Annotated in this window: 33 protein-coding genes and 2 pseudogenes (1 of these 35 only partly in view); 20 read left to right on the top strand and 15 right to left on the bottom strand. The window is 39.4% G+C overall.

Going from position 1 to position 41,624, the window contains the following annotated elements:
• Positions 1 to 279: the beginning of an SDR family oxidoreductase gene (locus VB711_RS12895; protein ID WP_323286468.1), read on the bottom strand. It extends 525 nt beyond the left edge of the window; 279 of the gene's 804 nt are visible here — the first part of the coding sequence; the start codon lies at positions 277 to 279; the stop codon falls past the left edge of the window.
• A 68-nt stretch (positions 280 to 347) separates the two neighbouring features.
• Here VB711_RS12895 and VB711_RS12900 point away from each other — a divergent pair, with 68 nt between their 5' ends.
• Positions 348 to 848 (top strand): GNAT family N-acetyltransferase, encoded by a 501-nt coding sequence (locus tag VB711_RS12900; RefSeq protein ID WP_323286500.1) that lies wholly within the window; start codon positions 348 to 350, stop codon positions 846 to 848.
• A 235-nt stretch (positions 849 to 1,083) separates the two neighbouring features.
• Here VB711_RS12900 and typA read toward each other — a convergent pair whose 3' ends face one another.
• Entirely contained in the window at positions 1,084 to 2,874 is a 1,791-nt protein-coding gene (typA, locus tag VB711_RS12905) for a translational GTPase TypA (RefSeq protein ID WP_323286469.1), read from the bottom strand.
• Between the two features lie 726 nt (positions 2,875 to 3,600).
• On the opposite strand from typA, the gene wecB reads away from it, so the two are divergent.
• On the top strand, positions 3,601 to 4,713 hold the full coding sequence (gene wecB / locus VB711_RS12910) for a non-hydrolyzing UDP-N-acetylglucosamine 2-epimerase (RefSeq protein ID WP_323286470.1): 1,113 nt from the start codon (positions 3,601 to 3,603) through the stop codon (positions 4,711 to 4,713).
• 99 nt (positions 4,714 to 4,812) lie between these two features.
• Here wecB and glgA read toward each other — a convergent pair whose 3' ends face one another.
• The 5 genes from glgA to VB711_RS12935 form a co-directional block, all read right to left on the bottom strand.
• A complete protein-coding gene (gene glgA / locus VB711_RS12915; RefSeq protein WP_323286471.1) occupies positions 4,813 to 6,252 on the bottom strand; it encodes a glycogen synthase GlgA in 1,440 nt (479 codons plus the stop codon).
• A gap of 538 nt (positions 6,253 to 6,790) precedes the next feature.
• A complete protein-coding gene (gene hemC, locus VB711_RS12920; protein WP_323286472.1) occupies positions 6,791 to 7,759 on the bottom strand; it encodes a hydroxymethylbilane synthase in 969 nt (322 codons plus the stop codon).
• Positions 7,760 to 7,929: 170 nt separating this feature from the next.
• Positions 7,930 to 8,511 carry a hypothetical protein gene (locus VB711_RS12925; RefSeq protein ID WP_323286473.1) on the bottom strand — a complete coding sequence of 194 codons (582 nt, stop codon included), beginning with the start codon at positions 8,509 to 8,511 and terminating at the stop codon, positions 7,930 to 7,932.
• 243 nt (positions 8,512 to 8,754) lie between these two features.
• On the bottom strand, positions 8,755 to 9,369 hold the full coding sequence (locus VB711_RS12930) for an RloB family protein (protein WP_323286474.1): 615 nt from the start codon (positions 9,367 to 9,369) through the stop codon (positions 8,755 to 8,757).
• A complete protein-coding gene (locus VB711_RS12935; RefSeq protein WP_323286475.1) occupies positions 9,362 to 10,600 on the bottom strand; it encodes an ATP-binding protein in 1,239 nt (412 codons plus the stop codon). Before VB711_RS12935 ends, VB711_RS12930 begins: the two co-directional genes overlap by 8 nt.
• A 269-nt stretch (positions 10,601 to 10,869) precedes the next feature.
• Between VB711_RS12935 and VB711_RS12940 the strand changes: the two genes are divergently transcribed.
• The 4 genes and pseudogenes from VB711_RS12940 to VB711_RS12955 form a co-directional block, all read left to right on the top strand.
• Positions 10,870 to 11,466, top strand: a complete 597-nt coding sequence (locus tag VB711_RS12940) for a Uma2 family endonuclease (RefSeq protein ID WP_323286501.1) — start codon at positions 10,870 to 10,872, stop codon at positions 11,464 to 11,466.
• A 19-nt stretch (positions 11,467 to 11,485) separates the two neighbouring features.
• Positions 11,486 to 12,529 carry an LD-carboxypeptidase gene (locus tag VB711_RS12945; protein WP_323286476.1) on the top strand — a complete coding sequence of 348 codons (1,044 nt, stop codon included), beginning with the start codon at positions 11,486 to 11,488 and terminating at the stop codon, positions 12,527 to 12,529.
• A gap of 57 nt (positions 12,530 to 12,586) precedes the next feature.
• Positions 12,587 to 13,327: a 3-oxoacyl-[acyl-carrier-protein] reductase gene (gene fabG / locus VB711_RS12950; protein WP_323286477.1), complete on the top strand. Its 741-nt coding sequence runs from the start codon at positions 12,587 to 12,589 to the stop codon at positions 13,325 to 13,327.
• A gap of 346 nt (positions 13,328 to 13,673) precedes the next feature.
• Positions 13,674 to 14,067 (top strand): annotated as a pseudogene (locus tag VB711_RS12955) (ISL3 family transposase); the annotation flags it as partial.
• A gap of 39 nt (positions 14,068 to 14,106) precedes the next feature.
• Here the strand turns inward: VB711_RS12955 and VB711_RS12960 are convergent.
• On the bottom strand, positions 14,107 to 15,237 hold the full coding sequence (locus tag VB711_RS12960) for an aldo/keto reductase (RefSeq protein ID WP_323286478.1): 1,131 nt from the start codon (positions 15,235 to 15,237) through the stop codon (positions 14,107 to 14,109).
• Positions 15,238 to 15,393: 156 nt separating this feature from the next.
• Positions 15,394 to 15,891, bottom strand: coding sequence for a bifunctional nuclease family protein (locus VB711_RS12965; RefSeq protein ID WP_323286479.1), 498 nt, complete (start codon positions 15,889 to 15,891; stop codon positions 15,394 to 15,396).
• 577 nt (positions 15,892 to 16,468) lie between these two features.
• On the opposite strand from VB711_RS12965, the gene VB711_RS12970 reads away from it, so the two are divergent.
• On the top strand, positions 16,469 to 17,125 hold the full coding sequence (locus VB711_RS12970) for a riboflavin synthase (protein WP_323286480.1): 657 nt from the start codon (positions 16,469 to 16,471) through the stop codon (positions 17,123 to 17,125).
• A 173-nt stretch (positions 17,126 to 17,298) separates the two neighbouring features.
• On the opposite strand, the gene VB711_RS12975 is transcribed toward VB711_RS12970, so the two are convergent.
• Positions 17,299 to 18,798 carry a M23 family metallopeptidase gene (locus tag VB711_RS12975; protein WP_323286481.1) on the bottom strand — a complete coding sequence of 500 codons (1,500 nt, stop codon included), beginning with the start codon at positions 18,796 to 18,798 and terminating at the stop codon, positions 17,299 to 17,301.
• A gap of 68 nt (positions 18,799 to 18,866) precedes the next feature.
• Positions 18,867 to 19,700 carry a biotin--[acetyl-CoA-carboxylase] ligase gene (locus tag VB711_RS12980; protein WP_323286482.1) on the bottom strand — a complete coding sequence of 278 codons (834 nt, stop codon included), beginning with the start codon at positions 19,698 to 19,700 and terminating at the stop codon, positions 18,867 to 18,869.
• A 64-nt stretch (positions 19,701 to 19,764) separates the two neighbouring features.
• Between VB711_RS12980 and pgeF the strand changes: the two genes are divergently transcribed.
• From pgeF to VB711_RS13015, 7 genes are all read left to right on the top strand, one after another.
• A complete protein-coding gene (gene pgeF, locus VB711_RS12985; protein ID WP_323286483.1) occupies positions 19,765 to 20,538 on the top strand; it encodes a peptidoglycan editing factor PgeF in 774 nt (257 codons plus the stop codon).
• 43 nt (positions 20,539 to 20,581) lie between these two features.
• Entirely contained in the window at positions 20,582 to 20,812 is a 231-nt protein-coding gene (locus VB711_RS12990) for a hypothetical protein (RefSeq protein WP_323286502.1), read from the top strand.
• 71 nt (positions 20,813 to 20,883) lie between these two features.
• A complete protein-coding gene (locus VB711_RS12995; protein ID WP_323286484.1) occupies positions 20,884 to 21,147 on the top strand; it encodes a hypothetical protein in 264 nt (87 codons plus the stop codon).
• 52 nt (positions 21,148 to 21,199) lie between these two features.
• Positions 21,200 to 21,406, top strand: coding sequence for a glycogen debranching protein (locus tag VB711_RS13000; RefSeq protein WP_323286485.1), 207 nt, complete (start codon positions 21,200 to 21,202; stop codon positions 21,404 to 21,406).
• A gap of 464 nt (positions 21,407 to 21,870) precedes the next feature.
• Positions 21,871 to 23,451 (top strand): histidine kinase, encoded by a 1,581-nt coding sequence (locus VB711_RS13005; protein ID WP_323286486.1) that lies wholly within the window; start codon positions 21,871 to 21,873, stop codon positions 23,449 to 23,451.
• A 131-nt stretch (positions 23,452 to 23,582) separates the two neighbouring features.
• Entirely contained in the window at positions 23,583 to 24,041 is a 459-nt protein-coding gene (locus tag VB711_RS13010) for a BON domain-containing protein (protein ID WP_323286487.1), read from the top strand.
• A gap of 189 nt (positions 24,042 to 24,230) precedes the next feature.
• Complete coding sequence (locus VB711_RS13015) at positions 24,231 to 24,662, top strand: CAAD domain-containing protein (RefSeq protein WP_323286488.1); 432 nt, start codon at positions 24,231 to 24,233, stop codon at positions 24,660 to 24,662.
• Positions 24,663 to 24,816: 154 nt separating this feature from the next.
• Here the strand turns inward: VB711_RS13015 and VB711_RS13020 are convergent, their stop codons facing one another.
• The 4 genes from VB711_RS13020 to VB711_RS13035 all read right to left on the bottom strand — a co-directional run bounded on the left by VB711_RS13020 (position 24,817) and on the right by VB711_RS13035 (position 30,013).
• Positions 24,817 to 26,988 carry an NHLP family bacteriocin export ABC transporter peptidase/permease/ATPase subunit gene (locus tag VB711_RS13020; protein ID WP_323286489.1) on the bottom strand — a complete coding sequence of 724 codons (2,172 nt, stop codon included), beginning with the start codon at positions 26,986 to 26,988 and terminating at the stop codon, positions 24,817 to 24,819.
• Positions 26,989 to 27,275: 287 nt separating this feature from the next.
• Entirely contained in the window at positions 27,276 to 28,871 is a 1,596-nt protein-coding gene (locus VB711_RS13025; RefSeq protein ID WP_323286490.1) for an NHLP bacteriocin system secretion protein, read from the bottom strand.
• 185 nt (positions 28,872 to 29,056) lie between these two features.
• Positions 29,057 to 29,620, bottom strand: a complete 564-nt coding sequence (locus VB711_RS13030) for a (2Fe-2S) ferredoxin domain-containing protein (protein WP_323286503.1) — start codon at positions 29,618 to 29,620, stop codon at positions 29,057 to 29,059.
• Between the two features lie 138 nt (positions 29,621 to 29,758).
• Positions 29,759 to 30,013 (bottom strand): Asr1405/Asl0597 family protein, encoded by a 255-nt coding sequence (locus tag VB711_RS13035; RefSeq protein ID WP_323286491.1) that lies wholly within the window; start codon positions 30,011 to 30,013, stop codon positions 29,759 to 29,761.
• A 372-nt stretch (positions 30,014 to 30,385) separates the two neighbouring features.
• Between VB711_RS13035 and VB711_RS13040 the strand changes: the two genes are divergently transcribed.
• From VB711_RS13040 to VB711_RS13065, 6 genes and pseudogenes are all read left to right on the top strand, one after another.
• On the top strand, positions 30,386 to 30,940 hold the full coding sequence (locus VB711_RS13040; protein ID WP_323286492.1) for a Dps family protein: 555 nt from the start codon (positions 30,386 to 30,388) through the stop codon (positions 30,938 to 30,940).
• 550 nt (positions 30,941 to 31,490) lie between these two features.
• On the top strand, positions 31,491 to 34,775 hold the full coding sequence (gene carB / locus VB711_RS13045; protein ID WP_323286493.1) for a carbamoyl-phosphate synthase large subunit: 3,285 nt from the start codon (positions 31,491 to 31,493) through the stop codon (positions 34,773 to 34,775).
• Between the two features lie 434 nt (positions 34,776 to 35,209).
• Complete coding sequence (locus tag VB711_RS13050) at positions 35,210 to 39,418, top strand: DEAD/DEAH box helicase (RefSeq protein ID WP_323286494.1); 4,209 nt, start codon at positions 35,210 to 35,212, stop codon at positions 39,416 to 39,418.
• Positions 39,419 to 39,765: 347 nt separating this feature from the next.
• A complete protein-coding gene (locus tag VB711_RS13055; protein WP_323286495.1) occupies positions 39,766 to 40,536 on the top strand; it encodes a TIGR04255 family protein in 771 nt (256 codons plus the stop codon).
• Complete coding sequence (locus tag VB711_RS13060) at positions 40,502 to 41,281, top strand: hypothetical protein (RefSeq protein WP_323286496.1); 780 nt, start codon at positions 40,502 to 40,504, stop codon at positions 41,279 to 41,281. The genes VB711_RS13055 and VB711_RS13060 overlap by 35 nt, the downstream gene beginning before the upstream one ends.
• A 13-nt stretch (positions 41,282 to 41,294) precedes the next feature.
• Positions 41,295 to 41,624: pseudogene (locus VB711_RS13065) on the top strand (hypothetical protein); the annotation flags it as partial.

Raw genomic sequence — 41,624 nt, forward strand, 5'->3', positions numbered from 1 at the left:
GGTTAAACAAATACCAGCATTGTTAACTAATACATCAATATTATTGTCAGCGAAATCTAAGGCTTGTACTATTAGATTATTGACTTGCTGGGCATTTCTGACATCTGTGGGGATAGCTAACGCCTTTCGTCCCAGTTGACGTACTTGAGCCGCCGCAGTTTCTAAACGCTCTGGCTGTCTGGCTGCTAGAACTACATCATAACCTTTTTGGGCGAATAAAAGTGCAGTTGCTTTACCAATACCTTGAGAAGCCCCAGTAATAATTACAGTAGAAGTCATAGAAATCCTAACGCGATCGCTGTATTATTTGTGAATGTTTTCGCCAGAATTTTGCACAAATGGCAGTAATGACGATTCGCCATGCCCATGAAACTGACTTGCCTGCAATTGTAGCAATTTATAATGCTGCAATCCCTAGCCGCATGGCAACTGCTGATTTAGAACCTGTGTCTGTAGAGAGTCGTCTTGCTTGGTTTAGGGGGCGCTCGCCTGTAAAATACCCTCTATGGATTATTGAAGTAGATGGGGTAATTGGTGGTTGGTTGAGTTTTCAAGCCTTTTATGGACGGCCGGCTTACCATTCAACGGCTGAAATCAGTATTTATATTTCTCCGGCTTTCCATCGTTGTGGTTTGGGAAAGCAACTTTTACGCAATGCAGTCAGGGAAAGTCCGAGTTTGGGTATTAAAACTTTAATTGGCTTTATTTTTGCCCATAATCAACCTAGTTTAAAGTTGTTTACAGGGTTTGGGTTTCAACAATGGGGACATTTACCAAAAATTGCCGAACTTGATGGTGTGGAAGGTGATTTAATGATTATGGGGTTACGGATTGCCCCTGTTGTTTGACCCGGATTTGTCACGATAAATAAAACTTTTGGGACTTAGGCACAAATCACTGGAAAACGAACCACAGAGGCACAGAGTTCACAGAGAACGGATTTTTACAAAATGACGAAAAACCCAGATTTGTGGGGGTTTAGCATTGCTAAACCCTTACCCACAGAATCAAATGATTAAGCCGTGTTTAGTATATCTTGTCAATTGCTGGCAAAATCATTAATTAACGACATCTGAGCATAAGTTACCGTTTGGCTAACTTTTTCGCCATTTTACGAAGACGAATTGATTGGGGTGTTACTTCCACCAATTCGTCGGGTCCGATGTACTCTAATGCCCGTTCTAAACTCATGTCGATTGGCGCTTGCAATTGTACGAGTTCGTCACCACCTGCGGCTCGGTGGTTGGTTAGTTGCTTGGTTTTACAAACGTTTAATTCTAAGTCTTGGGGACGATTATGTTCGCCGATAATCATGCCTCTGTAAACTTTAGTTCCAGGAGTGATAAAGAAAGCTCCTCTATCTTCGGCGTTTTTCATGGCGTAGAAAGTGGTAACACCTTCTTCAAAGGAGATTAAAACGCCTTTGTTCCGAGCTTCAATGTTGCCAGAGAGTTGACGGTAATCGAGGAAACTGTGGTTCATGATCCCTTCTCCACGGGTCATCCGCATGAACTCACCCCGGAAACCAATCAATCCACGGGCAGGTATGATAAATTCTAGTTGAGTGCGATCGCCCCCACCTGGCTGCATATCTTGCATTTCGCCTTTGCGTTGTCCTAGACGTTCAATACAGCTACCAACGGCATCGCCGGGAATGTCTAAAGCTAGGAGTTCGTAAGGTTCGCAAGGTTGACCGTTAACTTCACGATAAATTACTTGGGGTTGGGATACCTGAAACTCAAAACCTTCGCGACGCATGGTTTCGATGAGGATGCCCAGGTGTAATTCTCCCCGACCGGAAACTAGGAATTTATCAGGAGAATCTGTTTCTTCTACCCGTAAGGCGACGTTTGTTTCTAATTCGCGGAACAAGCGATCGCGCACTTGGCGTGATGTTACCAGTTTACCTTCTTGACCTGCAAAGGGTGAATCATTTACCCAAAAGGTCATTTGCAAGGTTGGTTCATCTACCTTAATTAGTGGTAGGGCTTGGGGTTCGTTGGGGTCAGTAATGGTTTCTCCAATGTAGGCATCAGCAAAACCAGCGACGGCTACAATATAACCGGCGGTTGCTTCTTCCATTTCTACCCGCTTCAAGCCTTCAAATCCCATTAATTTGGTAATTTTACCCTTGACAATGCTGCCATTTTCTACTACCAAAGCGGCTTGCTGTCCAGCACGGATAGTCCCGTTGTGAATTCTGCCAATGACAATTCTTCCGAGATATTCAGAATAATCTAGGGTTGTAACTTGCAATTGTAGGGGTTTGTTGGGGTCGCCTACGGGTGCTGGGACATGGCGCAAAATGGCGTTAAATAAGGGCTGCATATCTACCGCTTCTGCTTCCAAGGTTTCCTTAGCGTAACCTGCCATACCGGAGGCAAATAGATAGGGGAAATCACATTGGTCTTCGTCTGCACCTAATTCTAAGAATAGATCCAATACTTTATCAACAGCAACGTGGGGGTCAGCTTGTCCACGGTCGATTTTGTTGATGACGACGATGGGACGCAAACCTTTTTCTAAAGCTTTTTTGAGGACAAAGCGGGTTTGGGGCATGGGTCCTTCATTGGCATCGACAATCAAGAGACATCCATCAACCATGCCGAGGACTCGTTCTACTTCACCGCCAAAGTCAGCGTGTCCAGGGGTATCAACAATATTAATGAGGGTTTCTTTGTAGCGAACGGCTGTGTTTTTGGAAAGAATAGTAATTCCACGTTCCCTTTCCAAGGCGTTGGAGTCCATGACGCAATCCGGAACGTCTTCGCCTTCGCGGAAAATGCCGGATTGTTTGAGGAGTGCATCAACCAGAGTGGTTTTGCCGTGGTCAACGTGGGCGATGATGGCGACGTTACGAATTGGGAGCGTCATAGAGGCTTTTGGGTGAACTTTAGGTTTTTTAGATTAATAGCTAAATGCTTGGCTGTTTTAACAGAACTGGGGATGTTTTACCAATTCTGTAACGAACCTTTAATAATTCTAGCTTAATTGTCACAATTGCGGTGAGTTTTGCAAATGATCTCTAAATTTCTTGTATGAGACTTACAAAGAAGGCAGGGGGCAGGGGGCAGGAGGCAGGGGGCAGGGGGCAGGAGGCAGAGCAATACTTGTCGATTAAGCTAAAAACATTAAATCAGGTAGGTTGGGTTGACGTTAGGAAACCCAACATTTAGGGGCTTTTGTTGGGTTGCGCTGTCGCTTGACAATCAAGACAGTCGCTACAAAAACTAAACCCTGGCGACTAGAAGTCGCGGCTACACAAACAAAACCCACCTCCGTGGGTTTCAAGCCCTTGATTTTTCATTAGTCCGTTTGAAAAGTCCCTCCTGGTGTATCAAATATTTCTAGATCCCCCTAAATCCCCCTTTTTAAGGGGGACTTTGACTCTAGTTCTCCCCTTAGCAAGGGGGTAGAGGGGGGATCTGTAAGCGCCTAAAATCACAACTTAAAATTTTTCAAACAACCTTTAATATCCGCTTACGCAAGTTTCACAGAAAATGTCTTTTGTTGGGTGCGTAAGTCCTAAAATGAATATTTGGCTTGGTGAAGGTTTGCAGGACTCGGAACAATTAGCGGTATGTTAATTTATTTATTTTTATGACTAATCAAAAAAAAGTTTGGATTATTTTGGGTACTCGTCCTGAAGCGATTAAACTGGCATCTGTGATTCAGGTTTTTCAAGGTTCTCCAAAATTAGCATCTTCGGTGATTTTGACGGGACAGCATCGGGAAATGGTGGAACAAGTGATGGAACTGTTTCATCTCAAGGCTGACCGAAATCTGGAGATTATGCAGAAGCAACAATCTTTGAGTGATATTACTTGTCTGGCTTTAAGGGGGTTGGAAGGATTATTTTTAGAAGAGAAGCCTGATTTGGTGATAGTACAGGGGGACACGACAACGGCTTTTGCGGCTGCGTTGGCTGCATTTTACCAAAAAATCCCGGTTGGTCATGTTGAAGCAGGGTTAAGAACTGATGAATTATTTAATCCTTATCCTGAAGAAGCCAATCGACGATTAATTTCTCAAATCACTCAGTTACATTTTGCTCCTACGTCTTTAGCGGTGGCAAATCTGGAAGCTTCTGGTGTGTTGGGAGATGTTCATTTGACTGGTAATACTGTGATTGATGCGTTGTTGAATGTAGCTGCAACCAAGCCTAGTTGTGATATTCCGGGTTTAGACTGGAGTGCCTATCGTACTATTTTAGCCACGGTTCACCGTCGGGAGAATTGGGGAGAACCACTGCAAGCGATCGCTCAGGGGTTTTTACAGATTTTAGATAAGTTCCCAGATACAGCGTTATTGTTACCTTTACACCGGAATCCCACTGTTAGAGAACCTTTACAGCAACTTTTAGGCAATCATCCCCGAATTTTCTTGACAGAACCGTTAGATTATGCTCAATTGGTAGGGGCGATCGCACAATCTTATTTAGTATTAACTGATTCTGGTGGTTTGCAAGAAGAAGCGCCTAGTCTGGGTAAACCGGTGTTAGTGTTACGAGAGACGACGGAAAGACCGGAAGCAGTCACAGCAGGGACAGCCAAACTGGTAGGAACGCAAACAAGTAACATTTTAGCGGAGGCCAGTGAGTTACTAAGTAATCCCCAAGCTTATGCAGCAATGGCTAATGCTATTAATCCCTTTGGTGATGGTCATGCTTCTGAAAGGATTTTAGAAATTGTAGAGAAGTTTTTGGGTGTTTGATCTGTAAAAAAAGATTTTCTAAAACTTTGTAGAGACGTTCCATGGAACGTCTCTACACCCCAAAATAATATGCTAATTCAGCAACACCATTTCATCCTACTACTTAGCCGCAACTGAGGCTGGTAATATTAATTCTGGTTCTGGTGTTGGCGCTTCTTCTTCCGGTGGCAATCCATATATTGACCGATAGAGGTTATTGTACTGCTTGGCAGATTGATACCAGCTAAAATCTTGATTCATGCCGCGTTTTTGTAATTCTCGCCATTGGGGTTTGAAACGGAAACCTTCCCAAGCGCGAATCATGCAGGTGAAAAGGTCTAGGGGTTCATATCGGTCGAAGCAATAACCTGTACCTGCTTCATTAACTGGATCGTGGTGTGATACAGTGTCTACTAATCCACCAGTGCGGCGAACAATGGGGACAGAACCGTAACGCAAAGCCATCATTTGGCTGATACCGCAGGGTTCAAATCGGCTGGGCATTAAAAAGGCATCTGTGCCGGCGTAGATGCGACGAGAAAGGGCATCATTATATAGTAGGTAGGTGGCCATGCGTCCAGGATAGCGTGATGCTAGTTGCCACATTTGGGTTTCGTAATAGCGATCGCCTGTTCCCAACAAAACGAATTGAGCATCTGTATAAGCCATGAAGCGATCTAACATTTGTAACAACAAATCTAGACCTTTTTGCTCCACTAACCTTGTCACCATCCCCATTAAAAAGGCGTTAGAATTAACTTCTAATCCCACTTCTTCTTGCAAGGCGATTTTGTTGGCTTTGCGCTTGTCTAGGGTTTCGGTGGTGAAGCTTTGAGCAATATATTTATCATTGCTAGGATCATAAACTTCCGTATCTATACCGTTGATAATCCCTGATAATTTGCTACTAATGAAAGACAATAATCCTTCTATGGTTTCACCGTAAGTTGGTGTTTTAATTTGCTCGGCATAGGTGGGAGAAACAGTATTTACCCTATCGGCAAATTGTACGGCTGCGGCCATAACGTTGTGTCCTTGCATATACCAGGGACACCAAGTAATTTTCTGTAAATACCAACTCCAGGGTCCCTGATAGGCTAGGTTGTGAATGGTAAACACTGTGGTGATATCTGGATCTTGGTGCATCCATACAGGAATCATGCCAGTGTGCCAGTCGTGACAGTGAATAATTTCTGGTTTCCAGTAGTTCCAGCAAAATTCGGCTGCACCATTAGAAAATAGGGTAAACCGCCAATCTTCATCATCTCCTGAATAAATGCGACGGGGGAGGAAAGCTGGATGTCCAAATAAGTACAGGGGAACATCAGTACCAGGCAGGACGCTTTCGTAAACCGCAAAGTCCTGGAACATGGCATATCCCCGCCAGATGGGTTCTTTGGGAACTTCCATTTTATCTGGTAGAAAGCCATAGTAAGGTAAGAATATCCTTACATCATGCCCCATTTCTCTCAAGACTTTAGGCAATGCACCCACTACATCACCCATTCCTCCAACTTTGGCGACGGGAGCAGCTTCGGCTGCAACAAATAGTATCCGCATGGTAGTTTTTGCTTCCCCGGTTCAGGTTATATTTTTTGATCTTTTGAGGAATTTAGCAGGATCAAGCTCATTGGTGTCAAATTAAGGTAATATCGTTGTCCCACAACCGTTTTACCCCACCCCTTAATCCCCTCCCCTCTTGAGGGGCTACCGTGTACACACAAGTCTTATCAAGATTAAATCGGCGGTTAGAAACCGCAACTACACAGGCAAAACCCACCTCCGTGGGTTAAAAATAAGTAGTTTTTCTTCAGTCCACGCAGGTGGACTTTGTTTGTGTAGCCGTGATTTCTAATCGCCAGGGCTTGTTTTGGGTAATCAGATCACTTGTGTGTACACCGTAGCCTCTTGAGGGGAGGGGAGATTTTGATTTATCAAAAGCGGGGGTGGGGTTCTTCTTGATTGTTGGGGAACTGAATAAGTTTGATTTAACGACATGACAAAAGTTTCATGTTAAGTTGAGACCAATGGGATCAAGCTAAACCCCTATTTTTTCTTCGCTGTTATTCATCTAATCACATTCTGTTTTCAGATTGACTTATGAACCTCGTTGAATCTCGGTAAAAATTTGATTCAATATTTCTGTGGCTCCTTGTTTCCTTAACAGATGGGCTAGTTCTATACCTAGTGCTTCTGCTTCCTTTGCTTCACCAGTCACGCTATCTTGGACTAAGTTTTGACCATCGACGCTGGCAACGATGCCTGTTAGGGTTAATTCGTTACCTGTTATTACTGTGTTTACACCAATGGGGACTTGACAACCACCTTCTAATTGACGCAGGAAAGCTCTTTCAGCTAAACAGCGATCGCGCGTTGCTGGGTGTTCAATGGCTTTGAGAATGGTGATCAGTTCGGTGTCATCGGCACGGCATTCTATCCCTAAAGCACCTTGTCCGACGGCATGGAGGGAGATTTCTTTGGGTATAACTTGATGAACGCGATCGCTCATTCCCAATCTTTCTAAACCTGCTACCGCTAAAATCAAAGCGTCATACTCACCTGCATCTAATTTAGCCATGCGTGTGTTCAAATTTCCCCGCACATCTTTAAAGGTAAAATGGGGGAATTGGTGGCGTAATTGAGCCAAACGACGCAGGGAAGAAGTACCAATCACCGCACCTTCTGGTAGGGTGTCGATTTGCAAACCTTTGTATTTTTCATGCAGCACCAGCGCATCTGCTGGATTTTCTCGTTCGGTAATTGCTGCTAATGCTAACCCTGGTGGTAAGTTAGTCGGTAAATCTTTAAGGGAATGAACAGCAAAATCAATCTCCTGATTGATCATTCCCAGTTCCAATTCTTTGGTAAATAGTCCTTTATCGCCAATTTTGGCTAATGCTACATCCAGGATTATGTCACCTTGGGTAGACATGGTATGGACTTCAAAAGTAATATCAGGAAAGCTTTTCTGGAGTTGCTCTTGTACCCAGTAGGTTTGAACTAAAGCAAGTTGGCTTTTACGTGAACCAATCCGAATCGTGCGCGGTGGACTAGAAACTGAAGTCATAAAAATAATATATCAAACCAGGCGATAAATTCATTCTGATCTAGCCTACCTCAGTGAGTGCCTGATTGGATGACATTGAACAGATTCCCTTTTACTGACATTTATATTTAACATTTATTTACATTTTTTAAAATTTCTTGGTTGCTGGATGTGATATTTGGTTTCACAAATTAAACTTTCCTTTGGTGGTCAGAAAATGCCCGCTCTTCGACTTTCACCATAGCGTTATACAGTTTGTGAACACATAAACCGCTATCTCCTGTACTAATTCTAGACCAAGCTTTTTCGTCTTTTGTTACTACATAGATTGTAACATATCTTCCTATGCCAATGTTTAAATTTGGGTTGATAGTAGTATCCGGGATACAGCCATCTTTACGCAAACAGGCTATAACTTTACTCCAATCAGTTCTTCCGGGAAATTCTGCTATTTCCACATAATACTGATTAATATCATGCCATCGACGGACTTGAACTGTATTTTCTGTTTTTTGAATAATTGCGGTTTGAAAAGAATAACCATAAGCTCCACCTGTAATCACATAAGCAGCTATAGCATTGATAGAAGTTAAATCATCGGTTATGGCACGCAGCATATATTGATGATCAGTTTCTTCTAATTTAGATTTAATTTTTTGCCAATCTTGAGATTTTGTATATTCTTGGGAAATAGCTTCTTTGAGAAGTTGAGTATAATTGTCAACTTCCGATGAAGATTCCCTGATTTGCTTAGATTGATAAGGGAAAGGCAATTTTTTACCTCCTTAATAAAAAGGGAACAGGAAACAGAACGGGTTCATAAATAATTTATGATTACTATACTTAGCATAATTTTCAATATATTTTACAATATTAGCAGAATTTTTTAGATATATTTACCATGATAACAGGCATTAGACATCTGGTGAGAATTAAATGTGGAATATTTAACAACCTTATAGAGACGTTGTTCATGTAGGGATTCTCCTTTCTAGATTCTTTCCCAGATACGTCTATTATCGAATAAATTGATTTAATGCTTGAATTAACAAGTGTACCGTTGTTGAAGGATTATCGCTTTCTGGATTAGAAGGGTTATATTGATTAAGAAGATTTTTAGCGTTTTTAATAGCTGTAGATTGCCGATTTTCTAAATCCTCATAAATTGTATCGCTATTTTTATAATATTTATGTTGAAGTAATTTATCTAATTTATTTATATAATCTTTTCGAGGAAGTCCAGTATTTAAAAATTCAAAATGTAATACATACCATAATTCAAAAGCTTCATTAGAATATGCTACTTTAAATCCTGCCCTTTCAGCGTTAGCAATAGCATTGTTAAAGTCTTGTTTTGGCCAATCATCTCTATCAAATACACACCAAATTTGATCATAATCATCTTCGGTTTTTAATTCTTTCGCTTTTTCTACTAGCTTACTCGGATTATATCCAAATCCCCTCACATCAACTTCCTTGACCGTTGTGGAAACGCGAAAATTTCGGAAGTAATTTGGCTCAGTTTTTTCACCTTCACAAACAATTAAAAATACTTGTCTTAACTCTCTTGTTTCTACTTCTCTATCACTATAGCCACGAGATGGAGTTTTACTTGAACTTTTTTTAGACATTAGGTTCACCGATAATTTTATTTAAGTTACCAATAAAAGGAATAGCGCCATATTTACCTTTAATATAATCACTTTCAAAGGAGGCATCATTGCGTATTTTATATTCAACTAGGGAATATAAATCAGTAGCACCATATTTATTTTTTTCAGTAAACCAAATTTGATCTCGGCGAAATAATTTATTGCTTAGTAAGTTGGTATCATGAGTCATAAATATGAGTTGTGCATTATGTTGATTTGTTTCCTTTGAGTTAAATAATTCAACAATTGCTTTACTGATTAAGGGGTGAAGTCTGGCATCAAATTCATCAAATATTAAAACTTTACCATTTTTAATAGTATCTATTAAAAGTCCAGCGATCGCAACTATTTTTTGAGTTCCTTCAGATTCTTGATCTTCTAAATTAAAAAATTCCATAGAAACATAATTACCTTGATCATCAAACTTTTGATGGGAGGTATTAATTCTTTTGGATTTAAGAAATTCGGGGTTTTTTAAAAGAAATTCCTTGAAGTTATCTGATATTTCTTTTAGCGATAAATTAGGATTGAATACTGTTTCTTTTATACTTAATTCTCTAATACCTAAATCTAATTTTTTTATCAACTGAATAATTTCTTCTTTATTTGAATGATTTTCTGCTAAACAGCTTACTGTATAATCTAAATAATCTGTATCATCTAAACCTGAAACAATCTCTAGTTTTATAGTTAGCCAATTTAGTATTTCCTCAGCCATTTCAACATTAAATTGAGCGGCAACTGAAAGAAAAAGCGCGTTTCGTCGTGTTTTTGGATAAATTCCCTCAGCTTTGAATCTGTTAGATAAATAAGTTAAACTATGATCAATCCGTTCAAAAATGCGCGTTTCTCTGGTTTTAGGAACATAGAATAACCACTCTGAAACTACTTTTTCTTGATTAGCTTCAAATCCATATCTATACTTTTTACCATCTAATAAGAACACAATTTCAAAAAAAGAAGGCTGTGTTTCAGTTTGTGTACTTAACTTAAATGGTTGAACATTTATTTTTTCTGTACTTTGAGTTTCTTTAGAAGAATTAATCATAAACCATTTCATAAAACTTAGTGCTTTGGCTATATTGCTTTTACCACTAGCATTAGCACCATAAATTGCCGCACTTTTAAGTAATTTAAGTTCATCATCAACAGCAAAAACATTATTATCATCAAGTTCCTTTTCTTTGGCTACAATATTAGCGGCTAACATACTAAAAGTAACTTTATCCCTAAATGATCTGTAATTACCAATACTAAACTCTATGAGCATAATCACCTCACACTTTTAAACAGCGTATTTGTGAAATTTTCACAAATATATAATTTAAGCATAGCAGTTATTCATCTGATTATCCAATGTAAATAAGCAGTATTGCGAGTGCCTTCTAATACTGGGCGTATAATTGAGGCTGGTTGAGTAACAATTAATTTTCAATCAAGTATGATTAAATTAGCAATAATGCAGTGTTAATAAATTCTATGGTTTTACTACAAGAATTATCAGAACTGTTACAAGCAGAAGATCCAGAAGAACGACAAATTATCACTGGCGTTAGTTGGGAAAGTTATGAAACTTTACTTAATAATTTAGGTGATAGTTTGCAATATAGAGTTACATATTTAGATGGAATAATAGAATTAGTATCGCCTAGCCGCCGCCACGAAAGTCGAAAAACTGTTACTGGATCTTTGCTCGAAATTTACTTTCTACAAAAACGGATTCGTTACTTTCCCCTTGGTTCTACAACTTTCCGTAAACAAGCAAGAAAAGGAGGAGTAGAACCAGATGAATCTTACTGTCTCGGCACAGAAAAGGAGTTTCCTGATCTAGTAATTGAAGTTGTGGTAACTAGCGGGGGAATTGATAAATTAGAAGTTTATAAAAGATTAGGTGTGACGGAAGTTTGGTTCTTGATCAATGATCTATTTGTAGTTTACCATTTGCGTGGTGAAAGCTATGAAGTAGTTGCAAAAAGTGAATTATTACCAGATTTGGACTTGACAATGTTGGCTCAATATGTTAATTCAGATGATCCTTTAGATGCAACACTCGCCTTTTGTGAAAAAATAAAATAAGTTCAGAGTATACCAACCTATGTTCACTCGTCGCCAGTTTCTAACTTCTTGTGCTGTATCTACATTAGCTTTGGCTAGTGCGTCAAAATCTGCGATCGCTAAAAATTCTGAATCTCTCAAACCTGCAAGACTAAAACCTGGTGATGGTGTAGGGTTAATTAGTCCAGCCAGTGCTGTGTTTTTGCAGGAAGAGGTAGATATTGTAGTGGATGCAGTGCGGGGGTTGGGATTAGTTCCTTATCTTGCGCCTCATTTGCGCGATCGCTATGGTTATTTAGCAGGGAAAGATCAAGATAGGGCTGCTGACGTTACGAATTTCTTCGCTGACCCCAAAATTGCCGCTTTAATACCGATGCGGGGTGGATGGGGATGTAGTCGCATTTTGCCTTACCTAGATTACCAAATTATCCGCAAAAATCCCAAAATTATTGTTGGATTTAGCGATATCACCGCTTTACTTTTGGGAATCTATGCTCAAACTGGTTTAATTACCTTTCATGGACCCAATGGTTTGACATCTTGGAAACCTGAACCAACGGAATTTTTTCGTCGAGTCTTATTTAATGGGGAAAAAGTAACTTTTGAAAATCAGAAAGATAGCGGTGATGCCAATAGATTAATGCAGGTAAAAAACCGGATTCAAACAATTAATCCTGGTAAGGCTAGAGGTAGATTAATCGGTGGTAATTTATCTGTTCTTTCTGGTATTGTTGGTTCTCCCTACGTTCCTAATCTCAAAGGAGCAATTTTATTTCTTGAAGATATAAATGAAAATATTTATCGAATTGATCGGTTAATGACCCATCTTAAATTAGCTGGTGTATTTCAGCAACTAGGAGGATTTATTTTTGGTCAATGTCGTCAATGTTCACCAGATGCAGATTATGGATCTTTAACTTTAGAAGAAGTTGTTTGGGATCACATTCAACCTTTAGGAATACCAGCTTGGTTTGGTGCAGAAATTGGTCATATTGAAAGGATGTTCACTTTACCCATTGGGGCTGAAGTAGAAATTGATGCCAGTTTGGGGAAAATTCAAATGTTAGAAACTGGTGTAAAGTAAAATTAGATTTGGTTTTGCCGTCATAGCGAACAGGTATCTAAGAAACAGCAAAAAGAAATGAAACTTTTAGAAAATCAAGTTGCCATTGTTACAGGAGCATCACGGGGAATTGGTCGAGCGATCGCTCTCCAACTAGCCTCCCAAGGGGCAAAAGTCGTCGTCAATTACGCTAATTCCAGCACAGCCGCAGAGCAAGTAGTAGCAGAAATCACGGCACACGGAGGAGAGGCGATCGCTCTCCAAGCCGACGTATCCCAAGCCGAACAAGTAGACACACTGATCAATACCAGCTTAGAAAAATTTAGCCGCATTGATATTTTAGTGAATAATGCCGGAATTACCCGTGATACCTTACTATTACGCATGAAATTAGAAGACTGGCAAGCAGTCATAGACCTCAATTTAACAGGTGTATTTTTATGCACCAAATCAGTCAGTAAAATCATGCTCAAACAACGTTCAGGGCGAATCATCAACATCGCCTCCGTTGCCGGTCAAATGGGCAACCCCGGACAAGCCAACTACAGCGCTGCCAAAGCCGGAGTAATTGGTTTTACCAAAACCGTCGCCAAAGAACTGGCATCCCGTGGAATCACCGTCAATGCCGTTGCCCCTGGTTTCATCACCACCGACATGACCAGCGACATTAAAGCCGAAGGAATCCTGCAATACATCCCTCTAGGGCGTTTTGGTCAACCGGAAGAAATAGCTGGCATGGTGCGCTTCCTAGCCGCAGATCCTGCCGCAGCCTACATCACCGGACAAGTCTTTAACGTTGATGGTGGCATGGTGATGTAAAGTCAAAAATTTAATTTATTTCTCCGAATCCACACTTTCAAATCTGGCTGAGACTAGGTTGTTCCTTGTTAGGCGCAATTGCTGAGAAACTGATAAAGTTCCTTTTTTTGAACACCTGGAAAAGTAGAACTATTTTCTAATTCCTGATATTGACCATTTTAAAGATCATAGATGTTCAATATTTCACCATTGTACCGCCAAAATTCAGGAACTCCTAAGTCTTAATAAAGAACATTGTTGTTGATATCAGTGTGAGTGATGTCAACTTCTACGACTAAATCTCCTGATTCAGACAAAAAAATCCACAATAATGTCAACAAAAATCCTGTAAATCCATAAAAGCAAATATAGCTTAATAAAAAATGAAGATTCCTTGGATGAAAAACAAAAAGAAGGATTAAAGAAAGTTCAATAAGTTTCACCTAGTTCTGGCAAAAATGCACGCACTAAAAGAAGAATTTCGAGACTTATTTAAATCTACTAAACCTTGGAGTGAAAACATAATAAATTTATTAGATTGGATGCATGATGGACTTTAGTATTTTCCCAAAAGTATAGGAACAATGACTAGATGGTTTGGTGAAGTTGCAGGTTATTTTGAGGACAGAACTACCAGTGGTGCTGTAGAAGGAATTAAAAATAAACTCAAGTTAATCAAAATACTTGGATATGGATTTCGTAACTTTAACAATTTCAGATTACATAGTTTATCAAACTGGCACTTTAGTATTAATTCTCCATCAAATAAAAGCGCCGAAAGACCCCTAAATTTAAATTATTTATCCCCACAATCGCCTTCCAGTCTTCCCATTTAACCTGTCGTGAGTATCTGCTAACAAAACCGGAATATCTAAATTTTCAGGACATCTAGGCAGACAATCACCGCATTCTGTACAACGATTACCTTTCATTCCTGGAAACCAATGACCGGCATTTTCAAACATTGCGTAACGATATTTTCCATAGTCTGTCATATTATAAGCCACGGCTAAATTTCGTAATCTTAAAACTTCAGGAATATTAATATTTTCTGGACAAGGTAAACAAGCATAACATTGACTACATTTATCAGTTTTTAAAATACTTTTTTGCTGATTTTCTAAACTTTGAAAAATAGTAACTTCTTCCTCTGTTAAATGATCGCTACTATCAGCAACTTGCAAAGGTTCGATTAATTCCTCTGGAGTTGCAGCCCCTACACTCAAGGTAGTAATCCGATGATCACTGAGCAAAAAACGATAATTTAACTCTAACGGTGTAAATGGCTGAGTAAGTTCTTTTAAAGTTTGAGAAGGTGTATAAAGTCTTCCTCCTTTATCAGCAGGAGAAATAATAAAGATACCCATATCTTTCTCAGCCGCTAACTGAATTGCTGGGGCGTTGCGCTGAAAAAAATAGTAATAATGCAAATTAATAAATTCAAATAAATCTGTATTGATAGCTGCTAAAATAATATCTAAGGGAGCATGGGTAGAAAAACCAACGTGTCGCACCCGTCCATCATTTACGGCTTCTTGTACTGCTTGCATACAGCCGTTTTTAGTTTGTACCCATTCTAGATGTTGTTGGGTATTTAAACCATGTATTCCCAAACAGTCAATATAGTCTAAATTTAATGTTTTTATAGATTCATTAATCCACTGACGCATGGTGTCAGCATCGGGGGTTGGGGGGATTTTGGTAGTGATATGTAGCTGTGTTCGTGGTACTGAAAAACCATTTTTTAAAGCCTGACCAAGATACTCCTCACTTTTTCCGTAACCTCTGGCTGTTTCTAGGTGATTAATTCCCAAAGATAAAGCTTTTTCAATGGTATTTTTGGCATTTTCGGCATTAGCCAAATAACGCATTGTTCCTAAAGAAAATACAGAAAGTTGTAAATTAGTTTTACCAAAACGTCGGTATTGCATAATTAAAGTTTTGAGTGCTGGATACTGAGTAAGGGTTGAAAAATAAAGAATTTAATCGGTTTATTTTCTTTATCTTGCTTTTTTAACTGTTGATTGTTTGTGATTTTTCCTCAGCATTCAGCACTCATTACCTAGCATTAACTACTTAACATTTGCTTAACTATCGCCATTACCAAATCGCTTGATTAAGTCCTCTGGACGGAGATTAGAAATGAACTCGCGGAAAGCTTCTTGTTCAGCTTCGTCAGCGTCGCGGTCAACGGGAATAGAAGCATCAGCAACTACTTCCTCCATCACCCAAATTGGCGCATTTGTACGGAGAGCGATCGCGATCGCATCACTAGGACGAGCATCAATTTCTTTTTTACTTTCCCCTTGCTGAACAATCAAAACTGCATAAAATGTATCCTTTTGCAAGGAATGAATGATCACTTTTTCTAAAGTTATATTCCAGGATTCCAGAAAATTTACCATCAGGTCATGGGTTAAGGGTCTAGGAGGTTTTTGATTCTCCAGCGCCCCCATAATTGCCCTAGCCTGTTCCTGTCCTATGTAAATTGGCAAAGCACGACGATCTGAACTATCCTTCAGAAGTACAATCGGGCTACGGGTTATGGCATCTAATGCTATGCCAGCGACTCTCATTTCAATCATTGGCGAAGCCTCTAAAATCCTTTGATTGCTTGGTAATTATGTGGCAGATAATACACTTGTCGAGTTTTTCTTGGGGCAACAATAAACATAGGCTTTTCTTTTCTATAATTGCTTCTATTAAACTCCGAACTGGTGGTGAACTCTAGAATTAGTTAACTCAAGATTGAAGGATAAAGGTGGGTATTGATGACCCCTAGAGAGATGAACTAAGAATATCGAAGTATTCTTTTGATTTTTTCTCTCTCAAAGGTAAGACATTTACCAGTATCTTATACCAATTTAAAGTTTTAGATTTTGGATATTACTCAAGACTCAAAAAATAATAACTCAATTTGGTATCTATGACTTTATTGTTTATCCTTCACCCTTGATACTTAATACTTCGTTAGTCTAAAGGCTGTTCCGAAACAATCACCTAATTTAAACAAGTATGCCTGAAAATTGATGCTAATATGTTAATATTCATCTACCCAAAAAAGACAGAAATTATACTTAAATGTTCCAAATTTGTTATCAGAATCATCAGTTAATTTACACTGAAATTAGGCAACAAATAGAGTTAAGTTAGGCAAAAACCGTGTTTACAGGATTAATTCAAGCATTAGGTACTATCAAACCCGTGGGGGGTGACTTTTGGCAAATTACTTGTGTCAGTAGGTCAGAAACAATTATCCAAGATTTGACTTATGGGGACAGTGTGGCAGTGGATGGTGTATGTCTGACGGTTGAAGAAGTGTTAACAGATGGATTTATCGCCACTGCTTCACCAGAAACCCTGCGCCGCACAACTTTAGCTCAAGTAGAAATTCAACAGAGATATGTGAACCTAGAAACGTCGTTGCGGGTGGGTGGTAAAGTCGGCGGCCATTTTGTTATGGGTCATGTTGACGGGACTGGTCGATTAATCTCAGCAGAACAAACAGCCAGTTCTTGGGAAATGACCTTTGCTGCATCAAATAATATAGCTCGATATATTGTCCCCAAAGGTAGTATTGCTGTCAATGGCATCAGCTTAACGGTAGCCGCCTACGAATCAGAACTCTCTCAGTTTACAGTAGCAGTGATTCCCTTAACCTATAGTGAAACTAACCTTAGTCATTTAGTTTCTGGTAGTTGGGTGAATCTGGAAGGCGATATTCTCGGTAAATACGTCGAAAAATTCCTCTCTCCAGGCAAATTAGACCATCAAGAGGAAATCACACCCGCATTTTTAGCTGAACACGGGTATTTATAGGAGGCAGCACTTCTCTTCGAGACGCTTCGCGAACGGCTACGCTCAGTGACCGGGGGCAGGGGGCAGGGGGCAGGGGGCAGGGGGCAGGGGAGGAATAATTAATTTATCACCAATTACCCATTACCAATTACCAATTACCAATCACCCATTCCCCATTACCCATCACCCATTACTTATTCTGGTAGTCGTGCGGTGCGTGTACTTCTGATCAATTGGCTGAGGGAAGTTTCTAACTGTACACCTGGATTAACTGCAACCCATCCGTTTTGTGTTAGGTGGCGAATTTCATAGTGTAGGTGAGGACCCGTTGAGTTGCCGGTGCTACCAACTCGGCCAATTACTGTTCCTGGTTCAACCCACTGACCAGGACGGACAAAGATTTCTGATAAGTGACCGTAGAGAGTTTGTTGGGCAGAAGCATGATTGATCATTACTGTCAACCCATAACCGCCTACCCAATCAGCAGTTTCTATTTGACCTTTTGCAGTTGCTAAAACGGGTGTTCCCATGGGCGCACCTAAATCTGTACCAGCGTGGAAACGGCGATCGCCTGTAATTGGATGAATCCTCCAGCCAAACAATGAGGTAATTGGCGCGGGAACAGCTAACGGGAATCTCATCCCCGAACCACCACCATAATAAGCAACTGTTTGATTATAAGAAACTTTAGGTAATACTGAAGCCAGCGCGAAGTCGTAAGACACTGTACTGGTACGTGGTGCCACATTACCCTCAATCATTGGTGGGGCTAAAGTCCCGATCTTGGCAGCAATGGGACTGGAATTTACAGTAGTGGTGGCAAATTCGCTGGGTTGAGGGATAAACCTATTGGGACGATAGGCTGTTTTTGTATGACTGCTACCGTTAATTGCACGACCTACGGTTTGAGCCACCCGTTCAACTCTTGTGGATGGAACGCTCTGGTTCTCGACTTTAGTTGTACTTGGTTCTACTTTAGCTAAACTGGCATTTTCGCTTTTTTTCAGCCAAGTAGGCGCTGATTTCCCTTGAGAATTAGCTACAGAATTATTTTCAGGTGCTTTGTTACAAGCTGCACTGGAGGCTTTTCCGGCTGATAAAACTGTGCGACAAGCGCTAGAGCGTTCTGTAATTACTACAGAACTGGGTGGTTGATATTTACCCGTAGCCGTGTTGTCATAACTATTGGTGTCAATATAGGCGTTATTGAAATCCTTTGTTTTGCTTTCTGTTGCTCTAATAGTGGTAGTTGAATTATTGATCGGTTGAGCAACTTCTGAAACGTTCTTAGGAGAAGATTGGGGTTTAGAAGTTCTAATAATAACAGCAGGTTGAGACTTTTCTACTTTTGGCTTAGATTGTCTGATTGATTGTATTGCTTGAGTAACATTTTCTCCCTGAAGTTTCTTTTTGAGTTTAATTCGCCGTTCAGAAAAATCTGGCTTGGATGGAGATAATTTTGGCGCAATATTCTCTTGCTTTGCTACTGCTGGTTCAGAATTTTCAATGGTGGGAACGATATTGTCTATTGATGTTTCTGTTTGAGCAACTACGAAACCACTACTTAAAAGGCTCAAGCTGCTTAACCAACAGAGGCTTTGGGCTGGTAAGGTAGAGGCAAATCTTTTAGTCTTGCCACCTTGCTGCTGTAAAGAATACAAATTTTTATGGGCAGATTTATTGCGCTGTGTCATTTTTTCTCTCAGTTGTGTGTAATAAATCGAAAGAGATGATGCTAATACAGCCGACGGAAATCAATTAATTAAAATTCTTTCACAGAAGATCGACGATAACCCAAACTGATTGTACCGGGTTCAAGGACAATTTCCGGTGTTGTTAGTGAATTGGTATTCTGTGTTGTCATTTTTAAGCGGAGATTCCCTTGGGAATTTACACCAACTACAGTCCCTAAAAGATTATTGACATAAACTTGATCACCCATGTTTGTGAGTAAATTGACATAGTTAGATAGGAGTATGTCTATTCCTCCTTGGGTTAGACACTCTATCCCGGCTTCTATTCCCAGTAAAACGGTGGAAGTTAGAACTTCTAGACAAGGAATTGTCCGAAAATTCTGGGATTCCTGCCACAGTTTTAGATTGATGCCGGTTTCTGGTACTGGGTTAGTCCAGTTAATACCAACACCTATCACTGCTTGGCTGATTTGTCCTTGATGGACTTTGGTTTCAGTTAAGATGCCGCCTAATTTGCGACCACTTAATACTAAATCATTTGGCCATTTTATTCCCACATTCACACCGCATTTTTGTAATTGTGTGGTAATTCCCCAGGCACTAGCTAAGGTTAATTGATAACCATCGGTAGCTGCTAATTTAGGTGTAATGGCAACCGAAAGATATAAGCCCCCAGTAGGAGATACCCATTGACGACCCCATTGCCCTCGTCCGGCGGTTTGTTGGGTAGCAATAACTACTGTTCCTGGTTTTGCTCCTTGGTTGAGTAATTCCCAGAGGGTTTGATTTGTTGAGGCAAGAGAATCAAAAATATGTAGAGAAAATGGTAAGTTTGAATACTTGCGTTCGGTTTTTAAGGTGTCTATCAAAAGTTGCTGATCAAATTCCACAGCAGTTCCCATAAGTCTCGTTGTTCAAGTTAGCATTAATGAGCGGTGTTTATTTTTTGTTTAGGTTTGGTTTAAGATGCACACTTGGCGCTGGCACAATTGGGAAGGTCTACCTTACCTGAGTTGTAATATTTTAGAACTTTGGCCTCATGCTTTTTTTACCCAGCAGTTTTGGCCTCGTCCACCACAGGAATTAGTAAATGTGCTGCAACCAGACGCTTCAGTTTATCGCTTACAGCAGGTACATGGCAATACTGTTCTCACTCCCCAGGAAGTTGATTACCATTTAAGTACCAGTGAGGCTGAGTTGGCTTTGGCAGATGGTTTGATTAGTGAACAACCGTTACAAGCGGTGTGGGTTGCTTCTGCTGATTGTACACCTGTGTTGATTGGGGATGTACAAACTGGACAGGTGGCGGCTTTACACGCTGGTTGGCGGGGTACAGCAGCGAAAATTGTTCCCCAAGCGATCGCGCGAATGCAATCTCAAGGTAGTAAACTGGAAAATCTACGGATTGCCATGGGTCCTGCTATATCTGGGGAAGTTTACCAGGTTTCGGTAGATGTGGCTGTGGAAATAGGCAGCACCATTGTACCAGATGATCATCCCGAAAAGATGATTGCTGGGTTACATAATTTGCCTAATTCTCCTCTGTTTGCAGATCCTCAACCGGATAAGGTACGGTTAGATGTACGCAGGGTGAATGCTTTACAATTAGATTCCCTGGGGATTAGTCCTGAACAAATAGCGATCGCTCCCTATTGTACCTTCCAACATTCTGAACATTTCTTTTCTTATCGTCGGGAAAAACAGAAAAAGGTACAGTGGTCGGGAATTGTCAGTGTTTAGTAAAATAGAGTCATCAGCTTTAAAAGAAAAGGAAAATTCCATTATGTCATCTCCAGCGATCGCTACTGTCATTAAGATGATGGAATCTTTATCTGAAGACGTACAAGACAAAGTTGCAGAACATCTTCGAGAATATCTGGAAGATTTACAAGACGAAATTAAATGGGATAATTCATTTAAAAAAACTCAAGCACAATTGATGGCATCTGCTCAACGAGCTAAAAGAGAAATTGCACAGGGACTTGCAAAACCAATGGACTATGACAAGTTATAAATTCAGAATTTGGATATGGCTTCAAAAAAAAGTAGATTTGGGGTATCTAGATATAGAGGTAATGAACACCGATGAAATCAGCAACCCTTTCTTCTTTTTGGGATCAGTATCAGTCTGTTGACAAGCAAGTTAGAAATAGTGCAAGAAAAGCTTATCGGTTATGGAGAGAAAATCCTTTTCATCGATCTTTACACTTTAAATGTATAAATAATAAGGAAAATATCTGGTCTGTGAGGATAAACCGCAGTTATCGAGCAATTGGGATTTTAGAGGGTGATACAGTTACATGGTTCTGGATTGGTAATCATGACGATTATGAGAACTTTTTTTCATAAGATGATCGCTATTTTTTTACCACTAATTTTGTTATATTTTGAGGGATTCGAGATGATTATTTGGGTAAACGAACAAATTGATCCATCAGGACTAATATATGCCTGTATTGCTTGTTGTAACGAGTCTCATGCTCAAGATTGCCATGATTCATTTAAGTCTAATTTAACCGACCAGCAAAAAATTGATGGATGGGTAGCACAGTTACGGATAGTGGAATCTTGGGATGAAGTACCAGTGAATGCTTTAAAACTCAACTAAAACAGTAATTCTTTTATTCCTTTGCCTACTCAAAATGTATGTATTTTCAAAATACATGAATATATAGTGAAAACGGCTTAATAGTTTTATTTTACAGTAGGGGTTGAGCATCGCTAAACCCTTACAAGTCTGGTTTATTGTAATCTTATAAAAGTTAATTTTCCATTTGTGTTTGGTATAGCAATTTGTGAATTAGAAGAAGAAAGAATTAACAACTAGATTGGGAAATTTTATATAAAAAGAATTATTAAATCCACCTTATTAATTTTTTATTGATCAGCAAACAACATAATTACCTATACCCAATGATAGAGATAAATTTTATTCCAAGAGAATGATGAAAATTAAAGGAAAAAAAGCCCTAATAAAAGGGAGTAAAGTTATTGTTTTGAATAAATCTTGAATATGATTTTTGAGAAATTCGTAACTAACATCATTTGTATAATTCTGGGAGAATATTAACTATGGTCATAGGTGTGCGTAAACGTGCCATAAGTGTATTTGCCCATCGTCGTGATATTGAACAGGCATTGCATGAATTGAAAAATACAGGCTTTGCGATGGAAAGAGTTTCTGTTATTGCCAGAGATAGCGATCGCAAAGACGATATTGGTGAAACTAAAGTTCAAGAAAAAGTTGGTAACAAAGCCGATGATGGTGCGACAGTCGGGGCAATTTCTGGTGGTACATTAGGTGGTTTAACAGGCTTATTAGTTGGTTTGGGAACTTTAGCATTACCAGGAATAGGTCCAATTATGTTAGCTGGGGCTACAGCAACCACCTTAGCTACAACGATCGCTGGTGCGGGTATTGGTGCAGCAGCAGGAGGTTTAATTGGTTCGTTGATTGGTTTAGGAATACCAGAAGAACGAGCAAAAGTTTATCATGAAAGAGTAGAGAGGGGCGACTATTTAGTAATAATAGAAGGCACAGATGCAGAAATTGCCAATGCTGAGGCAGTTTTCCATCGTTGGGGTGTTGAAGAGTTTGAAATTTACGATCATCTTGATCATGAAAAAGAAACTGTTGATATAACTCATCGGGATGTAACTCATAGTAGAAATGCCATTGGTTACTTTTCTTCCTTACAAGATGCAGAAGCAGCAATCAACGATTTACGAAATGTAGGTTTTCCCTTACACCAAATTTCCTTGACCCACAACAAGTATCTAGATAGGAATGCTTTAGCGGGAATTAAAACTAGCGATCGCTTTGAAGAATCTAATACTCTAGGTCTTCGAGACGACCAGACTAGATTTTATCAAAAACGCATTCAGAATGGTGACTATATTGTGACGGTAAAAGGTAGCGAAGTTGAAATCCATCGCGCTACTGAAATTCTCCGTCAACATGGAATCCAACAATGGCAAATTTACGAACCAAATGGTCATCAGAATATATCTTCACAAACTAGAAAGCGCTCAATTGGTGTATTTTCCCATCGTCGAGAAGCAGAAGCAGCACTACAAGAATTACACAATGCCGGCTTCCCCATGAACCAAGTTTCTCTAATTGCTAAAAACGCCAATAACACCAATATTGATAGAGACCTTAATCAAGGGAATAAAACCGGTGAACCGATAAAAACTGGCGCTGCTACAGGTGGTGCTGTAGGCGGTTTAGGTGGTTTATTGGTTGGTCTTGGCACATTAGCGATCCCCGGAGTTGGTCCCGTGATGGCTGGTGGTGCGGTAGCGACAGCATTAGCCACAACCTTAACAGGTGGTGCTGTAGGTGCAGCTATAGGTGGTATTGCAGGGGCATTGGTAGATTTAGGTATACCAGAAGACAGAGCGCGAATTTATAGCGATCGCTTTCAACAAGGAGATTACTTAATCATGGTAGACGGCACAGAAGCCCAAATTCTCCAGGCTCAAACTATTCTCAACCGTCAAGGAATCCAAGATTTTTCTGTTTTTAATAGCCGGGATATGGATGAACATCAACCTTTAGAACCAGTTAAACATACCGACACTATTTCTGCAAATTACCCAGGAGAATCACCTGTAGTTGTCATTGACCACCGACAGCCCGAAAGAATCTAAGCAGATTAAATTAGTCTATCAAATAGGAGCAAAAAACAAAAACTTGCTCCTACATCCTTAAATCAGTGAACATAATTGTTCCTAATTCTTCACCTCACATTCATCATTTATTTATATCCAGCATTAAACCAATGAACAAGCTAACTCCATTCTTAATTAGTTCTCTACTAGCCTTTGGTTCAGTAGCTTGTAACGACACAGCCAAAACAACTGTCACCGCACCTGAGCCTGGACAAGCTCCAGTAGCACCAAATGGACAAGTTACACAAGAAGCCAGAGAAGACGCTCAAAGTGAAATCCGCAGAAGACAACTTAATGCAGATATTCGCGCCCGTGAAGAACGAAATTTGGCAACTGGAGATACTCAAGATAGAGCAGTTGGGGACTTGGCTAGTGAGGTACGTTCTAAATTAGAAGCTAATATCCCTGGTGGTCAATTAACAGTTAATGCCGCACAAGATGGTACAGTGACAGTAGTGGGAACTGTTAATGATCAGGATCAGTTAGCTAAAATTGAACCTTTAGCCAAGGAAATTAGAGGTGTAACCGATGTAATTGTTAACGCGACCGTTGCAACACCCAAAAGTTGAAGTGGCTAACGATTCCTTGTTGTACAAGCCGTAATGAGGTGGATAGAGATAAATTTTCAAGGCTAGAAGTCAGTAAATTAAGTCTAAAAGGTTAAATGTTGAAAGTTTGGGAATTGAAGCCTGGACTGTTATATTTATTTACGTCCAGTTACTGATCAATACTGTGGTGCTTGCCCAATTATAGATATTATGGAAACCAAAGAACAGCAACCAGCATCAGTCGATTCCACCTCACCATCAGGAGTATTATCCTTGGAAGGTACGGAGGCTAAAGAGCAGCCCAAGCTACCACCAGTTAATGCACCTGAAGCCCAATGGCAGCGAATTGTCAGACAAATTTCTGATTTTTTAGACGCAATACCTGATTATCTAGGCAGTTTTGTTAATAAAAACAAACAGGCTTTATTCACCATCGTTTTAATTATATCCGCAGTTATTGCCGTTAAGGTAGCTCTAGCCGTGCTAGATGCTATTCATGATTTACCTTTGCTGGCACTAATTTTTGAGACCATTGGCATAAGTTACGCCATCTGGTTTACTTTCCGTTATCTGCTCAAAACGGAGAGCCGCCAAGAACTATCACAGATGGTTAGTTCCGTCAAACAACAACTTATAGGTTAATAATTTACCAAACCATTAAGTACAACCAATGACCCAAGTAAATGTAGGGTTGGTATTATCTCCCCTACATTTTTTAATGAAGATAAAAACACAAATATTTTCTTAAAAGGACGTATTGCAATACCCCTTCCTCCAGGCAAACCTTAGATATTTTTCAGTCTACTTCCGCTTGAATTGACCGACGATATACTCCTTCTTGTTGCCAAAGTTCCTGATGAGTTCCCCGTTCCACTATCTTACCAGATGCCAAGACAATGATTTCGTCACAGTCTCTGATCGTGCTAAGGCGGTGGGCAATAATCACACAAGTACATCCACGACGACGTAAGTTATTATTAATAGTCTGTTCAGTTTCGGCATCAAGAGCGCTCGTTGCTTCATCCATGACTAAAATTGCTGGGTCAATTGCCAAAGAACGGGCAATTTCTAAGCGTTGTCGTTGACCACCACTCAAATTTGCACCACCTTCTAACAAATTTCCGTCCAAACCACCGGGAATTGAAAGAACTGTATCCCAAATTGCCGCATCTTTACAGGCATGAATTAATTGAGATGTGGGAATAGTTTCATCCCAAAGACTAAGATTATCTCGTACAGTACCCCCAAACAAGAAAATTTCTTGCTCAACCATGGCCATAGAATTGGTCATGACAGCGCGAGGAATAACTGTGCGTGGTTGTCCATCAAACAGAATTTTCCCTTCCCAGGGTTGATAAAGACCAGTAATTAGTTTAGCAATTGTTGATTTACCAGAACCACTGCATCCCACTAAGGCTAAACGCTTTCCTGGTTGGACAATACAACTAAAATTGGTGATTAATGGTTCAACTGTTGGGGAATAACCAAAGGTGATATTGTTTAGTTCTAAATGACCACGCAAGCGAAAATTATAGTGAGGATAAACTACCAGAGAATCAGAATTTTTCACCTGGGTATCAATAGGATTATTCAGAACATCATCTAACCGATTTAAGTCTCCTTCTAATTGTTGTAACTGACTAGCAAATTGGACAAGGTTAGTGATGGGTTCTTGGAAGTTCTGCATTAGTAATTGAAAGCCTATTAACATTCCGATACTAATTTGTCCTTCCATTACCTGTAAACCACCTACTATTAAAATGATGGCAGTATTCAGGTTAAATAGCAAATTTGGGAAGACAGTAATACTTAAATTAGTCATCTCTAAAGACTGTTGAGTATTAACCGTTTTGCTAAAATAACCAGCCCAACGAGCAAAAAAATCTGATTCTAGGGCAGAAGCTTTAAGGGTTTCAATACTTTGTAGAGCAGCAATACTGATTCCAGCAATTTTACCTTGATCTTGAGATAAACGCAGGTAAGCATCTTGTCGAGGACGGCTAACTAACTGCAAAATAATAATATTAATAATAGCAAAAATAATGGATATCAAGGTTAAAATTCCGTCGTAGGTGAACATGACCAGGGCGTAAAATATAACCATGAAGATATCAATGGTGTTGGTTGTAAGTTGGGTAGAGAGGATATCGGCAACACGATCATTTAAATGTACCCGATTACTAATTTCACCTGCAAAACGTTGAGCATAAAACTGGGCTGGTAAGCGCAAAATATGCCAGACAAATTGACTGGACATAGATATAGATAATTTAATCTTCAATTGTCTAAGCATTCTACGTTGCAACAGAGTTAATATTGCTTGAATGATAATTGTGAGGAATCCAACTAGCAATAAGGGATGAAGCCAACTTTGGCGTTGTTGCAATAGAATCTCATCTATCAAAATTTGACTAAATACGGGAATAGCTAAACCTGGAATTACTAACAGTAAGCTGGCTAGGAAGCTGTAGAATAGGGGTGATTGGGAATTTTTTAAGCGATCGCTCAACGCATCAATCAAGCTCGGTTTATGTCCCTGAGGGGTGAATGATTCCCCTGGTTCTAGCACTAACACAACCCCCGTATAGCTTTGATCAAACTCGTTGAATGTGACAGTACGGGGTCCTGTAGCCGGATCATTCAAATATACTCGTTCTTTGCCAAAGCCTTCCACCACTACAAAATGATTAAAGTTCCAAAATACTATGTAGGGTGGTGACATTTCCTCCAGTTGACTAATTTGCTTTTTAAAACCCTTTGCTTCCATTCCGTAATGACGTGCAGCTTTAAGAATATTAGAGGCTTTGCTACCATCACGGGAAACATCACACATTTGTCGTAGTTCAACTAAGGGAACAATCCGATGATAATAAGCTAAAATAATTCCCAAAGACGCAGCACCACATTCTACACTTTCCATTTGTAGGATAGTTGGTGTACGAACTCGTTTAGGTAATTTGTTATTCATATATAGCAGAAGGTTTGCACAAGTATCACTTATTTCAACCGTTATAAATATAAATCAGGTGCGTCAGTATTTTATCATTAGTCATTTTAGTCTAATTTATTTTGTCTGACGCACCCTAAAGACTTTGCATTTAAAACTTTTAGTTCTACTTTACGTTGTTATACCTTTGTCAAAGATACAAAACTATTAGACCTGGAGTGAAAGTCATTTAAAACCCCTGTAGAGACGTTCCATGGAACGTCTCTACAATCTTTACCGGAGATGTCTATTGTTTACTGATTTAATAACTATCGCAGCATCGGCAATAAAAAAGTAATTGGTGCAAGTTCTTCAATTAATACCCGCACTGTAGTAGTAGTCCCTGCGCTAACTTTTAGATTATTCTCATGAAAAGATGACCAACGATAACCACTTAAATTATTTTGATCAGATTCTAATTTTATTAATACTTCAATCATTGCTGTGTCTTTAGAAGTTATTAAATTACTAGCCAATTCTTTATTACCTAAAGTTACTGCTGCTGCTTGCTGAGTAATAGGAAAAGCTGAAACGTTGATTACTTTGCCGATAATACCCCCAAAACGTTGTCTTTCTACTGTATCTGGAGTAGTCTGAGCAGACATTCCTGGGGTAATGCGTTTACCATCTTTAACTGCAAAATAACTCACACTCATAATTTCTTGTTTTTGTGGAGTTAACTGCATTAAAGCAAGGGAAGTACCAGGATTAACGATTTGACCAGTGGTAACTTGCAAATCTAAAATACATCCATGTTGTAAACTGAGAACTTGACTATTAATAGTAATTTGTTGTTTTAGTTGAGCTATTTGTTGTTTAATTTGTTGGAGTTGATTAATTTGATTTTGATTAGTATCTAGATTTTCTTGTTTTATCCGAGTTTGTTGTATATTCAGATTTTCTAGATTTTTTGCGATTTCATTAATAGTTTTTAAGTGATTAAGATAGTCTTGTTGGGCTGTAGTTTCTTGAATTTTTAATTGTTGTAATTGGTTACGCACCTGATTAATATTACTCAGATTATTAAGATAGCGTTGCTTAACTTCCGTTCTGCGGTTTTGTAGTTGATTTAGTTGCAGTTCTAGGTCTGAAATATTGCCTAAAGCGTTCAAATATTCTTGTTCTGCTCGTAAAACTTCATCTTTCGCTAATGCTCCCGTAGCACTGAGTTTTTGACGGGATATCAGACGTTGTTGAAAGATTGGAGCTATTTTGCGGACTTGCTGGAGACGTTGAGAAAGACTTTGATGTTGAAGGGCGATCGCTCTCAAGTCTGTTTGTTGTAAAATTGGGGTATAAGCTTGCAAATCTTTTAACTGTTGTTGTAATATTTTTTGTTGGAGAGCGATTGTACCTGTTTGATTAGTTTGTAGTTGCGGTGTTAAAAGCTGAAGATTTTTTAGTTGCTGTTGTAACTGTATCCGAGATTTGCTAATTTCCTCTATTTGCAATTCAGTCAAACTACGACGCACAAATTGACTATCATTTGTTTGGGCAACTAACTGAGTATAGCGTTCTTGTTCTTGTTTTAAGCGTTGTTTTAAATCAGCAGGATCAATTGTCGCTACAATTTGTCCCTTCTTTACACATTGTCCTTTTTCTACTTGAATAGTTTGTAATTGACCTGTTACAGGAGATTGAATTTCTAACACCTGTCGAGGTACATTCAATAATCCTTTACCTTCAATATAAATAGGAATCCGTCCCCAAATACTCCACCCCAAAGCTAATAAAGTTAATCCACCCAAAGCACTCAATGGAAGCCAATCCATCGGACTAACTATCTGCATCATCTGATCTAATTGTTCAGGAGTGGAAAGTTTCTCTAGGGCTTCTTTGCGAAAAATCCTCTGGGGATTAAACATAATTACAGAAGGGAACAGGGAACAGGGAATAAAACAATACGGTTTGGTTAAGGACTGTAGAGATGTTCCTCCACTTGTGTGTACAATGTCAATACATTTTTACTAACAGATCGCTTCAGGACTTACGCAAAATACCTCTCAAAACCTCATTTCTCTGTGAACTCTGTGCCTCTGTGGTTCGTTTATTAAACTTCAGCCAAACTGGGAGTATTTACTGTGACATTACTAGAAATATGCTTATCTATTAAGGTCGGTATCTGATGAGCTTGTATGCGACTATAGCGGGTTTTGTCGGGCATAACTAGATTTGGACCCGCTTTACAATTTTTCATGCAACCAGTACCTTTAATAGTTACTGTATCTTGTAAAGAGCGATCGCTCAATGCCCCCTCTAAAGCTTGACACAACGCCTTACCACCGCGCTTCATACAATCCGACTTTTGACAGACTAAAATAGTTTGGGTTTTCGCTGGTTTTACCTGAATATCCTGTTTCTGGGAACGCGCAGCCATTACCCGTTCCGCTTTTAATGTCACTTTATCTTTTTTCGAGTCGTACTTTTTCGTTCCCACTACCTGCAACCAAGTACCGCGCGGTAAATTTAAATCAAAGGTAAACTGCAAATGTTTGGCTAGTTTGACATAACATTCACCGTCAGCAGTCCCCAGCAATAAACCCTTCAGCTTATAGCCGTCTTTGATGACAAAATCTAAAAACCGCCCCTCAAGACAAAATTCTGCTAATTCCATCATACATACATTCCTTGGTAATTGAAAGTGAAGAAGCAAGCTTCTGGGAGAAAAACAAAGAAATAAATTGGTAGGGTGCGTCAGACTCGATAATTTGCTAATAATTCACAGATATTTGACATCTGATCCACCGAACGACTAATTCTGGTAGGAATTTTGCCAACATTGTTCAAGATTCCTAATCAAGTCTTGACGAGAAGCGGTAAATTGTCGCAACACACTCCAAAACTGAACAGCCAAGATGGGATTAGTAATTTCTACCTCTAATGGCTGGTTACTTTCACAGTAACAGGGAATGTCTAACTCTCTCAGACGTTGATACACTTGCCAACGATCTGCCCAATTTACCTCAACAATGTGCTTTAGAACTGTATCTGAACTAAAAAATTTCAAGAGAACTACCCTCAATATGCAATAAATTAGCAGTAAACAATAGACATTAGCTCCCTAACCCTAGAATTGGTGAGAGTTACACCCTTTTTTGGGTGATTAATTAAGTGCAAATTATTATCAATAAGATAGCAAAGAAAATACCTCTTGGCAAGCACTTTTTCAACATTTTTTTAAGTTGATTTGTATGCACATTGACGATTCCGAGTCAAGGATAGTAATGATATACACCACAACTAGAAAAAAGTAGGGACTTAGGGGGGGTTAAAATTTAAAAATTATTTGATATGGAATAAGCTTGACATCTTTTTTAAAATGTTAATATATAGAGATTAAGCAGTTAAAAATGATAACTGTGCAAAAGCGAGGAGAACAATGGCTGATACTCAAACTTTGGTACAAAATTTTGGTCAAGTCTACGACAACCCTGTATTACTGGATCACAGTGTAACCGCACCAGTGGTTGAGGGATTTAATGTGGTTTTGGCTAGTTTTCAAGCACTGTATTTACAGTACCAAAAACACCACTTTGTAGTTGAAGGTGCAGAGTTTTACTCCCTGCATGAATTTTTCAACGAAAGCTACCAAGAAATTCAAGATCATATTCATGAAATTGGCGAACGTTTGAATGGACTGGGCGGTGTACCCGTTGCTAGTTTTAGTAAATTAGCGGAATTATGCTGTTTTGAACCAGAAAGTGATGGCGTATATTCTTCCCGGAAGATGATAGAAAATGACCTAGTTGCAGAACAAGCTATGGTTGGTGTGATTCGCCGTCAAGCCGCTCAAGCAGAGAGTTTGGGCGACAGAGGTACACGCTATCTTTACGAAAAAATTCTGTTAAAAACTGAAGAAAGAGCTTATCATTTATCTCACTTCCTTGCTAAGGATAGTTTAACATTGGGTTTTGTTCAACCTGCTCAAAACTAAAGTTATTGCAATCTTGACTGATTTAACTTAGGACAGCAGAAAAAGTAAGAATCAGCAACTCTTAAAAATAAATTTTTTGGGCAGGGATGAAAATATTAAAGTCTCTGCCATTTTTAATTTAATTTTAGCTAGTAAACTAATTAAATTAGAATAATATTTTTCTATTTGATTAATTGCCAAATAATATATTTTAACTGGTATTTTCCTATATATTATTTTTCATAAATTGATGATTATCATAAGCTATCTCTATGTCAAATACCAGGTTTTTGCTAAAAATTCTCAAGTAAGTTATTTCAATAAATAAAAATATTTATCAAAACCTTTGAGGATGAATCCATGAACATTAAAAAAACTGCGGGCTAAATTATTTTTAGTATTAATAGAAACAATTCTCATCATTACCTACGGTACTGCCTCCTTTTCCTCCAACAGTCTTTTCACCCGTTGGACATTAAAACCTGGAAAAGTTGATAATAAATAGGATGACAGGGGGTAAAGACCCTTAAAATAGTCAGGATTTGTATTCTCTTATTCCAAGGCAAAGACTATGCCCCGTCGTGATGACATCAAGAAGATATTATTGTTAGGTTCAGGTCCAATTGTGATTGGCCAGGCTTGCGAATTTGACTACTCTGGGACTCAAGCCTGTAAAGCATTGCGAGAAGAAGGCTATGAGGTGGTGTTGATTAACTCCAACCCTGCCACAATTATGACTGACCCGGAAACGGCTAATCGGACTTATATTGAGCCTTTAATACCGGAAATTGTCGAAAAAGTGATCGCTAAAGAACGTCCAGACGCTTTATTGCCGACCATGGGGGGACAAACAGCCCTAAATTTGGCGGTGACATTGGCTAAAAATGGTGTTTTAGACAAATACAATGTTGAATTAATTGGTGCTAAGTTACCCGCAATTGAAAAAGCCGAAGACAGGAAACTGTTTAACGAGGCTATGGAGAAGATTGGGGTAGCAGTTTGCCCCAGTGGTACAGCTTCAACCTTAGCAGAAGCTAAAGCGATCGCTCTTTCCATTGGTACCTATCCCCTAATTATCCGTCCTGCCTTTACAATGGGGGGGACTGGGGGTGGTATTGCCTACAATAAAGAAGAATTTGAAGAAATGGCACAGGTGGGGATTGATGCTAGTCCCGTTTCCCAAATTCTCATCGACCAGTCTCTCTTGGGTTGGAAAGAATATGAGTTGGAAGTGATGCGCGATTTGGCAGATAACGTGGTAATTATCTGTTCTATCGAAAACCTAGACCCCATGGGTATCCATACTGGCGATTCTATCACCGTAGCCCCTGCCCAAACCCTGACCGATAAAGAATATCAACGGTTACGGGATATGGCAATTAAAATCATTCGGGAAATTGGCGTAGAAACTGGTGGTTCTAATATCCAGTTTGCCGTTAATCCCGTTGATGGGGATGTGGTAGTAATTGAAATGAATCCCCGTGTGTCTCGCAGTTCTGCTTTATCTTCTAAAGCCACAGGATTCCCCATTGCCAAAATCGCGGCTAAGTTAGCTGTGGGTTATACGTTAAACGAACTGCAAAACGACATCACCAAAAAAACCCCGGCTTCCTTTGAACCCACGATTGATTACGTGGTGACAAAAATTCCCCGTTTTGCCTTTGAAAAGTTCCCTGGTTCAGATTCAGTGCTGACAACTCAAATGAAGTCAGTGGGGGAAGCCATGGCCATTGGTAGAACATTTAACGAGTCTTTTCAAAAGGCTTTACGTTCTCTAGAAACCGGTCGCGCTGGTTGGGGTTGCGATAAGCCAGAAAAATTACCCAGTGGAGAACAAATTCGTTCCCTGTTGCGGACACCAAACCCAGAACGGATTTTTGCGGTACGTCATGCCATGCAGTTGGGAATGACTAATGAGGAAATTTACGAACTAACTGCCATTGATCCTTGGTTTTTAGATAAATTACAACAACTGCTAGAAGTAGAGAAATTCCTGAAACGTACACCCTTAAAGCAGTTGACAAAAGAGCAAATGTATAAGGTGAAGCGGGATGGATATAGCGATCGCCAAATCGCTTATGCTACTAAAACCAAGGAAGATGAAGTAAGAGCATATCGTAAAGAGTTAGGTGTGATTCCCGTTTACAAAACCGTGGATACCTGCGCGGCGGAGTTTGAAGCCTTGACTCCTTACTACTACTCTACCTACGAATTAGAAACGGAAGTTTTACCTTCCACTAAACCCAAGGTAATGATTTTGGGTGGAGGACCCAACCGCATTGGTCAGGGAATTGAGTTTGATTATTGTTGTTGTCATGCGGCTTATGCCTTACAGGGGGCAGGTTATGAAACAATCATGGTTAACTCCAACCCAGAAACCGTTTCTACCGATTATGATACTAGCGATCGCCTTTATTTTGAACCGTTAACCAAAGAAGACGTTCTCAACATCATCGAAGCGGAAAACCCAGTAGGAATCATTGTCCAATTTGGTGGACAGACACCATTAAAATTAGCAATTCCCTTGCAGGAATATCTCAACCAGGTTGCTACTGAAAAAGAACAATTACCCATTACCCATTACCCATTACCCATTACCAAAATTTGGGGAACATCACCAGATTCTATCGACATGGCAGAAGACCGGGAGAGATTTGAAAAGATCCTCCAGCAGTTAAATATTGCTCAACCACCCAATGGTATTGCCCGCAGTTACGAAGATGCCTTAATTGTGGCGAAACGCATTGGTTATCCTGTTGTGGTGCGTCCTAGCTACGTTTTAGGGGGAAGGGCGATGGAAATCGTCTACTCTGACGCAGATTTAGAACGGTACATGACCTTTGCCGTGTTGATAGAACCCGAACACCCCATTTTAATTGATAAGTTCTTAGAAAATGCCATTGAAGTTGACGTGGATGCGATCGCTGACCATACGGGTAGAGTTGTAATTGGTGGCATTATGGAACACATCGAACAGGCGGGTATCCACTCAGGAGACTCGGCTTGTTCTTTACCCTCCATTTCCTTACCCCCAGCCGTATTAAGTCAAATTCGCACTTGGACAGTTCAACTAGCCCAAGCTTTGAATGTCATTGGCTTAATGAATATTCAATTTGCAGTCGTTGGTGCAAGTAGTTATTCACCCCAAGTCTACATTTTAGAAGCCAATCCCCGCGCGTCCCGGACTGTTCCCTTTGTTTCTAAAGCCACCGGCGTACAACTGGCCAAATTAGCCTCCTTAATCATGTCCGGTAAAACCTTAGAGGAATTGAACTTTACCCAAGAAGTCATCCCTACTCATATTGCCGTCAAAGAAGCCGTATTGCCCTTTAATAAGTTCCCAGGGACAGATACAATTTTGGGTCCCGAAATGCGCTCAACAGGCGAAGTAATGGGGATAGACAGTGATTTTGGTCGCGCCTTCGCTAAAGCCGAATTAGGTGCAGGAGAGCGTTTACCACTCAAGGGTACAGTATTTGTGTCCATGAGCGATCGCGATAAGGCAGCAGCTTTCAATGTAGTTAAAGAATTTATCGACTTGGGTTTCAACGTCATGGCTACCCAAGGTACAAGGCTAGTCCTGGAGGAACAAGGGTTAAAAATCGAATCAGTGTTAAAACTCCATGAAGGTCGTCCCCACGTCATTGATGCCATTAAAAACCAAAAAATCCAACTGATTATCAACACACCTTCCGGGGAAGAAGCCCAAACTGATGCTAGGTTAATCCGTCGCACAGCATTAGGTTACAAAATTCCCATCATCACCACCATAGCCGGCGCTAAAGCCACCGTTGCCGCTATCCGTTCCCTGCAAAACACCAATCTAGATGTAAAACCCATCCAAGAATACTGTTAAATCATGTCCATATTGGAATCTGAAGTTTTTAATGATCCTGTCATTGCAACGTAAGGAAGCAATCTCATAACTTTGGTAAAAAACTATGATTCTCAAAGTAGACAAGGTTTAAACCACAAATTTAAACTCTACATTCCCCTCCTCGCTTGCGGGGAGGGGCTAGGGGTGGGGTTTTATCGCTGTGGGATAAAGTTCGATCTCAAAATTATAGGACTTACGCAGGAGTTACGGAAAATACATGAGAGTAGCGCATACCTCAGAGTCCATGGAGAAATAAGAGTTTGAGAAGTTTTTCACCTAAGTCTTATTGATCAATATTCCAACTTTGACAAAATCTAGCAATGTATCTGATAACCTAAAAGATAATATACCAACTATGCGTCCCTGCGTGTTGCCTTGCCCTAACGATAAATATTGATGCTCACCTACTTACCATGTCCGATTTTAACCCTAATTCCACCCAACTACAAACACAACTCACTAAAAAATACTTCGATTTATCCCCTGCTATCCAAAAAATTATCCAGTTGTTTTCGGTAATTTATGCACCGATAGACAAAAGTTCATTCCTCAGTTGTCTTTCGCAAACTGCTGCCTTAGACGAAAAGAATAGACCTTGGACTACTACAACCCTCAATTACCAAATTGAGAAATTGGTAATAGCACTTTTACTAGTCAAGGAAAACAAATCAGGTCCTGAATGTCATCCCTTAATCACAGAAATTGCTACTCGTCATGCAGTAGAAACTGGAAATTTCGAGATATTAGTTAAAGCCGTAGAGGAAAAACTACCAATACGTACTTATGTAAATGATATTCGGATTTTTCGTAGCCTAAGCGAATGTATAAGAGAAATCCGTATTGGTCTTTACCGCAAAGACCCAAGTTTTATTAATAAGCAAATTGAATATTATCAGAAGCACAGTTATTGTGACGAAAAAATAGTCATAGAAAATATCTTCGAGCAGATATGCAATAACCCATTTAACGAAGATTGGTTTAACACCCTACCAAAAGAATTATACAATATTAGTATATCTAGCATTCTCTTAAATTCAGCATTACAATTATCTGATTCCGAAGATGCGTTGATGATGCTGGATGAAGAATGTAATGAAGAAGGAGAATATTCTTCAGATTCTTTGCATTTGATTTTGGCAGAACAATTCCTATTGCGGGGTGATACCGAAGACGCACAAGAGAGTTTAGAACGGGTATCAGCAGAAAATCAAAATAACGCTGCTATTTATTGGGGTTGGTTGAGTTTTGTGCGGGGTGAAAATGAACAAGCAATTAAATATTATACAGATGCCCTTAAAGCTATAAAAAAAGCCACAGGCAAACGTCAAATATATTTTAATACAATTAGCGGCTTGTTTTTCATCCTAGCACTATTAAAAGATGGTTCAGGACAACGCCTCAAAGAAGCGGAAGATTATACCACATTAATGTGCCGTGAATCAGATCATTGGCTCACGTATACTTATGCCAGACTGAAAATGGTACTGCAAGTCCAGCAAGGTGATATTACCCAAAAAGAACTCGTAGTAAGTGCCTATATTTCTTCCGTAGAAGAAAAAAATAGCTTACAAACATTGTTTTGTTCTCTGTGCCTTTACTGGATGGATGCTGAGATTGCCAAAAAACGCCTACCTGACATACTAGAACCATTATATCGGCGATCGCTCACATCCGGTCATCACTGGCTAACCATGGAAACCGCCGAACTCCTATCCCGACTCAAACCCAGTAGTAACTATAAACAACAGGCAGCAGCACTCCGAGAAGATAGCGGCATCCAAACCATAGTAGACCTCATCCAACCCCAAGCAGCTTGGGAAATGTGCCTCAATGCCCTAGCAAATCTCCAGAAACAACCACAAACCCCAGTTAAACCAGAATCAGAACTGCGGTTAGCATGGTTCATTACCTTCTATCCTAACAGATGTGTCTTGCAACCAAAGGAACAAAAAGTTAATGCCAAAGGAGAATGGAGTAAAGGCCGCCCCATAGCCCTTAAACGTCTTAGCAGTGGACTATCTGAATTTGATTACGTCACACCCCAAGATATGCGGGTTTGTAGTTGTATTCAGACATACAGTGAGGGCTATTATGGCAAAGTTGACTATATGTTTAACGAAAAAGCCATCTTAGCTTTAATTGGACACCCGTTAGTTTTTTGGGAAGATACGCCTAATATCCGGGTAGAAATCGTCAAAGGAGAACCGGAACTACTGGTAAAAAAAGAAAAGCAAGGTCGTCTCACCTTAGAATTTTCGCCCAAATTACCAGAATCACAGAACATTCTGCATATCAAAGAAACCCCAACCCGCATCAAAGTCATTGAAATTAAAGCTGAACACAGACGCATTGCCGAGATTATTGGTAAAGATAACAAATTAAATGTTCCAGCCGTTGCCGAAAAGCAAGTTTTAGCAGCCATTAATGCCGTCTCTGGTATCGTTACCGTCCATTCTGACATCGGTGGGGGACTAGAAAATGCCGAAGAAGTCCCCGCCCAAACCTTACCCCATATCCACCTCTTACCCGCCAATTCCGGCTTAAAAATCACCTTATTATCCCGACCCTTTACCCAAGGTGGACCCTACTTCCGTCCGGGTGCAGGTGGTGAAACAGTCATTGCCGAAATTGAAGGTAAACGTCTGCAAACTAAACGCAATTTAGCAGAAGAAAAACAACTTGCCAAAGCTGCGATAGAAGCCTGTCCCACCTTAACGCAAACTGAAGAACAAGATGGTGAATGGACAATAGAAGACCCAGAAGACTGTTTAGAACTGCTGCTAGAACTACAAGCATTAGGAAACAGTGTAGTCATGGCTTGGCCAGAAGGTGAAAAACTACGGATTAGTCACAATGCAGATTTAAAAGACTTTAATTTATCAATTCAACGTCAACAAGATTGGTTTGCAGCCACCGGGGAATTGAAATTAAATAACGACCTGGTGCTAGATATGCAGGAACTCCTAGCACTTTTGGAAAAAACCCCCAGCCGTTTTATTCCCCTTGGTGACGGTCAATTTCTAGCTTTAACCCAAGCATTTCGCAAACGTCTCGACGAATTACGGATGTTTTCGGAAAAACACGGGAAAGGTATGCGTTTCCACCCCTTAGCCACATTAGGCTTAGAGGATTTTGTAGATGAAGTAGGTAAGCTAAAAGCAGATAAACATTGGAAAGCACATATTCAGAAACTCAAAGAGGTGCAAGACCTTAAACCAGAACTCCCGTCTACCTTTCAAGCAGAATTACGGGATTATCAAATGGATGGTTTCTGTTGGTTAGCACGTTTAGCACATTGGGGTGTGGGTGCTTGTTTAGCCGACCAAATGGGACTGGGTAAAACCGTACAAGCCTTAGCAGTTATCCTCAGAAATGCCCATAATGGACCAACTTTAATTATTGCCCCCACTTCCGTTTGTATGAATTGGGTAAGTGAAGCGCAGAAGTTCGCCCCAACTCTGAATATTATTCAATTTTCTGGTGCTAATCGTCAAAAATTATTAGATGGGTTGCAACCATTGGATATGTTAGTATGTAGCTATGGTTTATTGCAACAAGAAGAAGTATCTCAGATGCTTTCTCAAGTAGATTGGCAAACGATTGTCTTGGACGAAGCCCAGGCTATCAAAAATATGTCTACTAAACGTTCCCAAGCAGCTATGAACCTAAAAGCTAATTTTAAATTGCTGACGACAGGGACTCCCATTGAAAATCATCTTGGTGAATTGTGGAATTTGTTCCGGTTTATTAATCCTGGGTTATTGGGTTCTTTTGAAAGCTTTAATCAACGCTTTGCAAATCCCATTGAGAGATATCAAGATAAACAAGCACGCAATAAACTGAAAAAACTCATTCAACCATTTCTATTACGACGGACAAAAAATCAGGTGTTAGAAGAGTTGCCTTCTCGGACTGAAATTTTGCTTCATGTGGAGTTAAGTAAAGAGGAAAAAGCATTCTATGAAGCGTTACGTCGTCAAGCCATATCTAAATTAAACGAAACAGATGCAGATGCAGGAAAGAAACATTTGCAAGTTTTAGCAGAAATTATGAAACTGCGTCGTGCTTGTTGTAATCCTAGTTTGGTGATGCCTGACACTGAGTTATCTAGTTCTAAGTTACAACTTTTTGGTGAGGTGCTAGGTGAACTTTTAGAAAATCGCCATAAGGCGTTGGTATTTAGTCAGTTTGTTGATCATTTACATATTATCAGAGATTATCTCGATAAACAAGGGATTAAATATCAATATTTAGATGGTAGTACGCCAATGGCAGAACGGAAAAGAAGCGTGGATGCCTTTCAAGCTGGGGATGGAGATGTTTTTCTCATTAGTCTCAAAGCCGGGGGTACAGGACTGAATCTCACCGCTGCTGATTACGTGATTCATACAGACCCTTGGTGGAATCCCGCTGTGGAAGATCAAGCATCTGACCGCGCCCACCGCATTGGACAACAGCGCCCAGTGACTATTTATCGGTTGGTGGCAAAAGACACTATTGAGGATAAGATTGTGGAATTACATCACCAAAAGCGAGATTTAGCGGATAGTTTGCTGGAAGGTACAGATATGAGTGGTAAGATATCCACGGAGGCTTTGCTGCAATTGATTCATGAAGGTTGATATTGAACAATCAGTAAACCCGGATTTCTCACAAGAAATATAGTCAGGAGTAGACTTCTTGAAAAAGTCGTGATTTTCAAATTTTTCTCTGCGCCTCTGCGCCTCTGCGTGAGCTTTTCAACCCACATTAAGCAGGTGAAATCAGAACTACAAGTAGACGTTAAAGACATTGACCATTTAGGTATAATAGCGGCTTTCAAGGATTTTTAGCCTGGACTTCCATAAGAAGAACAGAAGAACCAAATATTTAAAGTTTTTGGAACTAGCTGAAGTATTTTTATAAAAAAAATGCTAATATTATTATATATTGTCAAATAATTACTATAATCACTATACAATACAGACTAATGGCTTCAGTAAGATTTAGACAGCCTCCGCTAGATGAAATTATTTTTTCTGTAGAATTTGTTGCTTCTGGCTTTTCTTCTGTTCATTTAGGACTTTATTGGGAGTCAATTCGGTCAGAGTTTCCATTGCAACAAGATAACATACCCATTGAATTAGAAAACTATGAAAATAATACACCTCTTTTACCAAGAGTATGGTTTATGTCAAATGATAGTAAAAAAATAATTCAACTCCAGGATAATTTATTTATATTTAATTGGAGGTATAGTCAAGAAGATAAAAATCTTCATTTTGGCGAAATATTTCAGAATTTTGTTAGTCAATGGAATCATTTACAAGAATGGTGGTTAAACGTCGGAGATGAGCCTATAGAAATCCAAAAATACGAATTTACTTATGTAAATGCAATTAACAAAAATCTTGGATGGCAAAACCCTAAAGATCATGGAAAAATATTTAACTTTATAAAAACAGAATGGAATGGTCTTATCAAGACTCCAGACTCATTTGATTTTCAGCTTAGTTTTTCATTGCCTAATCAATTGGGATCATTGTCTGTTAAAGTGGAGCAACTACCTGTACCCAGTGATGATAACGAAGAAGAAGTAAATCCAGAATATTTTTTAGCTTTCCTACTAATTGCAACAAGCTATAATGCTACTATTTCAATAGTAGAATGGTTTACATTTGCCCATGATTACGTGGTTAAGGCTTTTTTGGAACTAACAAAAGAAGATGCTCAAAAATTATGGGGGCGTTATGATTACTAAGTCTACTAATGTTTGTTTTTCTGAGATTGAGAATATAAACGAATTACGATGTTCCAGATTTCCTGTAAATAGAAGAAAAAAAATCAACCCAGTTAAGTTTCAGACTGTTAGAAAAGCAACTCCTACAGCTATTGCGGGACTTTTATTTTCAACAGCAAGTTACAATAATACAATTCAAAATAATGTTACTAGAACACTGAGTAGGTCTTCAGGTGCTGAATTTATTGGTTTAATACGACAAATCAAAAACTATTTCCAAGAACATCCAAACAAAAGAAAATCACTGAGTACAAGTATTGCTAAACACATCACCTCTATTGATACAGTATTAAAAGTATTAGATTGGGGAACTTCGAGAAAAATTCGCGAAGCCTTTGATGCTACGGTTATGCTTTTAGCAGAATGTGGAAACGTAATTATTTCTACTCTTAATCGTCTACCGAAAATTGAATCGGATAATAAAGATTTACTAATTTTAGAAAAGAAATGGGAAATTCTAATTACAAGCATAGCTTGTGCGTCGAATATTCCTGCTCAAAAAAGATTTGATGCAATTGTTGAATTAATTCCAGATAGCAACAGACGCTCAGTCAAAACAGCAATTATAGATGCTTTTTCAATTATGGAAGATGAGATAGATGTTGAATTTATCAAGAATCAATTAAAACAGTTTTTGTCAGATTCTGAACATGATGAATATGTAAAGGAATATGCTAAAGAAGCTCTAGAAGATATGCAGGAGTAGATAACTTTAAGAAATGCTTCCAACTCTTGATAGTTTTGGCTTAAAAAGTCCTGTATATATTAGAAAAATAGATAAAGCCAGACATTGGAATCCAGAAGATTGTGCTAGTCAAGAAGAGCGTGCTGAGAGGGCTGCCAAAGATATTTTTAGCAATGGTATCAATAGTCTCTATCTAGTAAAATCAAACGACGATTTCTATGCGATGGTAGCAGCTATAAGTGCTAGAAGGAATCCAAAACAACAAGATATTCATTTTATTTGGATGACTGATGAGGAATTAAAAGAGGTTGGAATAGAGGTGGAAGCAGTAGTAGAAGGTGATTGTTTACAAGCGAAATATTTA

Source organism: Cronbergia sp. UHCC 0137 (assembly GCF_034932285.1).
In the GTDB taxonomy this organism is placed as follows: Bacteria; Cyanobacteriota; Cyanobacteriia; order Cyanobacteriales; family Nostocaceae; genus Cronbergia.

Excerpts from the sequence above, each read along its gene's own strand:
- VB711_RS12990 (WP_323286502.1), top strand. The coding sequence starts at position 20,582 with ATGTCATCTCCAGCGATCGCTACTGTCATTAAGATGATGGAATCTTTA.
- wecB (WP_323286470.1), top strand. The coding sequence starts at position 3,601 with ATGACTAATCAAAAAAAAGTTTGGATTATTTTGGGTACTCGTCCTGAA.
- VB711_RS13020 (WP_323286489.1), bottom strand. The coding sequence starts at position 26,988 with ATGAATAACAAATTACCTAAACGAGTTCGTACACCAACTATCCTACAA.
- VB711_RS12900 (WP_323286500.1), top strand. The coding sequence starts at position 348 with ATGACGATTCGCCATGCCCATGAAACTGACTTGCCTGCAATTGTAGCA.
- VB711_RS12995 (WP_323286484.1), top strand. The coding sequence starts at position 20,884 with ATGAAATCAGCAACCCTTTCTTCTTTTTGGGATCAGTATCAGTCTGTT.
- VB711_RS13050 (WP_323286494.1), top strand. The coding sequence starts at position 35,210 with ATGTCCGATTTTAACCCTAATTCCACCCAACTACAAACACAACTCACT.
- VB711_RS13015 (WP_323286488.1), top strand. The coding sequence starts at position 24,231 with ATGGAAACCAAAGAACAGCAACCAGCATCAGTCGATTCCACCTCACCA.
- typA (WP_323286469.1), bottom strand. The coding sequence starts at position 2,874 with ATGACGCTCCCAATTCGTAACGTCGCCATCATCGCCCACGTTGACCAC.
- VB711_RS13000 (WP_323286485.1), top strand. The coding sequence starts at position 21,200 with ATGATTATTTGGGTAAACGAACAAATTGATCCATCAGGACTAATATAT.
- VB711_RS12940 (WP_323286501.1), top strand. The coding sequence starts at position 10,870 with ATGGTTTTACTACAAGAATTATCAGAACTGTTACAAGCAGAAGATCCA.
- VB711_RS13025 (WP_323286490.1), bottom strand. The coding sequence starts at position 28,871 with ATGTTTAATCCCCAGAGGATTTTTCGCAAAGAAGCCCTAGAGAAACTT.
- VB711_RS13010 (WP_323286487.1), top strand. The coding sequence starts at position 23,583 with ATGAACAAGCTAACTCCATTCTTAATTAGTTCTCTACTAGCCTTTGGT.
- VB711_RS12975 (WP_323286481.1), bottom strand. The coding sequence starts at position 18,798 with ATGACACAGCGCAATAAATCTGCCCATAAAAATTTGTATTCTTTACAG.
- VB711_RS13030 (WP_323286503.1), bottom strand. The coding sequence starts at position 29,620 with ATGGAATTAGCAGAATTTTGTCTTGAGGGGCGGTTTTTAGATTTTGTC.
- fabG (WP_323286477.1), top strand. The coding sequence starts at position 12,587 with ATGAAACTTTTAGAAAATCAAGTTGCCATTGTTACAGGAGCATCACGG.
- VB711_RS13055 (WP_323286495.1), top strand. The coding sequence starts at position 39,766 with ATGGCTTCAGTAAGATTTAGACAGCCTCCGCTAGATGAAATTATTTTT.
- VB711_RS12935 (WP_323286475.1), bottom strand. The coding sequence starts at position 10,600 with ATGTTAGCCGCTAATATTGTAGCCAAAGAAAAGGAACTTGATGATAAT.
- hemC (WP_323286472.1), bottom strand. The coding sequence starts at position 7,759 with ATGACTTCAGTTTCTAGTCCACCGCGCACGATTCGGATTGGTTCACGT.
- pgeF (WP_323286483.1), top strand. The coding sequence starts at position 19,765 with ATGCACACTTGGCGCTGGCACAATTGGGAAGGTCTACCTTACCTGAGT.
- VB711_RS13040 (WP_323286492.1), top strand. The coding sequence starts at position 30,386 with ATGGCTGATACTCAAACTTTGGTACAAAATTTTGGTCAAGTCTACGAC.
- VB711_RS12960 (WP_323286478.1), bottom strand. The coding sequence starts at position 15,237 with ATGCAATACCGACGTTTTGGTAAAACTAATTTACAACTTTCTGTATTT.
- glgA (WP_323286471.1), bottom strand. The coding sequence starts at position 6,252 with ATGCGGATACTATTTGTTGCAGCCGAAGCTGCTCCCGTCGCCAAAGTT.
- VB711_RS13005 (WP_323286486.1), top strand. The coding sequence starts at position 21,871 with ATGGTCATAGGTGTGCGTAAACGTGCCATAAGTGTATTTGCCCATCGT.
- VB711_RS12945 (WP_323286476.1), top strand. The coding sequence starts at position 11,486 with ATGTTCACTCGTCGCCAGTTTCTAACTTCTTGTGCTGTATCTACATTA.
- VB711_RS12965 (WP_323286479.1), bottom strand. The coding sequence starts at position 15,891 with ATGATTGAAATGAGAGTCGCTGGCATAGCATTAGATGCCATAACCCGT.
- carB (WP_323286493.1), top strand. The coding sequence starts at position 31,491 with ATGCCCCGTCGTGATGACATCAAGAAGATATTATTGTTAGGTTCAGGT.
- VB711_RS13060 (WP_323286496.1), top strand. The coding sequence starts at position 40,502 with ATGCTCAAAAATTATGGGGGCGTTATGATTACTAAGTCTACTAATGTT.
- VB711_RS12930 (WP_323286474.1), bottom strand. The coding sequence starts at position 9,369 with ATGTCTAAAAAAAGTTCAAGTAAAACTCCATCTCGTGGCTATAGTGAT.
- VB711_RS12980 (WP_323286482.1), bottom strand. The coding sequence starts at position 19,700 with ATGGGAACTGCTGTGGAATTTGATCAGCAACTTTTGATAGACACCTTA.